The organism is Lacticaseibacillus brantae DSM 23927, from assembly GCF_001436115.1.
Taxonomy (GTDB): Bacteria; Bacillota; Bacilli; order Lactobacillales; family Lactobacillaceae; genus Lacticaseibacillus; species Lacticaseibacillus brantae.
Map to the genome: position 1 here is coordinate 172,062 of NZ_AYZQ01000001.1, position 57,671 is coordinate 229,732.

Annotated in this window: 58 protein-coding genes, 1 tRNA gene, 1 riboswitch and 1 other annotated feature (2 of these 61 cut by a window edge); of the genes, 49 read left to right on the forward strand and 10 right to left on the reverse strand. The window is 47.3% G+C overall.

The window, feature by feature from the left end; all coding sequences use genetic code 11:
- The 3 genes from FC34_RS00855 to FC34_RS00865 all read left to right on the forward strand — a co-directional run.
- Positions 1 to 572: the 3' portion of an ABC transporter ATP-binding protein gene (locus FC34_RS00855; RefSeq protein ID WP_057893490.1), read on the forward strand. The gene continues 202 nt to the left of window position 1, outside the view; only the last 572 of its 774 coding nucleotides appear in the window; the start codon falls outside the window, past its left edge; it ends in the stop codon at positions 570 to 572.
- Positions 550 to 2,616 (forward strand): FtsX-like permease family protein, encoded by a 2,067-nt coding sequence (locus FC34_RS00860; protein ID WP_057893491.1) that lies wholly within the window; start codon positions 550 to 552, stop codon positions 2,614 to 2,616. The genes FC34_RS00855 and FC34_RS00860 overlap by 23 nt, the downstream gene beginning before the upstream one ends.
- Before the next feature lie 129 nt (positions 2,617 to 2,745).
- Positions 2,746 to 4,347: an ABC transporter ATP-binding protein gene (locus FC34_RS00865; RefSeq protein ID WP_057893492.1), complete on the forward strand. Its 1,602-nt coding sequence runs from the start codon at positions 2,746 to 2,748 to the stop codon at positions 4,345 to 4,347.
- Positions 4,348 to 4,389: 42 nt separating this feature from the next.
- On the opposite strand, the gene FC34_RS00870 is transcribed toward FC34_RS00865, so the two are convergent.
- Positions 4,390 to 4,881 (reverse strand): hypothetical protein, encoded by a 492-nt coding sequence (locus tag FC34_RS00870; RefSeq protein WP_057893493.1) that lies wholly within the window; start codon positions 4,879 to 4,881, stop codon positions 4,390 to 4,392.
- Positions 4,882 to 4,945: 64 nt separating this feature from the next.
- Between FC34_RS00870 and FC34_RS00875 the strand changes: the two genes are divergently transcribed.
- The 3 genes from FC34_RS00875 (at position 4,946) to FC34_RS00885 (ending at position 7,280) form a co-directional block, all read left to right on the forward strand.
- The gene (locus FC34_RS00875) at positions 4,946 to 5,683 is read left to right on the forward strand and encodes an MBL fold metallo-hydrolase (RefSeq protein WP_057893494.1); all 738 of its coding nucleotides are present in this window, start codon (positions 4,946 to 4,948) and stop codon (positions 5,681 to 5,683) included.
- A gap of 313 nt (positions 5,684 to 5,996) precedes the next feature.
- The gene (gene spxA / locus FC34_RS00880) at positions 5,997 to 6,395 is read left to right on the forward strand and encodes a transcriptional regulator SpxA (protein ID WP_057893495.1); all 399 of its coding nucleotides are present in this window, start codon (positions 5,997 to 5,999) and stop codon (positions 6,393 to 6,395) included.
- Between the two features lie 186 nt (positions 6,396 to 6,581).
- Positions 6,582 to 7,280 (forward strand): adaptor protein MecA, encoded by a 699-nt coding sequence (locus FC34_RS00885; protein ID WP_057893496.1) that lies wholly within the window; start codon positions 6,582 to 6,584, stop codon positions 7,278 to 7,280.
- Between the two features lie 46 nt (positions 7,281 to 7,326).
- Here the strand turns inward: FC34_RS00885 and FC34_RS00890 are convergent, their stop codons facing one another.
- From FC34_RS00890 to FC34_RS00910, 4 genes are all read right to left on the reverse strand, one after another.
- Positions 7,327 to 9,135 (reverse strand): glycerophosphoryl diester phosphodiesterase membrane domain-containing protein, encoded by a 1,809-nt coding sequence (locus FC34_RS00890; RefSeq protein ID WP_057893497.1) that lies wholly within the window; start codon positions 9,133 to 9,135, stop codon positions 7,327 to 7,329.
- Positions 9,136 to 9,144: 9 nt separating this feature from the next.
- Positions 9,145 to 10,086: a dihydroorotate oxidase gene (locus FC34_RS00895; protein WP_057893498.1), complete on the reverse strand. Its 942-nt coding sequence runs from the start codon at positions 10,084 to 10,086 to the stop codon at positions 9,145 to 9,147.
- A gap of 114 nt (positions 10,087 to 10,200) precedes the next feature.
- The gene (locus FC34_RS00900; protein ID WP_057893499.1) at positions 10,201 to 10,383 is read right to left on the reverse strand and encodes a hypothetical protein; all 183 of its coding nucleotides are present in this window, start codon (positions 10,381 to 10,383) and stop codon (positions 10,201 to 10,203) included.
- Positions 10,384 to 10,599: 216 nt separating this feature from the next.
- A complete protein-coding gene (locus FC34_RS00910; protein ID WP_057893501.1) occupies positions 10,600 to 10,989 on the reverse strand; it encodes a hypothetical protein in 390 nt (129 codons plus the stop codon).
- A 168-nt stretch (positions 10,990 to 11,157) separates the two neighbouring features.
- Between FC34_RS00910 and FC34_RS00915 the strand changes: the two genes are divergently transcribed.
- The 3 genes from FC34_RS00915 (at position 11,158) to FC34_RS00925 (ending at position 13,675) form a co-directional block, all read left to right on the forward strand.
- Positions 11,158 to 11,228, forward strand: a tRNA-Gly gene (locus FC34_RS00915).
- A gap of 262 nt (positions 11,229 to 11,490) precedes the next feature.
- Positions 11,491 to 13,173 carry an arginine--tRNA ligase gene (gene argS, locus FC34_RS00920; RefSeq protein WP_057893502.1) on the forward strand — a complete coding sequence of 561 codons (1,683 nt, stop codon included), beginning with the start codon at positions 11,491 to 11,493 and terminating at the stop codon, positions 13,171 to 13,173.
- A gap of 46 nt (positions 13,174 to 13,219) precedes the next feature.
- On the forward strand, positions 13,220 to 13,675 hold the full coding sequence (locus FC34_RS00925) for an arginine repressor (protein ID WP_057893503.1): 456 nt from the start codon (positions 13,220 to 13,222) through the stop codon (positions 13,673 to 13,675).
- A 55-nt stretch (positions 13,676 to 13,730) separates the two neighbouring features.
- On the opposite strand, the gene FC34_RS00930 is transcribed toward FC34_RS00925, so the two are convergent.
- On the reverse strand, positions 13,731 to 14,561 hold the full coding sequence (locus tag FC34_RS00930; protein WP_057893504.1) for an RluA family pseudouridine synthase: 831 nt from the start codon (positions 14,559 to 14,561) through the stop codon (positions 13,731 to 13,733).
- 102 nt (positions 14,562 to 14,663) lie between these two features.
- Here FC34_RS00930 and FC34_RS00935 point away from each other — a divergent pair, with 102 nt between their 5' ends.
- The 6 genes from FC34_RS00935 to FC34_RS00960 all read left to right on the forward strand — a co-directional run bounded on the left by FC34_RS00935 (position 14,664) and on the right by FC34_RS00960 (position 20,741).
- A complete protein-coding gene (locus FC34_RS00935; protein WP_083479191.1) occupies positions 14,664 to 16,739 on the forward strand; it encodes a PBP1A family penicillin-binding protein in 2,076 nt (691 codons plus the stop codon).
- A gap of 23 nt (positions 16,740 to 16,762) precedes the next feature.
- Entirely contained in the window at positions 16,763 to 17,116 is a 354-nt protein-coding gene (locus FC34_RS00940; protein ID WP_057893505.1) for a YlbF family regulator, read from the forward strand.
- Positions 17,117 to 17,365: 249 nt separating this feature from the next.
- Positions 17,366 to 18,346: a 3'-5' exoribonuclease YhaM family protein gene (locus FC34_RS00945; protein WP_057893506.1), complete on the forward strand. Its 981-nt coding sequence runs from the start codon at positions 17,366 to 17,368 to the stop codon at positions 18,344 to 18,346.
- 123 nt (positions 18,347 to 18,469) lie between these two features.
- A complete protein-coding gene (locus FC34_RS00950; protein ID WP_057893507.1) occupies positions 18,470 to 18,835 on the forward strand; it encodes a GntR family transcriptional regulator in 366 nt (121 codons plus the stop codon).
- Positions 18,832 to 19,704 carry an ATP-binding cassette domain-containing protein gene (locus FC34_RS00955; protein WP_057893508.1) on the forward strand — a complete coding sequence of 291 codons (873 nt, stop codon included), beginning with the start codon at positions 18,832 to 18,834 and terminating at the stop codon, positions 19,702 to 19,704. Before FC34_RS00950 ends, FC34_RS00955 begins: the two co-directional genes overlap by 4 nt.
- Positions 19,701 to 20,741, forward strand: coding sequence for a hypothetical protein (locus FC34_RS00960; RefSeq protein WP_057893509.1), 1,041 nt, complete (start codon positions 19,701 to 19,703; stop codon positions 20,739 to 20,741). The genes FC34_RS00955 and FC34_RS00960 overlap by 4 nt, the downstream gene beginning before the upstream one ends.
- A 75-nt stretch (positions 20,742 to 20,816) precedes the next feature.
- Here the strand turns inward: FC34_RS00960 and FC34_RS00965 are convergent, their stop codons facing one another.
- Positions 20,817 to 21,218 (reverse strand): MerR family transcriptional regulator, encoded by a 402-nt coding sequence (locus FC34_RS00965; RefSeq protein ID WP_083479235.1) that lies wholly within the window; start codon positions 21,216 to 21,218, stop codon positions 20,817 to 20,819.
- Positions 21,219 to 21,352: 134 nt separating this feature from the next.
- Here FC34_RS00965 and FC34_RS00970 point away from each other — a divergent pair, with 134 nt between their 5' ends.
- From FC34_RS00970 to thiT, 17 genes are all read left to right on the forward strand, one after another.
- Positions 21,353 to 22,819 carry an MDR family MFS transporter gene (locus FC34_RS00970; RefSeq protein ID WP_057893511.1) on the forward strand — a complete coding sequence of 489 codons (1,467 nt, stop codon included), beginning with the start codon at positions 21,353 to 21,355 and terminating at the stop codon, positions 22,817 to 22,819.
- A 2-nt stretch (positions 22,820 to 22,821) separates the two neighbouring features.
- Positions 22,822 to 23,547, forward strand: a complete 726-nt coding sequence (locus FC34_RS00975) for a DUF4811 domain-containing protein (protein ID WP_057893512.1) — start codon at positions 22,822 to 22,824, stop codon at positions 23,545 to 23,547.
- Positions 23,548 to 23,775: 228 nt separating this feature from the next.
- The gene (locus FC34_RS00980; RefSeq protein ID WP_057893513.1) at positions 23,776 to 24,405 is read left to right on the forward strand and encodes a redox-sensing transcriptional repressor Rex; all 630 of its coding nucleotides are present in this window, start codon (positions 23,776 to 23,778) and stop codon (positions 24,403 to 24,405) included.
- 28 nt (positions 24,406 to 24,433) lie between these two features.
- Positions 24,434 to 24,633: a binding site (T-box leader), on the forward strand.
- A gap of 51 nt (positions 24,634 to 24,684) precedes the next feature.
- Positions 24,685 to 27,318, forward strand: coding sequence for a valine--tRNA ligase (locus FC34_RS00985; RefSeq protein ID WP_057893514.1), 2,634 nt, complete (start codon positions 24,685 to 24,687; stop codon positions 27,316 to 27,318).
- A 139-nt stretch (positions 27,319 to 27,457) separates the two neighbouring features.
- A complete protein-coding gene (locus FC34_RS00990) occupies positions 27,458 to 28,750 on the forward strand; it encodes a bifunctional folylpolyglutamate synthase/dihydrofolate synthase (protein WP_057893515.1) in 1,293 nt (430 codons plus the stop codon).
- On the forward strand, positions 28,743 to 29,375 hold the full coding sequence (locus tag FC34_RS00995; protein ID WP_057893516.1) for an HAD family hydrolase: 633 nt from the start codon (positions 28,743 to 28,745) through the stop codon (positions 29,373 to 29,375). Before FC34_RS00990 ends, FC34_RS00995 begins: the two co-directional genes overlap by 8 nt.
- Positions 29,376 to 29,425: 50 nt before the next feature.
- A complete protein-coding gene (gene radC / locus FC34_RS01000; protein ID WP_057893517.1) occupies positions 29,426 to 30,079 on the forward strand; it encodes a RadC family protein in 654 nt (217 codons plus the stop codon).
- A gap of 129 nt (positions 30,080 to 30,208) precedes the next feature.
- Positions 30,209 to 31,210, forward strand: a complete 1,002-nt coding sequence (locus FC34_RS01005) for a rod shape-determining protein (RefSeq protein ID WP_057893518.1) — start codon at positions 30,209 to 30,211, stop codon at positions 31,208 to 31,210.
- Between the two features lie 90 nt (positions 31,211 to 31,300).
- Positions 31,301 to 32,161, forward strand: a complete 861-nt coding sequence (gene mreC, locus FC34_RS01010) for a rod shape-determining protein MreC (protein WP_057893519.1) — start codon at positions 31,301 to 31,303, stop codon at positions 32,159 to 32,161.
- 1 nt (position 32,162) lies between these two features.
- Positions 32,163 to 32,693 (forward strand): rod shape-determining protein MreD, encoded by a 531-nt coding sequence (mreD, locus tag FC34_RS01015; protein WP_057893520.1) that lies wholly within the window; start codon positions 32,163 to 32,165, stop codon positions 32,691 to 32,693.
- A gap of 17 nt (positions 32,694 to 32,710) precedes the next feature.
- Complete coding sequence (locus FC34_RS01020) at positions 32,711 to 33,367, forward strand: septum site-determining protein MinC (RefSeq protein ID WP_057893521.1); 657 nt, start codon at positions 32,711 to 32,713, stop codon at positions 33,365 to 33,367.
- On the forward strand, positions 33,367 to 34,161 hold the full coding sequence (gene minD / locus FC34_RS01025; protein WP_057893522.1) for a septum site-determining protein MinD: 795 nt from the start codon (positions 33,367 to 33,369) through the stop codon (positions 34,159 to 34,161). The genes FC34_RS01020 and minD overlap by 1 nt, the downstream gene beginning before the upstream one ends.
- Positions 34,162 to 34,582: 421 nt before the next feature.
- Positions 34,583 to 35,236 (forward strand): amino acid ABC transporter permease, encoded by a 654-nt coding sequence (locus FC34_RS01030; protein WP_057893523.1) that lies wholly within the window; start codon positions 34,583 to 34,585, stop codon positions 35,234 to 35,236.
- An 11-nt stretch (positions 35,237 to 35,247) separates the two neighbouring features.
- Entirely contained in the window at positions 35,248 to 35,886 is a 639-nt protein-coding gene (locus tag FC34_RS01035; RefSeq protein ID WP_057893524.1) for an amino acid ABC transporter ATP-binding protein, read from the forward strand.
- The gene (locus FC34_RS01040; protein WP_057893525.1) at positions 35,887 to 36,684 is read left to right on the forward strand and encodes an amino acid ABC transporter substrate-binding protein; all 798 of its coding nucleotides are present in this window, start codon (positions 35,887 to 35,889) and stop codon (positions 36,682 to 36,684) included.
- A 12-nt stretch (positions 36,685 to 36,696) separates the two neighbouring features.
- Positions 36,697 to 38,130, forward strand: a complete 1,434-nt coding sequence (gene cls, locus FC34_RS01045; RefSeq protein WP_057893526.1) for a cardiolipin synthase — start codon at positions 36,697 to 36,699, stop codon at positions 38,128 to 38,130.
- Positions 38,131 to 38,183: 53 nt separating this feature from the next.
- Positions 38,184 to 38,280, forward strand: a riboswitch (TPP riboswitch).
- Between the two features lie 47 nt (positions 38,281 to 38,327).
- Positions 38,328 to 38,921, forward strand: a complete 594-nt coding sequence (thiT, locus tag FC34_RS01050) for an energy-coupled thiamine transporter ThiT (RefSeq protein ID WP_057893527.1) — start codon at positions 38,328 to 38,330, stop codon at positions 38,919 to 38,921.
- Between the two features lie 79 nt (positions 38,922 to 39,000).
- Here the strand turns inward: thiT and FC34_RS09515 are convergent, their stop codons facing one another.
- Complete coding sequence (locus FC34_RS09515) at positions 39,001 to 39,117, reverse strand: DUF4044 domain-containing protein (protein ID WP_083479192.1); 117 nt, start codon at positions 39,115 to 39,117, stop codon at positions 39,001 to 39,003.
- Between the two features lie 160 nt (positions 39,118 to 39,277).
- Between FC34_RS09515 and FC34_RS01055 the strand changes: the two genes are divergently transcribed.
- The 17 genes from FC34_RS01055 to FC34_RS01135 all read left to right on the forward strand — a co-directional run bounded on the left by FC34_RS01055 (position 39,278) and on the right by FC34_RS01135 (position 56,189).
- Positions 39,278 to 39,604, forward strand: a complete 327-nt coding sequence (locus FC34_RS01055; protein WP_057893528.1) for a hypothetical protein — start codon at positions 39,278 to 39,280, stop codon at positions 39,602 to 39,604.
- A 228-nt stretch (positions 39,605 to 39,832) separates the two neighbouring features.
- Positions 39,833 to 40,264 (forward strand): division/cell wall cluster transcriptional repressor MraZ, encoded by a 432-nt coding sequence (gene mraZ / locus FC34_RS01060; protein WP_057893529.1) that lies wholly within the window; start codon positions 39,833 to 39,835, stop codon positions 40,262 to 40,264.
- A 2-nt stretch (positions 40,265 to 40,266) separates the two neighbouring features.
- Entirely contained in the window at positions 40,267 to 41,202 is a 936-nt protein-coding gene (gene rsmH / locus FC34_RS01065) for a 16S rRNA (cytosine(1402)-N(4))-methyltransferase RsmH (RefSeq protein WP_057893530.1), read from the forward strand.
- Positions 41,203 to 41,217: 15 nt separating this feature from the next.
- A complete protein-coding gene (gene ftsL2, locus FC34_RS09720; protein ID WP_162259760.1) occupies positions 41,218 to 41,598 on the forward strand; it encodes a cell division protein FtsL in 381 nt (126 codons plus the stop codon).
- Positions 41,598 to 43,730 (forward strand): penicillin-binding transpeptidase domain-containing protein, encoded by a 2,133-nt coding sequence (locus FC34_RS01075; protein ID WP_057893531.1) that lies wholly within the window; start codon positions 41,598 to 41,600, stop codon positions 43,728 to 43,730. Before ftsL2 ends, FC34_RS01075 begins: the two co-directional genes overlap by 1 nt.
- Positions 43,731 to 43,747: 17 nt before the next feature.
- A complete protein-coding gene (gene mraY, locus FC34_RS01080) occupies positions 43,748 to 44,713 on the forward strand; it encodes a phospho-N-acetylmuramoyl-pentapeptide-transferase (RefSeq protein ID WP_057893532.1) in 966 nt (321 codons plus the stop codon).
- A 24-nt stretch (positions 44,714 to 44,737) separates the two neighbouring features.
- Entirely contained in the window at positions 44,738 to 46,111 is a 1,374-nt protein-coding gene (murD, locus tag FC34_RS01085; protein WP_057893533.1) for a UDP-N-acetylmuramoyl-L-alanine--D-glutamate ligase, read from the forward strand.
- On the forward strand, positions 46,111 to 47,208 hold the full coding sequence (murG, locus tag FC34_RS01090) for an undecaprenyldiphospho-muramoylpentapeptide beta-N-acetylglucosaminyltransferase (protein WP_057893534.1): 1,098 nt from the start codon (positions 46,111 to 46,113) through the stop codon (positions 47,206 to 47,208). Before murD ends, murG begins: the two co-directional genes overlap by 1 nt.
- Positions 47,201 to 47,998: a cell division protein FtsQ/DivIB gene (locus FC34_RS01095; RefSeq protein WP_162259761.1), complete on the forward strand. Its 798-nt coding sequence runs from the start codon at positions 47,201 to 47,203 to the stop codon at positions 47,996 to 47,998. The genes murG and FC34_RS01095 overlap by 8 nt, the downstream gene beginning before the upstream one ends.
- A 105-nt stretch (positions 47,999 to 48,103) precedes the next feature.
- Positions 48,104 to 49,447 (forward strand): cell division protein FtsA, encoded by a 1,344-nt coding sequence (gene ftsA, locus FC34_RS01100; protein WP_057893536.1) that lies wholly within the window; start codon positions 48,104 to 48,106, stop codon positions 49,445 to 49,447.
- A gap of 27 nt (positions 49,448 to 49,474) precedes the next feature.
- A complete protein-coding gene (gene ftsZ, locus FC34_RS01105; RefSeq protein WP_057893537.1) occupies positions 49,475 to 50,671 on the forward strand; it encodes a cell division protein FtsZ in 1,197 nt (398 codons plus the stop codon).
- Between the two features lie 17 nt (positions 50,672 to 50,688).
- A complete protein-coding gene (locus FC34_RS01110; RefSeq protein ID WP_057893538.1) occupies positions 50,689 to 51,141 on the forward strand; it encodes a cell division protein SepF in 453 nt (150 codons plus the stop codon).
- Between the two features lie 11 nt (positions 51,142 to 51,152).
- Positions 51,153 to 51,443 (forward strand): YggT family protein, encoded by a 291-nt coding sequence (locus FC34_RS01115; RefSeq protein WP_157052198.1) that lies wholly within the window; start codon positions 51,153 to 51,155, stop codon positions 51,441 to 51,443.
- A gap of 6 nt (positions 51,444 to 51,449) precedes the next feature.
- Positions 51,450 to 52,229, forward strand: a complete 780-nt coding sequence (locus FC34_RS01120; RefSeq protein ID WP_057893539.1) for a YlmH family RNA-binding protein — start codon at positions 51,450 to 51,452, stop codon at positions 52,227 to 52,229.
- A 13-nt stretch (positions 52,230 to 52,242) separates the two neighbouring features.
- Entirely contained in the window at positions 52,243 to 52,929 is a 687-nt protein-coding gene (locus FC34_RS01125) for a DivIVA domain-containing protein (RefSeq protein ID WP_057893540.1), read from the forward strand.
- Positions 52,930 to 53,186: 257 nt separating this feature from the next.
- Complete coding sequence (ileS, locus tag FC34_RS01130) at positions 53,187 to 55,967, forward strand: isoleucine--tRNA ligase (RefSeq protein ID WP_057893541.1); 2,781 nt, start codon at positions 53,187 to 53,189, stop codon at positions 55,965 to 55,967.
- Between the two features lie 6 nt (positions 55,968 to 55,973).
- Complete coding sequence (locus FC34_RS01135) at positions 55,974 to 56,189, forward strand: cold-shock protein (RefSeq protein WP_057893542.1); 216 nt, start codon at positions 55,974 to 55,976, stop codon at positions 56,187 to 56,189.
- A 39-nt stretch (positions 56,190 to 56,228) separates the two neighbouring features.
- Here FC34_RS01135 and FC34_RS01140 read toward each other — a convergent pair whose 3' ends face one another.
- Positions 56,229 to 57,134, reverse strand: coding sequence for a phosphate ABC transporter substrate-binding protein (locus tag FC34_RS01140; protein WP_057893543.1), 906 nt, complete (start codon positions 57,132 to 57,134; stop codon positions 56,229 to 56,231).
- Positions 57,135 to 57,335: 201 nt separating this feature from the next.
- A protein-coding gene (locus FC34_RS01145; RefSeq protein WP_057893544.1) for a toxic anion resistance protein crosses the window boundary here: on the reverse strand, positions 57,336 to 57,671 show its end. Its footprint extends 822 nt past the window's final position; the window shows 336 of its 1,158 coding nt (coding positions 823-1,158); the start codon falls outside the window, past its right edge — the gene reads right to left on this strand; it ends in the stop codon at positions 57,336 to 57,338.

The window sequence follows — 57,671 nt, forward strand, 5'->3', positions numbered from 1 at the left end:
ATCAGAATCTGGGTCAGATGACCGATGCAGAGTTGGCGAATTTTCGGCGAGAGAAGTTGGGTTTCATTTTTCAAGATTTCAATCTGCTACCTGACATGACTGTTCAAGAAAACATTGCTTTGCCGCTAACGCTCGGCAAAACGGTTGCACCCGATTTACTCGACCGAGTTAAGATAGCAGCAGAAATTTTGGGACTCAGCAATGTCTTGACTCGATATCCAGAAGCATTGAGTGTGGGCCAACGCCAGCGGGTCGCCAGTGCGCGAGCTATCATTACCCGACCTGAATTAATCTTTGCTGATGAACCGACAGGCAGCTTGGATTCACTTGCTGCAACTGATTTATTACGGTATCTCACGAAACTTAACTTGGAAGAAGACGTTACGATTATGATGGTGACGCATGATGCTTTCACTGCCAGCTACTGTAACCGGATCATCTTCATCAAAGATGGCACGTATTTTGCTGAAGTGACCCGCCGCGGATCACGTCAAGAATTCTTTGATCGGATTATTGATATGGAAGCAACCATCAGTGGGGGGCATCAGCATGTACCTGCGGATCGCGCGTAGTCAGATCAGGCGCCACCGCCGGGTTCTGTTAATCACCGAGTTCGTCACAGCCTTGATGATTATGACAGCGTATGCCATTTTGGCGTTGGCAAATTATCCGGCCTTGTTGAAACCCGCTGCTAAGGCATTGGGCGATGCTCGAATTGTGCCACTATTATTGAATGTGACGCTCGTCGTTTTGCTCTTATTTACTTTTACTTTTCTCGTTTACTTGAACAACTTGGTCACCCAACGGTTGATTCGAGAAGTGGGGGTCTATCGCCTGTACGGACTAAGTCGTAATCGATTGACCGTCACGATGGTTGTGCAGCGCGGGGTATTGGCCCTAGTTACCATTCCAATCGGCTTAGTTATGGGCGTTATTGTTTCTAAATTTTTTGCGATGATTTTAGCCCGGATGCTACACTTGCGAGTCGCCATGAACTTGGTCATTGTGCCTGAAAGTCTTGTCGAAATTGGTGGCTTGTTCTTGGTGATGTATTTGGCCATCGGATTACTTAATGGTTTGTATCTCAACCGGACAAAACTGCTGAATCTATTGACCGCCCGCGTTAATCTCAACCGGGTGACCACGCCAAAAGTTCGCGATTACCTCTTAGGGATAGTGGGGCTGGTGCTGATTGCCGGTGCCTATTACTATACGGAGAATGCGATAGCGATGGTCCGCGTCCTCAATCCAATTTTAGGCCCTTACGGCATGATTATCGGTTTCGGGGTCGTGACCTTAGGTGTGTTGCTCGGTACTTATTGGGTGATTCGGTTTGGCGTTCCAGCGGCAATTGATCAGTTACGTCGGCGCAGCCGGTTTTATTGGAAGAAGAACCGGCCAGCACTTTTTACGAGTATTGTTCAGCGGGTTTATTTTAACGCCCATTCATTGTGGCTGACGACTGTTCTGAGCGCAGTGACCATTACGATGCTCGGAAGTGCAGCGGTCCTTTATCAAGCCGCGCAAACGACGGTTACCGAAAGTACGGCCATGAGTGTGACTGCATCGGCGCAAGGCGTTGGGTTGGTTGAGGAGACTATGCGCGATGCCGGTATTGTGCCAAAGCAACGGTTGTTCATTCAGACGAAGTCGATTGCGGCCCGGGTCCGGTTGATTGATCGCGGCAATGGCGCGGTGACCGAGATGGAACCGTACAGTGCCATGTCGCTGTCGACTTATAATCGCGCCCGAGCGGTCCAGAAGAATTTGCCCAAGCTTCAGCTAACGGGGAAAGAAGCAATCATTATTTTGCCTGAAAAGGCCGTGTATCGAGGTGTCAATCGTGGTGTTCGGACTAACTTTAACCGTCCCATCGAGATTCTCCCCCATCAGTCAACCTTGTATTTAAAGGCGTTCTCCAATCTGTTTCCACTCGGCTACAACAATTATTATTCTCGCATTTTGTTGGTCACAGATGCGACCTATGCCAATCTCAAGGGTGCAAAAGATCGTCTAGCAGGTTTTACCTTGACTGAACAGCAGGCCGCAAAAATCACGGCCAAACTGGGTCGTGATAAAGTGGTGGATCAATATACCCAATACATGACGATTAACGAAAAAACAGGCAGCTATGAGCCTCAAGACTTGGAGACCGACAATCCGGCACTGTTTGGACGCTATAACTATGCTCTCCAAGACCAACAGCAGCAAGAAGTGAATACGTTATTTGGGTTCCTACTTTTCTTGATGATTGTCACCGGCGGGGTGTTCATGTTAGCCACGGGTAGTATTTTGGTCTTGAAGCAGCTGGCCGTGATGCGCGTCGAAGGCCAAAAAATTCAAAGTCTCAAGCGGCTCGGCTGGCCGAGTGAGGTGACGCGCCGGGTGATTTATCAGCAGCTAGCCGTTATTTTCTTCCTACCATTAGCCATTGGCGGGATTCATTCCTTCTTTGCAATCCGGTTCTTCGCCCAGTGGCTGGATAACCCGCCTGGCGTTTTAGGCTTCATTATCGTTGGTATTTATGCCTTGGTGTATAGTGGCTTCTACTTTATGACGGCTAACATCGCGAATCAAATGGAGAATCAGGCAATCAGGCGAGATTCGATTTTTTAATTTGTCAGCCCTGCTACTGGTATTAATCCAACCCTTCGCGTAATATCAAAGCAACTATCTCACAGAAAGTCTTCTGTGAGTGCATACCTTTGATTGTTACTTGGACTTTTTTTGGGTGGGGGGATTGCAATGACGTTGCTTGATTATATTAAACGTCTGTGGCGCCAGAATTTATTTCTCGCGTTTTGGTTAATCTTTAGGGGCCTGGTTCAAACCTTAGCTGGCATGGCCACTGCAAGTGCATTAACCATGCTGGCGGCTCGGAATTTAACGCAATTCCTGGTTTGGACTGGGATCAGTTTAGTGGGCTATTTGCTGTTCTGTTACGGGATTTATCAAGAAATTTACTATTCTCAACGAGTCATTCAGAAATTAGATACAGCTATTCGCAGTGACATTGGAGCGCGTCTGGCGAACCAGAGCTATCTTGATTTTCACAACCAATCGAGTCAAAGTTATGTTTCTTGGTTGACCAATGACATTACAGTCATCAATACAGAAGGTTATCGGAATTTGGTTGATATTGTCTCACAAACTGCAAGCGTCATCTTCAGTTTGATTGCTCTAATTCACTACCACTATTCTTTGGGCTTATTAGCCCTAATCCTAACAATTGTTATGTTTGTTGTGCCAAGATTATTTAATCGGCCGATGCAGGACCAGTCATTGAAGCGAACCGAGGCGAATGAACGGGCCTTAGAGCGCTTTACCGATGTGCTCAATGGATTCGACGAATTGCTGATGTTTAATCTCAAGCGATTGGTGACGCAAAGAATAACGCACGCATCAACCGAATTAGCAATACCAGTTAATCGGTACGCACGGACAACGGGTGCAATGACGGCAACAGTTAACGGTGTGAGCATACTTTGTCAAACGGTGATTACTGCCGCCACTGGTATTCTGTTCTTTAGTCATCTTGTGCCAATTGTGGCCCTCGCTGCCACGCAAAATTTTGCCGGGACGATTTTTGCCGGTTTAACTGGCATTACTGCCAGCGTTATGGCGATGGGGGCGACCAAGCCGATTTTCGAGAAGTTTGCTTCCACGCCAAGCTCAGAAACGCTGACAACTTACACAACAGTCCAATTTCAACATGAGTTGAGATTGGAGGCTGTGGCTTATACTTATGCAGGCAGTCTGGAACCAACGTTGAACGAAGTCAGTATGACTTTCAAGAAGGGTAAGAAGTATGCCATCGTGGGTCCTTCGGGTGTCGGCAAATCCACGCTTGCAAACATTATTGCGGCTAAGCTGACGGACTACCGTGGTCAGATTTTGATTGATAACCAGTCATACCTTGACCTTAATCCTTTAGCAATCCGACAGAATGTGCTCTATGTGAACCAGGCCCCTTATCTATTTATGACGACACTGCGCGAAAATATCACGTTAGGCCAAGCGTTTACTGATGAACAATTGACTGCCGCAATCACTGCGAGTGGCTTGGATGACTTTGTGCAGCAACTACCAGATGGCCTTGAGACAGTTGTGGTGCAAGACGGTCGTAATTTCTCTGGAGGGCAGCGTCAGCGAATCGTCCTTGCCCGAGGACTAATCCGCCACCGTGAAGTGGTTATTCTGGATGAAGCCACTTCGGCATTGGATAAGAAAACAGCTTTGGCAATCGAGACAACCTTGATTAAGAACCCAACTCTCACCGTCATTATGATTACGCACCACTTACTTTCGGAGGTGACAGCGGATTTAGATGCGGTTTATAAGCTATAAGACAAAAAATCTCGCTCAACTGTCATCGTTGAGCGAGATTTTTTATTCTGGGAATACACGCGTATAGCCGGCTTCATGGTAGCCGTTTGAGGCGGCCGCCCGTTGACTGAGTTCTAAGAGTGGTTGAAAGGCCGGAGTATTCTTCAGTGCGAAGAATTGGTGGCCATCATCCCACCCGCTGAGTAAGAGATATTGAATCGCCTTGCTATGCGCTTTGGCGAGTACTAGGGTTTGAATACCTGGAAAGATATCCTGGTGCTCAAAGAGAGTACGGACTTTAGATAAGAAGACCGCTTCATCCTCACTGTTCAGATTAAAATACATTAATTGCAGGAAGCTCTTATCCAGGATTTCGCCACTGCTTAACTCCGCTGTATACTGTAAGGGGTTGGTAAACTGAACTCGGCCAGTGAGATCCAGAATTGCATAATCTTGATCGTGCCCACTTGGTTTCAACAGGGTTAGGGTCGGATGCTGCTTAACGAACTGGGTTAAGAATCGTTCGCTGCCAAAGATTGTTTGAATGAGTTGCATACAATCACCTCCGACTTCAGTATAAGCCTTTCCAACCAAAATACAGCCAAAGGTGGTTTTTGAAATGCAGATTGATATTCTCGGGTATTATGGCGGTTATCCAGCCAACGGCGTCGGTACCAGCGCCTATCTCGTCCGAAGTGGGGATTACGCGCTGTTAATGGATGCAGGGAGTCAAGCGCTATTGGCCTTAGAAAAGCTAATGTCACCAGCGGATTTGGATGCCGTCTTATTGACGCACTATCACCACGATCATACGGCTGATGTCGGTGTTTTGCAGTATAATCGGCAGCTGTCGCCAGATAAGTCAAAAGTTAGTCCGCTGCCTATTTATGGCCATACCATGGACCCATTAAATTTTGCCAGTCTCACTTTTGGACCCTTCACTAAAGCGATGGGATACACGGCAGACAGTCGATTGACCTTAGGACCCTTTGATTTGAGTTTTTTAGCGACAGAACATCCTGTCCCAGCCTTTGCTGTCCGGATCACGGAACGTTCTAGCGGTAAAACACTGGTTAACACGAGTGATACCAGGATGTTTGCTGGGTTACGGCCATTTGCAACAGGTGCGGACTTATTATTGGCGGATGCAAACTTTCTGGCTGATAAGCCCGAACCAAAGTGGCATCTGACTGCACCAGAGGCCGGACAATTGGCGGCTGCAGCTAATGTGAAACAGCTGGTCTTGACCCATCTGCCACAGACGGTGGACCTACAGCTAATGAAAACCCAGGCGCAAGTCGCCGCCGGCGAAGTGCCTGTGACACTAGCGAGCGAAAAGCAGCATTTCGAACTCTAAAATTGGTCTAGTGGGAAATTATTATCTGTCGTGTTTACTAACGCCTTTGATTGGTTAGCGTCATGAATAACTTTACAGTTTTTCTAGGCTCAATGCCCGATTGCGGTTGGCAGTTTTTCAGGCCATGAAAAACATAATAATCGACGTTTAGCGCCGTTTACGCGATTTTAATAGACATATTGATATTTGATGTCCATTACGGCTACCAACAAATATAAAATTTTTTTTTTTAAACTGATTGGTTTGGCCATGCTCAATCCGTTATACTGAAATAGTAAAGAAAAGCTTAACAGCTGACAAAGGAGCGAGCAAAATGGTCACATTATACACATCCCCGAGTTGCACTTCATGCCGTAAGGCACGCGCCTGGTTAAAGGAAAATGATATTCCCTTTACTGAACGCAATATTTTCTCAGATCCTCTAAGTGTCGACGAAATCAAGCACCTTTTGCAGATGACGGAGTCAGGCACTGAAGAAATTATCTCAACCCGTTCAAAGATTTTCCAAGAATTGGGTATTGATTTAGATGATCTGTCCATGAGCGCTTTGATTGAATTGGTGGCTAAAGAACCTGGTTTACTTCGCCGACCAATCATGATGGATGAGAAGCGGTTGCAAGTGGGTTACAATGAAGATGAAATTCGTCGTTTCCTCCCACGTTCTGTCCGGACGTTGGAATTGCAACAAGCACAACTATTAGCTGGATTCTAATTGAAGATTACGATGGAGGAGTCGCAGACAAAACGTTGGTTTTGTTGTGGCTCCTTTTGTGTTACAATCTCTTGGTTTGCCGGGATTGACTTGAACCAAAGCGGTTTAAGCGTTACAATGCGCAAACGGGTAAGTTCTGGTATAATAACCAGTATAGAACCGTGATTAAAGTGAGGTGTAACAATCATGGAAATGGAACGGATTAACGATGATACAATTCGCGTGTTATTAGGCAACGATGACCTGACTGCACGGGGCATAACCGTTTTAGACTTGCTGGGGAATCACAAGCAGATTGAGAGCTTTTTCTACAGCATCCTCGATGAAGTTGACAAAGATCACACTTTTGCGACAAACGACGCCGTCACTTTCCAAGTGATGCCTAGCCAGTCTGGGCTCGAGTTACTCATTAGTAAGAATAATTTCAAAGATGAAAACCAAGACCAATCTGACAATGAAGATATTGAACCAACTTTTCTGGCCGCAGGGGATGATGTTCCCAACTTTATCAAGGAGCAGTTGCAAGGCCTTGATCAAGATGAAGATGACGACCAAGCGTACGATGCTGGTGATTACGTTGAACCCGGCAACTCAGGTCAACGGAATGTGGTCATCAAGATGGCCAGTTTCGAAGATCTTATCAGCCTGGCCAAAGTCCTTCGCTTAGAAGGCGGTACCAGTGACTTGTATCAGTACAAGGGAGACTATTACTTGAGCCTAACTTTCTTTGACAATGCGATTTCAATGCAAGAAGCTAACGACGAAATTGCCATTGCCATGGAGTATGGTGATAAAGCAACAATTTCCGATGATGTTTTGTCCGAGTATGGGCAACGCATTATGGCAACAAGCGCCCTCGAGACTGTTCGTTACTATTTTAAATAAGCATGCAAAAAGCGCAATCGTCAAAAGACGATTGCGCTTTTTTTGTTTAGTTCTCAGGTGATTCGAAGTTTGTTTGGAAATTAACGGTGAAGTTGATGATTTGATCAGCATAAGTTGGATGTTCGTTCATTGATTTAATCGTACTCTTCAATTCTCCTAAGTCATCCGTGATGATGCCGTTCACATCCAGAAACATCATTTGTTGCATTTGGGTGGGATCATCGACGGTCCAAGCATAGACCGCTTGTTTGCGATCTTGTGCATGGCTGATGAAGTCACCATTTAACGTACTTGCTTCCATAGTGTAAGCGTTGGCTGGAGTTTCTGGGAAGACCAAGTTGTACGGTAAGATGTAGCTGACAAAAAGTTTAGGGGCCTTCGTCTTTAAACCATTCACCACACGATAATCGAGGGAATGAATTCGATCATGATTTTTGATGATTCGAGTTTGGTATTTCTTAATGAAATTGTTCAGCATATTCTTGCTGTCCATCGGGGTGGTTTTGATTTCAATCAGTAATTTCTGATGCAATCTTTCAGCGCTGGTTAAGTAATCATCAAAACTAGCAATCTTTGCTGAATGGCCATTCTCTCGGACAGTCAATTTGGTTAATTGGGCTAGGGTGAGGTCGTGGGGCCGTTTGTTGACGCCAGCGAGTGCCTCTAAATTCTCGTCATGCATGACGACGAATTGATGATCCTTGGTTTCGTGGATATCCATTTCCACATAATCAGGGTTTTCTTTGCTCGTCTTCTCCAAAGCCGGGATTGTGTTTTGCACGCCGTTACCATCATCAACCCCGCGGTGAGAAATTGTTAGGGGATTGGACTTTAACAGCCCATCAAGATAGGCGAAGTTGTAGAAACTCATGCTGATCCCAACAATGAGAAGGAACAACACGGCCACACTACGCATAATCCATTTGTGACGGCGTGGTTGCACAGGGACCAGTGGGGGCTCGTGAGCAATCAGGCCACCATCTTCGGCCAATCGTAAGGCGACGCGTAAGACGATAACTGTGTTAAAACTGCTAATGATTTGTTGAATGATTTCTAAGAGACTAAGGTTGCCGACAGCCCAGCCCAAGGCGCTAGATGCAGCATGGGTATCTAGGTAGCTTTGGAATAAGTAAATCAGGCCTGAAGCGCCATATGTGAGAACGGTACTAATCAATGTAATCAGAAAAATCCGCCAGGTCAGTCGCCAGAATTGGTGCCGAGACGCCCGAAAGCTTTCACCAATCATTGCGTTGCTTGACTCGGTGCCCAAGATGACAGCTGGGATCAAGGTCAAAAACCGGACTGCCACCCAGTAAATCGCAATCAGAAGCACAGCGGCTAATGCCGTTAACCAAGGATTGGCCAAGATGTATTCGCCGATAAATTCGGGCACCTTCGCCTTAGAGAGCAGTTGACTGTTGAAGACGAATTTACCAAACGGCAGAATGACGATGAAATAGCCCAAAAAGAATAGGGCTGTTTTGACCGTTAACCGTGAAAGGCTGTGAAAGGCCTGTTTAAAAATACTCAGAATCCGAAACGGTCGGTTAGCACGAATTGTTTGAATCCCAATCATGAGACTGGAGAATTGCAAATAAACCGTCAGGAGAATCACAAGGAGTAGCAGAACCAGGCTCAACGCCACCAAGGGGGCGTGTGTGATGATATAGCCGAGGTTGGTATACGACACGTAGCCGATGTGGCCAAGCTGTAAACTTTTTTCGGCCACCCAGTTGAAGATTGGGATGAGGATGAGACTAACGATGAGGTTAATCCCAATAATTAGGGTTAGATAGCTACCCCAACGTTTAAAGAAATCACGGATTTCTGGTAGAATAAATGCTTTTTTGTTCATGACTTGCCTCTAATCTAAAGTTTTTAACTGGCCAATAACACTATCTAACTCGGTCAGGCCCTTTTTGGTTAATTCTTGATCGAGTTCAGCGTTAAGGCGAGTGAAGATTTCTGGCCCTTCTTCGTAGAGGGCGGTTCCGACTTGCACTAAACTGGCGCCACACAATAATAGGTCGTAGACATCACGACCCGATTTGACGCCGCCAGTGCCGATGATTTGAATTTCAGGTTTCAAGCGTTGCGCAAAAGCTCGGACATTCGCGAGGGCAATTGGTTTGGCATAATCGCCGCCGATGCCGCCAAACCCGCCCTTAGGTTTGATCGCCACCGTATCACTGTCAGGGTTGACCCAGAGGCCGTTGCCAAGGCTATTAATTGAGTTGACGTAAATAAGTGGGTACCGATTCAAGATGGCGGCCATTTCATCAAACTGCGCTAAATCGAAGTAAGGGGGTAACTTCACGCCCATCGGTTTAGAAAAAAAGCTAAAGATGTCATCAAGTAATGTGGCGGTAGCCTCCAAATCATAGGCCACTTGAGGTTTGCCAGGGACATTAGGACAACTCAAATTGAGCTCCGTCAGGCCGTTAAACTCGTTGTCATTAATCATGTGCGCCATAGCGATATTATCGGCGTGGGATAATCCCGCAATCGACATAAAAATTGGCTTGGTGGGATGGGTGTTTTGGAAGTCCAAAGCGTAATCCAGGTAATAGGGGAGGCCTAAGTTGGGCAGGCCCATTGAATTGATACTACCCAGCGCCAAGTGCGCGTACCGCGGTTCGGGATTACCTAATCGGGATGCCATCGTGGCACTTTTGGTTGTCAATGTGCCGGCATCAGAAGCTGCCATCGCATCCAGTTGGAGTTGGTCGTAGCAGTAGACACCACTTGCATTCATGAGTGGGTTGGCGAACTGAAAGTCGCCCAGATGAGTTGCTAAATTTGGCATAAGCCCTTCCTTTCGTGGTGCGCTTTTCATTTTATTTAAGCACATAAACCATTGTTTTCCTAGTTTGACGCCGGCACAAAAAAACGTCTTTTGCTCAAGAAGCTAAAGACGTGTTTATATAAATGCGTTGGTCATCAAAGCTGCCAGGGCGATGCCAAAGGCTGCCAATGTGACTTGCCGAGGCCGTTTCGGATTTTTATCCCGGGCCATGGTAATTAACCAAATGACCAAACCAACGACAAAAACCAGGCTACTGATGAGAAAAATCCATAGGGTGATGATAGCTAGCCAGTTCATCGCTTACCTCGTTTGCTTGATACCGCACCAGTTTGCGCAAATAATTTACGCTTGCGATCATTCCAGAAATCTTCTGAAAGGTTGCGATAGAAGATCGCAGTATTGCACCCAGGACATATCTTGGTGCCAAAGGGCATTTTTGTTTGACACACGGGACATTGATAATCTTGAACAGGATCCATTGTTATCACCTCTTCACTAGTCTAGCACAAGCCTTTAGCCAGCTGTTAATTGGGTGTGCGGATCGATTAAATTCGCAATCTTATTGGCATTGGTGCGGATTTCTTCAGGCGGGCGCTGTGCTAAGGTGAAATAGTTCTCCATCTTATGAGGATCAAAGTCTTCGGTGACACTGACAAGGGAATAGAAGACATTATCCGGCACTTCAGTGGGTAAGGTGGTTAAGGCGTAAGCTGCAGTGGCGGCCTCCTGTTTGGGAGCGTGAGTTAAATAATCGCTCAAGACGCGATAGGCGTAATACACCGTTTCGTCATAGTTTTCACCCAGCGCAAACAAATGGGGGAGATTGACGAAAGTAATGGTGTATCCATGAGCGGTGCGTTCATTCTTGGCGACAAAAAAATACCGTCGATTGGTTGTTGGCATCAAAACCGCCTCGCTTTCTAAAATCCGGATTTGGGAAACATCCTGTGATTATTATATATTAATGAGAATTAAAAAGAAAGTCTAAGCCTTCTCTCATTAAATTTAAATCTAAACGCGCTTGCAAATCTTTACCTATCCGTTATAATTATTTGTGTTGTGGTAACACATGCGGTTGTAGTTTAGTGGTAAAACTCCAGCTTCCCAAGCTGGTGTCGCGAGTTCGATTCTCGTCAACCGCTTAACGGATTTCGCCATGGGTCTTCGGATTCATGGCGAAATGTCGTTTATCTTCCTTTGAAGACGATGAGGAATTAGGACTTTGATTGATCAGTGACGGCCTGGTAGTGGGAATGGCCGCAATCATCCCTAAGGCGCGCTTCCGAGAAGGCAATTAAACATTAAAGTGGACAATGTCAATTAGAGTGGTACCGCGGGCGCGTCTCGTCTCTTTCAGGTTAACTGGAAGGGATGGGCGCGTCTTTTCATATAAGGAGGAACATCATGGACTTTAAACAATCAGTTGTCACCGCACTGGCGGCCGTACTCAAGGATCAGATGGATGAAGCTGCAATTACTAATTTAGTCGAAACCCCAAAGAGCTCTGATTTAGGGGATTATGCGTTTCCAACTTTTGCCTTAGCGAAAGTTTATCGGAAGGCGCCAGTGACAATCGCCCAAGATTTGGTTAGCCAAATCGACGCTACGCCGTTTGAAGCGGTCAAAGCTGTTGGCGGTTATGTTAACTTTTTCTTGAACAAAGTCAGCTTTGCTCACCAAGTGCTGACGGATATTGCGGAACAAGGGGAACATTTCGGGGACCAGCAACTGGGGAGTGGGAATGTCCCAATCGATATGTCCAGCCCTAACATTGCTAAACCGATGTCAATGGGTCACTTGCGCTCAACTGTCATTGGGAATGCCTTAGCCAATATTTTGACCAAGGTCGGCTATTCACCAATTCGGATTAATCATCTCGGCGACTGGGGCACCCAGTTTGGGAAGTTAATCGTGGCTTACAAGCTTTGGGGTAGTGAAGAAGCGGTTAAAACCGATCCCATCAGCAACTTGTTGGAATATTACGTCCGTTTCCACGAAGAAGCTGAGACCCAGCCTGAGTTGAATGATGAAGCCCGGGCCTGGTTTAAGAAATTGGAAGATGGGGACGAAGAAGCCACTCGGCTGTGGTCGTGGTTCCGTGAAGAATCTTTGAAAGAATTCAATCGGATTTATGCGATGCTTGATATTGATTTTGATTCATACAACGGCGAAGCTTTCTACAACGACAAGATGGATGGCGTGATTGCGACTTTAGAGCATGAGCATCTGCTGAAAGAAAGTCAGGGTGCAGAAATTGTTGATCTGTCCCAATATGATTTAAACCCTGCCTTGATTAAAAAGTCTGATGGCGCGACCCTGTACATGACTCGGGACCTGGCCGCCGCAATTTACCGGCATGATACTTATAACTTTGTTCAAAGCTTGTATGTTGTTGGGAATGAACAGCGTGAACATTTTGAACAGTTAAAGGCTGTTTTGAAAGAAATGGGCTATGACTGGGCCGACGATATTCACCATATTCCATTTGGCCTGATTACTTCTGGGGGGAAGAAGCTTTCAACGCGTAAAGGCAATGTGATTCTCCTTGAACGCGTCTTAAACGATGCCATCCAATTAGCCAAGGACCAAATTGCAACTAAGCATCCAGACTTAGCGAACGCCGATCAGGTGGCTCACGAGGTTGGGGTGGGCGCGGTTATTTTCCACGATTTAAAGAATGAACGCCTTGATAGCTTCGACTTTAACCTTGAAGAAGTTGTTCGGTTTGAAGGTGAAACCGGCCCTTACGTGCAATACACCAATGCTCGGGCCCACAGCATCCTGAGCAAAACCTCGGTTCAACCTGCACCAGAAGTTGGGTTAACAGATGAATCCGCTTGGGAAATTCTCAAGCAGTTGGCCGATTACCCTAATGTGATCGCACGGGCCGCTCGGATTTATGAACCTTCAGTGATTGCCAAGTATGCCCTCCGCCTGGCTAAAGCCTTCAATCAATACTATGCCAATACTAAAATCTTGATTGATGATGCGGAATTGCCAGCTCGCTTAGCGTTAGTTCAAAGTACCACGCAGATTTTGACCAATGCGTTGGGACTTTTAGGCGTCGCGGCACCAGAAGAGATGTAGTTTTAGGTTAAACTTGGTATACTAAAGCTATAAAGAGGTGGAAGTCATGAACAAAACTGAACGCCAAAGTGCCTTGGCCAAGATTATTAACCAAAAACCGATTGCGACCCAAGAGGAGTTACTCAGCGAGCTGAAAGCTGCTGGGATTGACGCGACTCAGGCCACGATTTCTCGCGATATTCGTGAGATGCGGGTGGTTAAAGCGCAAGATGCCAGTGGCCGCTTGCGGTATGCGATTTTTAGAGCTGACTCACAATCGCAGCTTGAGCGCTTGGCGGCTTCAATCCGGGAAGTTGGGTTAGGGATTACCCAAGTTCAGTTCTTGAACGTGATTGCCACCTTACCCAGCAATGGGAATTTACTGGCGGCGATGATTGATGATTTGCATTTTCCGCAAGTGGTCGGCACGGTTGCCGGTCATGATACTGTCGTGGTCATTTCGCCTGACGTTAAGGCAGCGACCTGGTTTAAAGATCAATTCGATAAAACATTTGCGATGTAATGTTAAGTAAATAGGCTGAGTGCTCATCATGTGCACTCAGCCTATTTATTTGCGGTTAAAAGGCCCGCGGAATATTCACGACGAGTAATTCTTTGGTGAAAGGACGCAGGAGCTTCATCTCGGCTGCTTGTAACTGCATGTTCCCAGTCGGTTGGAGATGATATAGCGGGTCGCCGACAATGGGATGGCCGATGGCGGCTAAGTGGACCCGAATCTGATGGGTCCGCCCCGTTTCTAGTTGCAGATAAACTGTGGTGGTGGTGTCATCTTGGGCCACCACTTGGTAGTGGGTTGTGGCCGGCAAACCATCTGGGGTAATCATGCGCTTGCGTTTGTCAGTGGGATCAAGTCCAATGGCTTCAGAAATTGTCCCGTCAGTTGCCAGCTTGCCACTAACTTGAGCAAAGTATTGGCGGTGCATGATTTTGGTGGCTAATTCGCGATTGATAATTGCTTGTGAAAGTGGGTCTTTAGCCACAAGCAACAAGCCGCTGGTGGCCATATCCAAGCGATGCGTAATGTAAGCTGGCATCGGCGCGAGGTAGGCCGCAATCCGATTGAGGGCAGTGCCATTTTCCCCGGGCTGGTTAGGATGCGTTTTGATGCCAGCGGGTTTGTTAACAATCAATAATTGCGCATCTTCGTAAACAATGGGGATCTGTGTTGGGTCCAAGGCATAGACCGGTGGTTCACTATCTTGATAGTCCAAGGTAACGCGATCGCCTTGGGCCACTGGCGCATTGAAATAACGGTACGTTGAATTGAGCATAATCCCGTGTGTCGTGCGCAACTCATGCTGCGTTCTCTTAGGGACTAACAATTCAGTCAGCATCTCCCGGACGCTTGCATAGGCGTGTGTGGTGATAACCTGTTGATGGAAGTGCATTCTGTCGCCTCCTGAATTAAAAAACTGCTAAGTTTTAGTATCGGCCCCGGCACGGTGAATTGCAATATGCTAGAATGGTGCAGACGCAGATAGGAGGTTAACATGGGAATGTTTCATGATCTGTGGCAAAAGGCCAAACCGGTATTAAGCCGAACCTGGCAACAAATCAGATGGATTTTCCATCGCTTCCAGCTTATTCGCTGGGCCATCTTAGCAGTACTCTTGTTGGTTTTGGCCATGAGTACTTTCTTCACGTATAAGGCCAAAACGGCCGATGTCCAGGACATTAAAAGTTCACTCCAAACAAAAACTGTGATTTTGGACGCCAACAATCAGAAGGCGGGCCAACTGTATGGTCAAAAGGGCACCTATGTGAACCTGGATGCCATTTCTAAATCAGTACAAGACGCGGTCATTTCGACTGAAGACCGCACTTTCTATACCAACCCCGGATTCTCCATCAAAGGAATTCTGCGGTCGGCAGTTAATCTGGTCCTTCACCACGGAGAAATCACTGGTGGGGGGAGTACCATTACGCAGCAGTTGGCTAAGAACACCCTGTTGACGCAGAAACAAACTTTGATGCGTAAAGGCCAGGAAATTTTCTTGGCTGTCCAATTAAACAAGGTCTATTCAAAAGCTGATATCTTGACGATGTATTTGAACAATGCTTACTTCGGTAATGGGGTGTGGGGGGTTCAGGATGCCGCTAAACGCTATTTTGGCGTCGATGCCAGTCAGTTAGATGCCAGCCAAGGGGCAATTATTGCTGCCATGTTGAGAAGTCCCAGCTTCTATAATCCAGCTGATCACTTGGATAATGCCCGATCACGCCGCAATCTTGTGTTGGACTTAATGGTGGCTAACAACAAGTTAACCGCTCAGCAGGCCGCTGCCGCCAAAGCTGAACCAATTCAAGTCGTAGATCGCTATTCCACTGACTCGGCCGAGAAGTATCCATATTACTTTGACGCCGTGATTGAAGAAGCCACTAAGGCTGGATTCAAACTCGATGATATTTTGAATAAGGGTTACAAAATCTATACGAACCTTGATCAAACCTATCAAACTAAACTTGAACAAACCTACGCGCAAGATTGGATTTTCCCTCAGGCAGCTGCCGATGGTACCAAACCACAGAGTGCTTCAATTGCCCTTGATCCCAAAACTGGTGCAGTGAGAGGCGTTGTTGGCGGGCGGGGCGACCATCAATTCTTGGGCTTCAACTATGCGACCCAATTACAACGGAGTCCTGGCTCAACGATTAAGCCGTTAATGGTGTACACGCCAGCGCTCGAGAATGGGTATCACTATGATTCTGTGTTGGTTGATAAGAAACAGAGTTATGGGAAAAACAATTACACGCCAACTAACGCCACCGGCACCTACCTGGGCTCAGTGCCAATGTACACAGCTTTAGCTGATTCACTCAATGCGCCGGCTGTGTGGCTCCTGAACAAAATCGGTGTTCAGACCGGGGTCGATAGTTTGGATAAATTCGGCTTGCAGCTTAAATCAGGGGACCAGAATTTAGCCGCGGCGTTAGGTGGGGTGACCACCGGGTTTTCACCACTGCAGATGGCCCGAGCGTATTCTGCGTTTGCCAATGGCGGTTCGATTGTTGAACCCCATTTTATCCGCAAGATTGTGGATGCGACGGGCCAAACGGTCTTAGATAATGGGACGCCAACCACCAAACGGATTATGTCCGCATCGGTCGCTAAAGAAATGACCAGTATGATGATTGGCACCTTTAAGGATGGGACCGGGATGACGGCAGCCCCCAGCGGGTATACTGTTGCTGGTAAGACCGGGAGTACCGAAGTGCCAAGTCAGTGGGGCTATGGGACCAAAGATCAATGGGTCATTGGTTACACTCCCGATATTGTTGTGTCTACCTGGGTCGGCTTTAACAATACGGATACGAATCATTTCCTAGCCGGTACCAGTGAGAACGGAGTTGCCCCGATTTTTAAGTTGGAAATGGAGAACTTACTTCCAAACACGCCACAGACAGCCTTTAACACCAAGGACGCCAAGTCGATGGCCCAGCTGCAAACCCCAGATGGCTCCGGCGATATCTTGGGCAATGTTGAAGGCGCGATTAAAAATGGATTAGATAAAGCCAAAGATACACTCGGAGAATGGTACAATGGTTTGCGTGGTATGTTCGATTAAAAAATTTAAAAGTGAGGTCTATAATGGCTAACGTTTATGATAGCGCCAATCAAATGGCGAAAGATTTACAGACAACCCAACAATTTCAGGATTTAAAGCAAGCCTTTGACATGTTGAAATTAGACACAGTTGCTTATGCTTTGTTCCAACAATTCCAACAAAAGCAAATGGAATTACAACAAAAGCAAATGCAAGGTGAAGAATTCTCAGACGATGATATTAAGTCGCTTCAAGACTTAGGCCAGAAGATGCAAGACATCGCCCCAATCCAAACTTTGATGGCAAAGGAACAACAATTGTCACAAATGATGGATGAAATTAACCAAATCATTAGCGAACCAATTGTAGGCATTTATCGCGGCACTGACGCCCAATAAGCTGTGACAACAGATGGGGAGAGAATGCGGATTAAGAGGGGTTGATGCTAAAGCCTGATTGTAGGCTTTGAATCAATCCCAATTAACTGGAATTTTCTGCCTTTTGGAACGCGATTAAGCAGTGACGCAACCAAAACGACAAACGCTCGCGTTTGTCGTTTTTTTGTGCAAACCCCCAGCTGGCTTTGCTATTTATCGTTATTATCGGTATGATAATGCCAGCACAGCATTCTAGAGAAGGTGGCAACTATGGCCAAAAGATTATTTGATTATCAAAACGAAGAAGACGTGAATTTACCCGTCCTCATTAAATCCGCAGAAGTTCGCATTGCCAAGAATGGCAAGAAATTTATCGCGTTCAATTTCCAAGACCAGTCAGGACATATCTCCGCGAAGTATTGGAATGCTTCTGAAGCAGATATTGCTCAGTTCCAACCAGGAGAAGTCGTGTTACTTGGTGGCAAGCGCGAATTGTATCAGGGCAATCCCCAGATCAAAATTAATAGCCTGCGCTTAGCCACTCAAGAAGAAGGTAATAATCCTGCTGACTTCATGGAAAAGGCTCCTGAAGCGACTGACGAAATGAGCGAGGCACTCAACGAATTCATTTTTGAAATTACGAATGCCAATTGGAATCGGATTGTTCGTAAAGTCTTGGCTGATCATCAGCAAGCCTTTTTGACTTATCCGGCTGCCAAATCGAATCATCATGCGTTTGCTGGTGGTTTAGCGTTCCACACGCTCAGCATTCTCCGGTTGGCGCGGAGCGTGGCTGAACAATACTCAGCCGTTAATAAGTCACTCCTGTATGCTGGGGCAATTTTGCATGATTTGGGCAAGACAATTGAACTCAGTGGGCCAATGTCGACTGAATACACAGTGGCCGGAAACCTGATCGGCCACATTGTGCTTGTGGATGAATTGGTCGTTGAAGCGGCCCAGACGCTCAAAATTGACGAGAACGCCGAAGACATGCTGCTGTTACGGCATGTGATTTTGGCGCACCATGGCTTACTTGAGTATGGATCACCAGTACGCCCCCAACTACTTGAAGCACAAATCCTCCATGATCTTGATGAATTGGATGCTTCCATCAACATGCTGACGACTGCCTATCAACATGCTGAACCCGGCACATTCACTGAGCGACTTTTTGGGATGGACAATCGTCGGTTCTACCGGCCAAGTAAGGGCCAGACCTATCCAGATCCTGGGTTACAATCAAAATAACCATTTTCACTAAAAAGACCAGCGGCGTGCTTGCCGTTGGTCTTTTTTTGCGGGCTGAGAAAAAGCTTGCTTATTTTAGTGTACTACGTATAATGATACACATAATACAAAGGAGGCGGCGCAATGAAAAATCCAGCGCAGGGCTTGGCTTACTACGAGGCTTTAGTGCTTAAGATTAAAGAGCAAATTTTGACTGGCGTATACGTGGCTGACGATAAGTTACCCTCCGTCCGCGAGTTAGCCGTGGCAGAGAATCTGAATCCCAATACGGTTGCTAAAGCCTATAAGCAGCTCGAAGCCGACGGGGTCTTGTATGTGCTACCGGGGAAAGGCTCATTTGTGAGTCCACCCCAAGCTGAAAACGACCAGCAGGTCCAAAAGTTCGCCGGTCGATTTAAACAGTTGCTGATTGAGGCCCATATCGGCGGCATTTCGCAGTCACAAATACTAGCGTGGGTTGCAGAAGAATATGAGGAGGCGGGCAAATGAGTTTGGTAATCAAGGGTTTAGGCACAAGAATAGGACAACAGCAGATTCTGACGGATATTAATGTCGATTTGCATCCAGGAGAAATTGTCGGCCTAATCGGTCGCAATGGCGTCGGTAAGACCACATTCTTTAAAACAATCCTGCATCAATATTTGCCCAATAGTGGCGAAATTCAGATTGATGGCACGAATGTGACTCAAGATCCTAGTGTTTTTCCGCGAGTCTTCTATCTTGACGATCAGAATTTGTACTTCGCGCATGAAAGTATTCGCTTTGCAGCGCAGTTTGCGGCCATGGTTTATCCCGATTTTGATGGAGACACCTTCTGGCGGCTCATGGCGGCCAACAAACTCCTCGCCAGACAACCATATCGCTTCCTCTCGCGGGGACTGAAGGCTTATGTGCGTGTGAGCTTAGCTGTTGCCAGTGGCAGTCCGTATGTGTTGCTTGATGAGCCATTTGAGGGTTTGGACATCATTGTGCGCGAGCAGATTCTGCAACTCATTGTTCAAGAGGTCGCGGATCATCAGCGCAGCTTCTTGCTGGCTTCCCACGATTTGGACGAGTTAGATGGGTTAAGTGATCGCGTTTATATGCTTAAAGACGGGCAGATTGCTGGCACTTATGATTTGGAAAGTCTCAGACAGCATGCCCAGAAGTTACAGCTGGCATTTAAGGCTGACCAGTTACCCGAAATTGCTCACCAAGGGCAAGTTATCAGTCATCGCGGCCGTGTATACGAAATCCTTTTTAGCAACTATAGTGATGCCATTGATGCTGCTTTACGAGCGGGGCATCCAATCTTGATGGAGCCGATGAGCCTTACCCTGACTGACCTTTTCAAAATGAATCAGGAGGATAACCAATGAAAACAAATGCAGGTCGCTTAATTTGGCGGCGCTATCGTTACTTACTGCTCGCGTTATTGGGTTTAGCGCTATTGTTTGCCTGGATGAATACGGGGTTGTTGAACAAAAATGCGCAACTTGACCGGCGGTATAATCCTACAGCAGAAGAAATTCGCACTGATAAAGATCAACAGGACCTGCGCGAGCACTTAGCGCAATCTCATGAAACACCGGAAACATTTGTTGCCAATCGCGATTCAGTCTTTGAACCAGGTGCGCAAGGCAAGTTCGAAGTCGCCATTGGGCAGGAAGGGCGCAGTCTTGGGCAAGATATCGGTTTAGTGATCGCCGTTTCAGTGATGAGTGGATTGGCTTTGGTCGTTTTTGGCAAATACACGCATTTTCTGGAATGGCTGCGCGGCAGTGGCTTATCCAATCGGCAAACAGCATGGTCTTCTTTAGGTTGGTGGTTAGGCACGTTCAACTTAGCGGTTTTGATCAATCAAACGATTATGTATTTTGTGTTGAAACAGGCGTTGCCAGCGGATGTGATTCACTTGAGTTGGCAAAATATTTTAGCGTTTTTCCTGCTCAACCAAGTGCTTGAAAGTTTATGGTTTGTGATTGGGATGCTTCTTGGAACCTGGTTAGCTCGACCAATTTGGGCGCTATTCTACGGACTGGTGTTTGTGGTAGAACTCAATACAGTGAGATTCGATGGCCGCACGGATATGGCCCAGGGGCTTTCGGTGCAAACCTTGTACTCACCAGGGCAATCAACGGGTCTCGTTCTGTTAGGCGGTGTGATAGTGTTAGTGCTGGGGATGTGGCTGTATGTGTATTTGAGCGGGCAGGTCACGTATGCAGAAGGTTCATTGACCGTTTTTCCTCAGACCGACTATCTCTTCATTGTTCTCTTAGGAGCCATTGTAATCTCAAGTTTGACCAGTAACTTATCTTACTTCTCATGGTTTGGGGTTGGGGTGTCGACCATTGTCATAGGCTTGATGCTTTTTCAAGCGTATGGCAATCGGATTCAAAATCGATTGGCTCGGTAGAAATCCACGCAAAAAAGGACCGGAAAAATTCGGTCCTTTTTTGCGTGGATTTTTAAAACTGAGCAATGAACTCGTTTAGCGTTTAACTTTATAAATTTTAGCGTCGCCATCTGCAACACGAATGACGGCATCGAAATCGGGATCATTTTCAATTGGGCCAAAGTTGAGTTCCGTCAAGCCGGCCTCGCTGACCATATCGCCGAGGCGCGTTTGCAGAATGGTATGAAAGATATCCATATTGTGCGCGCGCTGTTGAATCACTTCACTGGCTTTGGCGAGGGTATAGCCCTCATCCATCATCATTTTGACCATGCTAATGATGGCAATGTTTTTAAGTGTAAACCGTTTATTGCCACCATCTTCATGGCGAATTGAGGCGACCAGGCCCTTTTTCTCCCAGTAACGAATTTGTGTTGTGGTGGCGCCTGTCACACGGCTCGTTTCCCCAATTCCTAATGAAATATCGAGTTGCTTCATTCTTTGGACAACATTATCCAAATTTTTGCGCCTCCTTCTTGACTTTCCAAATTATAGTTGTAAGATAATCTATTGTCAATGTTACGAAATGTGATAAAGATGGGTATATAAATTTTACGAAGTAGGTGAGTTGCATGCAAGTTAAAGACGTGAAAGGTAATTCAGTCAATGTGCCAATGATGGTCATCACCTTGATTACAGGGGTTTTCATTACTGTTCTCAATCAAACCATTCTCGCGACTGCGTTCCCAACGTTAATGAAGGCCTTCGATATTTCGACTGCCACTGTTCAATGGCTGACGACCGGATTCTTGATGGTCAATGGGATTATGATTCCCGTGTCAGCTTACCTTAGCACCAAGTTCCCAACGAAATGGTTATATATCACGGCCATGAGCACCTTCCTGTTAGGCACCGTTATTGCCTTTGTGGCGAATAGTTTTGAAGTCTTGCTGATCGGGCGTTTGGTTCAAGCCCTCGGTGTTGGTGTTACCATGCCATTGCTGCAAAACATCATGTTGACAATTTTCCCACCAGACCAACGCGGTCGGGCCATGGGCTTGTCTGGGATTGCCATCGGGGTAGCCCCCGCGATTGGCCCCACTTTATCCGGTTGGGTCATTGATAACTCCGGTTGGCGGACATTATTTGGGATGATTATCCCTGTCGCTATCTTAGTGATTATCTTATCCTTCTTCTTTATGAAGAGTGTGTTACCAAATACGAACCCTAAAATTGACGTGCTATCCTTAATTGAATCCACCCTTGGTTTTGGGGCCTTGCTTTATGGCCTGTCTGAAGTCGGAAATAAGGGTTGGGGCGATGCCCTCGTTATCAGCGCCATCTTGATTGGTTTAATTGTGATTGCACTGTTTGTTTACCGGCAATTGCACTTGGAGAAACCATTCCTGGAAGTTCGTGTCTTCAAGAACGGAACGTTCACGCTCTCGACAATCCTTGGATCAATTGCGAACATGGCTATGGTTGGGGCCGAAATGGTTATCCCAATGTACCTCCAAATTATCCATGGTAAGTCAGCCTTTGAATCAGGCTTGACCCTCTTACCAGGGGCAGTGATGATGGCCTTGATGAGTCCGATTACCGGGACTGTCTTTGACCGCATTGGTGCCAAACGCTTGGCTCAACTCGGCTTATTCCTCTTAGGTGTCGCAACCATTCCTTATGCCTTCGTGACGGCCTCCACGCCATCCATTTACATCACCGTCTTGTATGCGGTCCGGATGTTTGGGGTCTCCATGGTCATGATGCCTGTGACGACCAACGGGATGAATGCCTTGAGCACTGATATGATTCGGCATGGGACGGCGGTTAACAACACGGTTCGTCAGGTTGCCACTTCGATGACCACCGCGATTCTGGTTTCTGTGTTGACCAATGTGACCAACCAAACCAAACCAGCTTCAAGCTTATTAAAGAGTGATCCATTGAGCTATAAGAATTCATTCTTTAATGCGACCTTGAACGGTTACCACGCTGCCTTCTGGTTTGCGATCGGCTTCAGTCTGCTTGGCTGGGTTCTCGCATTTTTCCTCAAGACAAAGAAAAACCAAAATAAAATTGATGTTGAAGGGGGTAAATAAGCATGATCTTAGTTATTTTAGGTGTTGCGGTCATCGCTTTGTATCTCAGTTTCATTATGATGAAATCCTCCGTCGCTCGTTCCATTCTGGTTGCGATTTTTGGCGCGATTATGCTTGGTAGTCTCGTCTTGATCAGTATGAATGATACCCAACATTTCGGTATGAAAAAAGAAACGGTAGAAACAACTCAAAATATTTACACGGCCTCGCCAAACGCTCAATTGCCGATGCTTTTGAAGCAAGATATTGGGACTAGTGGCAAACACCAAGTCTATATCTATAAACTTTCTGCCAAGGGCAAAACGCAGCATACCAAAGCCGATTATGATGTGCAGAATCAAGTCAAAACGGGCGCGAATAAAGCCACTTTGGTTGAGAAGAAGACCCGCTGGACCTATAAGAGCGACTTCTACAAGAACTTGTTCTTTAACCAAAACCAGCACGAATTAGTGAAGCAACATAACACGTTGAACGTTCCAACCAATTGGACTGTCTTGACGACTACGCAGGCGAAGGCGCTGGGCAAGAAACTCGCCAGCCTGCAAAAGCCGGATGCAGCAACAAAAGCAAAGATGGCAGCCGCCATTCAAGCTGATGTGACTGCCCAAATCAAGGCAAATCCTGCGTTGGCTTCGCAAGCAACTGCGCTAGCTAAGGCTGCGCAAGCGAAGATGCAAGCACAAGTGATTCAAGATACGATCAAACAAGTTAAAGCTACTGTGAAGTAGTTCATGAAAGACCATTTGGCGCTTTGGACGCTAGATGGTCTTTTTTTGCGAGTTGGAACAGGTCATGGGGTGTTTCGAAACCTAAATCATGACCTGAGCATCAACCATTGATAATCCTTATTGTTGTGTGCCGTCACCGCGACAAAAAATTTACCGTGTTAAAGATGGTGACAGAACATCATGCGTGCTATAATCTGTTGTGAAATAATAAACAAGAAAGGAACGCCCATGAATGATTTTCGCCAGCTTTCACCAGCAACCATGAGACGATTACCCTTGTATTATCGTGTTTTTAAGGATTTGGCGCTCAAGCAGGTCGACCGAATCAAGTCTCAGGAATTAAGTGATAAGATGCACATACCGGCGGCCACGATTCGGCATGACTTTGCTGCCTTAGGCGAACTGGGCCGGAGTGGTTATGGCTACTCAGTCTCAGCCCTCAGCGAATACTTCGGTGAATTATTGGCGACCAGTCAAGCTGAGGCGCTAATTTTGGTGGGTGCGGGTCCACTGGGGCAGGCCATGCTGGCCAATAATTTTCGACGTAATCCTGACCTCGAGATTGTGGGCGCGTACGACATTGATCCCGGCGTCATCGGCCAAACCATTCATGGGATCGTGATTGAAGATTTTGCGACAATTCAGGCAGACCCGCGGATTCGCACCGCGATTTTGACCGTGCCAAGCGATGCCCAACAAGCAGTAGTCAGTCGTTTAGAGACCATTGGTATCACCGCAATTTTGACCTTCGCGCCAAAGCCTGCCGAATGCAAGCCTGAGACGACCATTGCGTATGTCGACCTGACTCGAGAATTGCAGACGTTATTATTTGTTGAGAATCATCGTCGAGCGAATTGACGCTACCAAAGCAATTGGTTATACTACCAATAACGCGTTGAACAAGAGGGACGTAGTGGATTTTTCAGCGACAGGGCGGTTGGTGCGAGCCCTGAATGAATCTATGTCTGTAGCTTGCGAGTCCTACCTTGAATCTAGTAGAGGTAGTCGGATAGCTTCCGTTATCGGCTATTAAAGCGGGGGAATGTCCCCAATTTAGGTGGTACCGCGAGTCAACTCGTCCTAATTTTTTAGGGCGAGTTTTTTTGTTCACAAAAATATTCTTGATGAGGTGAAATAATGGAACTTGAGCCAAAGTATAATCCGACCGAAGTTGAAGCCGGTCGGTATGAGAAGTGGTTAGCGCAAGGTGTGTTCAAACCAAATGCTAATCCTGATGCCAAACCTTATTCAATTGTCATTCCACCACCAAATGTCACTGGGAAATTGCACTTAGGCCATGCCTGGGATACAACCTTACAAGACATGTTAATTCGCCAAAAGCGGATGCAAGGTTTTGACACCTTGTATTTACCAGGGATGGACCACGCCGGGATTGCAACCCAAGCCAAAGTGGAAGCTAAACTCCGCGAACAGGGCATTTCACGGTATGATTTGGGCCGGGAAAAGTTCGTTCAACAAGTTTGGGATTGGAAAGATGAATATGCGGCCATCATTCATGCACAGTGGGCAAAGATGGGGCTGTCATTAGATTATGACCGTGAACGCTTCACGCTGGACGAAGGGGTTAGTCAAGCCGTCCGCAAGGTCTTTGTTCAACTTTATAATGAAGGCCTGATTTATCGTGGTGAATATATCGTTAACTGGGATCCGCAAGCACGGACGGCTTTATCCGACATTGAAGTGCTCCATGAAGACGACGAAGGTGCTTTTTACCATGTGAAGTATCCATTCACAGACGGTTCCGGGTACATTGAAATTGCGACAACCCGTCCGGAAACGATGCTGGGAGATACGGCGATTGCGGTGCATCCAGATGATGATCGTTATAAAGATATGGTCGGCAAAACGGTGAAGTTACCGTTGACCGATCGTGAAATTCCAATTATTTCTGATTTCTATGTTGATCGTGAATTCGGGACGGGTGCAGTTAAAATCACCCCGGCCCATGACCCCAACGATTTTGAAGTGGGGAATCGTCACGACTTACCACGAATTAACGTGATGAACGATGACGGGACAATGAATGAATTAGCCGGTAAATACAATGGGATGGATCGCTTTGAAGCACGAAAGGCCATTGTATCAGACCTTGACGCAGCCGGTGTGCTGATTAAAGTCGAACCAATGGTCCACAGTGTGGGTCATTCAGAACGTACTGGCGTGCAAGTTGAACCACGTCTGTCTACACAATGGTTTGTTAAGATGAAGCCCCTTGCTGAAGCTGCCATTAAGAATCAAGCGACGGATGATAAAGTGAATTTCGTCCCTGAACGATTTGAACACACCTTCTTGCAGTGGATGGAGAATATCCACGATTGGGTAATTTCTCGGCAATTATGGTGGGGTCATCAGATTCCTGCTTGGTACAACAAACAATCAGGGGAAATCTATGTCGGTGAAGAAGCACCAGCCGACATTGAAAACTGGGAACAAGATTCTGATGTTCTTGATACCTGGTTCTCAAGCGCTTTATGGCCATTTTCGACCATGGGTTGGCCGGATACCGATGCGCCTGATTATAAACGCTACTATCCAAATAACACCTTAGTCACAGGTTACGATATCATTCCTTTCTGGGTATCACGGATGATCTTCCAAGCGCTGAAATTCACGGGCAAGCGCCCATTCGAACACACCTTAATTCATGGCCTGATTCGGGATGAACAGGGCCGTAAGATGAGCAAGTCCTTAGGCAATGGGATTGACCCAATGGATGTGATCGATAAGTATGGGGCGGATGCACTGCGCTGGTTCCTGGCCAATGGGTCGACTCCTGGTCAAGATACTCGCTTCAGTTACACCCAGATGGATGCCGCTTGGAATTTCATTAACAAGATTTGGAATATGAGTCGATTCGTCTTGATGAATTTAGGTGACTTACAACCAGGCTCAAAGCCCGATGTTGCCAGCTTTGACTTATCTGACCAATGGATTTTCGCCCGGATGAATACGACAGTTGCGACTGTCACTGATTTATTTGACAAGTTTGAATTTGGTGAAGCTGGTCGGGCCCTGTATAACTTCATTTGGAATGAATTTGCCGATTGGTACATTGAAATGAGTAAGGAAGTCTTGTACGGCGACGATGAAACGGCCAAAGCGGCTAAACGGGTTAACTTGGCCTATGTCTTAGACCAAATTCTGCGCCTGTTACATCCGATTATGCCTTTTGTCACCGAGAAACTGTGGTTATCGATGCCACACATTGGCGATTCGCTAGTGACTGCTGACTATCCAGTGACGCACGCAGATTACGAAAACACCACTGCGGTTGAGCAAATGGAATCCATTATTAGCTTGATTCGCGCGGTCCGCAACATTCGCGCCGATGTCAATGCACCGCTATCCAGCCCTGTCGACATTGTCGTGAAGTTACAAGATGCGAGCTTAGAGCCAGTCTTTAAGCAAAATGCTGACTTCATCGATCGCTTTGTACATGCTAAGGAACTTGCCATCGGGACGACAGTTCAAGAACCAGAGATGGCGGCAAGTGCCGTTATTTCTGGGGCGGTGGTTTATGTGCCATTAGCTGAATTGATTGACTTGGATGCCGAAATCGAGAAATTGACCAAAGAAGAAGCAAAGCTCAATCAAGAAATTGACCGCATTGACAAGAAGTTGAATAACCAAGGCTTCGTCGCTAAAGCACCTGCTGCTGTGGTAGAAGAGCAGAAGACTAAGCGCGCTGATTACAGTGAGCAATTAGACGCTATGACGGCCCGCATTGCGCAACTTAAAGCGGCTAAGTAATCGGTAGTATCACGTCTAGAGGTTTGAATAGTTAATAATCGTGCTATGACTAAATCGTCATAGCGCGATTTTTTTTGCGCTTGCCAGGCCGGCGTAAATCCCTTAGTCTGAGTTTAAAGAAGAAAAAGGAGGGGTCCTGTTGCAAACATATGATGAAACACTGGCCTATATTCATGACTTTCCCAGGCTGGCAAAAACTGGGGATTTGCATCGGATTGAACGGCTCCTAGAGGCCTTGGACCATCCCGAAAGTCAAACTTCATTCGTGCATGTGACTGGCACGAATGGTAAGGGCTCAACCGCGAATATGATTAGTCATATTCTTGAAGCCAGTGGTCTAACGGTCGGGCTTTTTACCTCGCCATTTATTATGTGTTTTAACGAGCGGCTAATGATTGACCATCAACCAATTAGCGATGATGATTTGGTGAGACTTACTGACCAAGTGAAAACGGCACTAACACACATTCAGGATGCGGAACCTGATTTCATTGTGACTGAATTTGAATTTGTGACTGCGTTAGGCCTGTTGTATTTCGCCCAACAGGCTGTCGATGTGGCGGTGATTGAGGTTGGCATTGGTGGCTTGGAAGATTCCACCAACGTGATTCTGCCCAAGGTGGCTGTCATCACTGAAGTGGCGCTTGATCATCAGAACATGTTGGGAGATACGTTAAGTGAAATTGCACGGCACAAAGCCGGTATCATTAAAGCCGGCGTGCCCGTTGTGACCGGTGACTTGGTTCCAGAAGCAATGCGCGTGGTTGAACAGACGGTCAAAACTAAGCATAGTCAGTGGTTAGCCCTCAATCGGGATTTCTCAACGGAAGCTCATCGGCTGCACAGTAGTGGTCAAGAGTTCAAGCTACGAGATGCCGAGGGTACTTTGCCAGATATTGCGCTGCCATTAATTGGGCAATATCAAATTGACAATGCTGCTATTGCCATTGAGGCTGCCAAAGTATTCGCCCAAGGCCAGCAATGGCCACTAAATGCGCGCGAAATCCGTCGAGGACTGTCAGTCAGTCAATGGCCGGGTCGCTTTGAAGTGATTAACGATGACCCGATCATCATTTTGGATGGCGCCCATAATCCGGATGGTATCGACCATTTGACCACGGCGGTCAAAACTTGGCTGCCGCAACAACCAGTCGTCGTAATCGCTGGGATGTTGGCCGACAAAGCCTTTCCAGCAATGGCCCAGCGTTTGGCGACGCTTGGCCCACTGTACTTAGTCCCTGTACCAGATAATCCAAGAGCCGCGACAGGCAGTGATTATGATAGTCTGGAAGCCGGCACGACCATGCCAAATTGGCAAAGTGCGTTGGCTGAAGCCATGACTATTCCGGATGGCGTAATTTTAGTCACAGGCTCTCTTTATTTAGTCGCGGCTGTGCGCCAAACACTTCTTGGGGAAAGCGGCGATGATTAAAGCCGTTATCTACGACCTAGACGGCACGCTAGTGGATTCCGAACGCGTCTATCTCAAGGCGAATGCGCAAGCTGCTCAGCAACTGGGTTACGCGTATCAGCCAAATGATTTTTTGCCGCTGGTCGGCGTGGATGAACGCGCCTATCACGCGGCTTTGAGTCACCTGATGGCCGAAGCCGTGATTCCAGAATTCACTCGAGTTTCACAAGCCATTGTCGAAACCATAATGCATAAACCACCGCTCATGCCGGACACGCGGATGACTTTACGGGTTTTGGCTCAGCGCAAATTATCGCAAGCCATTGTCTCCAGTAACCATCGCCACTATGTTCACCAGGTGCTGGCAGCGGCTAATATCAGTCACTTTTTTACGCACATTATCGCCTTTGAAGATGTGCCCCTCGCCAAACCAGACCCGGCGGGTTATCTGAAGATGCAACAAATTCTCGCATTGCGCCAGGATGAAATTATGGTGGTTGAAGATAGTCGAGTCGGGGTCATGGCCGCCCAGAATGCCCATATCCCTGTCGTGCAAATACCAGATCTCGATGCGCCTAACACGACGGGCGCCCCGATTTTGCGCCGCTTAGCAGACTTGCCGACATTCCTGAATCGGTTTCAATGAGTAAACATTTTGCGTAATTTTTTGTGAAAACAAAAAATGGGGGCGGAGAAATGTTACCTCGTGAACGCATTGTAACCTTTGGTGTCCACGCCTTATCGGATGAAGAGTTATTAGCCACAATTATGGGGACAGGGACCAAGACTATTCCAAAAAGTGTCACTATTAAGGCGTTGCTCCTGCAATATCCGCAACTGGCGGGATTGGATCGCGCCACAACGGCTCATTTAATGACAATACCAGGGATTGGTTTGAGCAAGGCGACCTTATTTGAAGCGGCCATTGAGTTAGGCAAACGGGTGGTCCGCCAGCGGGCTTTACGGCAAGGCACTATTGTTAGCAGTCAAAGTATCGGTGAGTTAATGCAAGAGCGGTTGGCCGGACTCAATCAGGAACGGTTACTGGTTTTATTTCTAGATATCAAAAATGCCATTATTAAAGAAGAAATGGTGTCGCTTGGGACCATGACTGCTTCGTTGGTTGACCCCAAAGTCATTTTTCATCATGCACTGCTGCTGAACGCTGGGAAATTCTTGATTGTGCATAATCATCCAAGTGGGAACGAACAACCTAGTGCGGCTGATTACGAAGTGACTAAGCGCCTGCATCATGCCGGTGAATTGATGGGCATCGAGCTCATTGATCATCTGATTGTCGGGGCGAACAACTACTTCTCTTTTCATGAAGAAACAGACCTATTAGGCTGAGGATTTTAAATTTCTTTGAAGATGCCCAATTCTCGCCGACAATTTGGGGAAGACGTTTGGTCTGAAAGCTAAGTATGCTATAATGCTAGAGACCGTAAGTACGGATACGCAGATGAAGGAGAGAACATCTTGTTTGGATTAGGATCAAAAAATATCGGCATCGACTTAGGAACCGCCAATACACTTGTTTACGTTGACGGCAAGGGGATTGTCTTACATGAACCCTCTGTTGTTGCTAAAAACCGTCAAACCGGCGAAGTTATCGCCGTCGGAGAAGAAGCCCGCGATATGATTGGTCGGACACCGGCCAACATTGTTGCGATTCGTCCAATGAAAGATGGCGTCATTGCGGATTACGACACCACAGCCGCAATGCTCAAATATTTCATGGAAAAAGCTTTAGGGACAGGCAATCGTCCACAAGTGATGATTTGCGTGCCTAGCGGCGTTACTGAAGTAGAGAAGCGGGCTGTCATCGATGCTGCTCGAGTAGCCGGCGCACGGGATGCTTTCGTCATCGAAGAACCTTACGCGGCTGCCATTGGGGCAGGCTTGCCTGTCATGGATCCTACTGGGTCAATGGTGGTTGATATCGGTGGTGGGACGACAGACGTTGCAACCATCTCATTGGGCGGGATTGTTTCAAGTCGCTCAATTCGGATGGCTGGTGACAAGATTGATGAAGCTATCATCAGCTATGTCCGCCAGAACTATAACCTATTAATTGGTGAACGGACCGCAGAAGATATCAAGATTGAAATTGGCTCTGCTTCAACAACATTGGCTAAAGACATCGACAGTATGACTATTCGCGGTCGGGATTTGTTAACCGGCTTACCTCACACGATCGATATCTCTGCTGCTGATGTGGCCGTGGCAATCAATGAAGTTGTCGTTGCGATTATTGAAGCAGTCAAGGAAACCTTGGAAGAAACATCTCCTGAAATCGCCGCTGATGTGATTGATCATGGGATTGTCTTGACTGGCGGTGGCGCTTTGTTAAAGCACTTGTCAGAAGTGATTTCTGATGAAACCAGAGTGCCCGTCTTTATCGCCCAGGATCCATTGGATTGTGTTGCCATCGGTACAGGGGAATCCTTAAAGAATATTGAGGTTCTCAAGCGGCGTTAATTTTTGACAACCATGGTTTAACAAGGGGGCGGTCTTCATTTAAAAGACCGTCCTTATTTGTTGATATTTCGCAGGCATCGGAGGCCGCCCATGCAAAAGTATTTCTCAAACAAAAAATTGATTGTATTGATGATTGCGTTTCTAACCAGTTGTGCACTGATTGCTGGCTCAATTGCAGTCCGCAATAATCGCAATACACCACCGTTAGTTCAACAAATTGGTAATGACTTTGTTGGGATTGGTGCGCGTGTTGTGACTGGACCAACTAATTTCATTAAAGCGCGTTTGGCCGATTTCAGTGACCTCAGCAACGCCTACAGTGAAAATCAGCGCCTGAAGGCTCAGATTGATAATCTAGCTGAGACCAAGGTTCAGGTTCAAACACTTGAAACCGAGAACAAGGCCCTAAAGAAACAATTGAAATTGAATGGCACTCTCACGGATTATGCTCAAATTTCGGCCGCTGTCTTGCTCAGATCGCCCAGCGATTGGCGCAATATTCTGGTCATTAATCGTGGGAGTACTGCTGGTATTAAGAAGGACATGCCAGTGATGTCTGGCGCCGGGTTGATTGGTCGGATCGTCGAAGTGAACAAGACTAATTCAAAGGTTGAGTTGCTGTCGACCTCAAACAACGCCGCCAACCGGTTTGCAGCCAACGTGATTACCAAAGATAATAGCACGGCAAATGGTGTGATTACTGGCTATGACGCCAAGTCCGGTCAATTGATTTTAGGTCAACTTAATACTGAAAAAACCATTAAAAAAGGCGATAAAGTTGCGACATCTGGTCTCGGTGGGGCAACACCCAAAGGCCTATTGATTGGCACGGTTACCGCTGTTAAAAAGGATGACTTTGGTCTAGCAAACAACGTGTATATCAAGCCGGCCGGTGATCTCGATGATGTCAGCGTCGTGACGGTAATCTCTCGTAGCTTGGATGGTGAGTAACATGCAACTGGAACGCACCTTCAAAAAGCACTGGGTGGCGCCATTAATTTTATTTATTGCCTTAGTCTTAGATGGGGCTTTGACTCAACTTCTGGAACAGTGGACCATGACGCCAACCTTCACTGCCCCTTCGCAGCTGACCTTGTTGGCTTTGATGATGATCGTGATTTTCTTGCCTAACGAGAACTGGATTATGGGATATGCTGTGTTGACGGGGCTGGTCTATGACAGCTTTTATACCGGCATCCTGGGTGTCAGCACGCTGCTGATGCCATTGGTGGTTTATCTAATTGAGCAAATTCGGCCGTATATCCTACGCTCGCCGGTTTTTGTTGGCATTGTCGCGGTGATTACGTTAACCGTCTTTGAGTTCGCTAATTACATCATGAACCAGGTGCTCGGGTTCGCCAATGTCGGCCTCGCTGCGATGATTGCCAATCATCTGGGACCAGGTCTCATTTTGAATTTGGTCTTATTGTTCATTGGCTATTGGCCTATGTCACGTTTATTGCTAAAATTAAATAAAGTGTAACTATTTGGGGTGAGTGTGTGGAAACTGTAATCTTAAAGGGCCGCAAGGATGGGTTCGAATTAATGCTGGCTGACTGGGCCGATTTTGACCAAGTCACGGCCGACCTAGAAGCCTTATTAGTTCAATTGAATCAAGATACCTCAACCGAAAGAGTTGAATTCTCACTTGAGAGTGGGAATCGGCTTTTTGATGAGGCGCAAGCGGCAACCATTACGCAAATTTTTGATCGGTTTCCTCGCTTCACCGTTCGCCAATTACATAGCAATGTTGGCCCGACTGCGGAATTAAAACAGCGTTTCTTGAATCAAGCCATTCATTTAGGTGGCGGTATTATTCGCTCAGGTCAACGGCAGGCCTTCAATGGCGATGTTTTGTTCTCAGGCACGTTACATAAAGACGCCGTCTTAGAAGCGACCGGTTCCGTCTTTGTCTTAGGGGAGATTCATGGTTTAGTCATTGCTGGGTCTGACGGTGACGCCAGTGCAGTTATCGTCGGCGATGTCAGTCAAGCAACCCAGATTCGGATTGCTGATTCTGTCGATATCATCGCGGATCGCAATGTGGCCGGCACTAGTTTAAGTTACGTGAACGATTTACATATTCTTGAGCATGGCGATGCCGCCCAGTTGAAAGACTTGCGGCCACGGCTGTTTCGGAAAATGGAGGAAATGTAATGGGAACATCTCTCGTTGTCACATCAGGTAAGGGGGGCGTCGGCAAAACGACGACCTCAGCAAATATTGGGACAGCTTTGGCCCTGCAAGGTAAGCGGGTCGTGATGCTGGACTTAGATATTGGCTTGCGTAATTTGGATGTTGTTTTGGGCTTGTCAAACCGGATTATTTACGACATTGTTGATGTCGCCACTGGTCGGGCCAAATTGCACCAAGCCTTGATTAAAGACAAACGGTTTGATGATCTCTTATACGTTTTGCCGGCTGCTCAAAATGCTGATAAAGATTCTGTGATGCCTGAAGATGTGGTCGAGATTGTTAATCAATTGCGCGATGACTTTGACTTTATTATTCTGGATAGCCCAGCAGGGATTGAACAAGGCTTTAGAAATGCCAGCGCCGGGGCCGATGGGGCGATTGTCGTCACCACGCCGGAAGTGTCCTCGGTGAGCGATGCGGATCGGATTGTTGGTTTGTTAGAACAACAAGAAATGCCAATCGCACCTCGCCTGGTGATTAACCGCATTCGACCACACATGATGACCGATGGCCGGTCAATGGATGTGGATGAAATTACCAAACATTTGGGCATCGGATTGCTCGGCATTGTGGTGGATGACGATGAAGTGATTGCCAGCACCAACAAAGGCGAAACCGTCGTCATGGAACCAGATAATCCCGCCAGTCAGGGTTATCGGAATATTGCCCGGCGTTTGTTAGGCGAAAGTGTGCCCCTGATGGCAATCGAAGAGAAGAAGCCTGGCTTTTGGGCTCGGCTGTTCCGGCGTAACTAGTCGCGTGTTGCTTGACAAATCGTTTGTGAGCGCGTATTTTTAACACAACATTTAAAACATTGATTGGGAATGCGATTTTGGTAGGTTGTCAGAGAACTCACGGTTGGTGAAAGTGAGTCAACCTCAGATTTCGTTCACATCCAAGAGTGAGTCATTGAAATGAGTAGGTGACTCCGGTTGGGCTCGTTATCGCCGTGGTTGAAGAAACGACATGAGGCTTTCAAAGTGATTTGGAAGCGAGCTTGAGGTGGAACCGCGGTACGCCGCCCTCTTACAGCATTAGCTGTAGGGGGGCGGCTTTTTTTCTTCAACCCGTGAGGTTCAGTGTGCAAACATTGGATAAATTGAGGTGGAACCACGTGCAAACGTCCTCTTGCGAAAGCGAGAGGACGTTTTTTGTTTGACCAAAGGAGGAGAAGACATGCAGTATTTGATTGAAATATTACCATCATTGATGAGTGGGGCACAGATGACCCTCAGTATATTCGCGTTAACAATTATCGGCGCCATCCCCCTGGGCATGATATTGGCTGTTGGGTTAATGCGGGCGAAGACCTGGCTAATGAAAGGTGTTCATGCGCTGCTGACGGCATACATTTGGTTGTTCCGGGGAACGCCGCTATTGCTACAATTGATTTTTGTCTTTTATGGCTTGCCAATTCTGGGGATTGTGTTTGATCGGTATTCAGCCGCGCTATTTGCTTTCATTTTGAATTATGCGGCGTATTTTGCGGAAATCTTCCGCGGCGGTTTCGCAGCTGTCGACAGAGGTCAAACAGAAGCAAGCATGATGCTCAATTTGACCCGCTGGCAAACACTACGGTATGTCGTGATTCCTCAAGTGGTCAAAATCGTCTTACCATCCATTGGTAATGAAGTGATCAATTTAGTGAAGGACTCTTCTCTGGTTTATGTCATTGGCTTGGGTGATCTCTTGCGGGCCGGTAATGTCGCTTCTGCACGCGACGTTACCCTGCTGCCCTTAGTGATGGTCGGGGTGATTTATCTGGTTTTGACCTTGGTCTTGACCCTAGGCTTGAAGTTATTGGAAAAGCACTTTAGTTATTACCGCTAGGAGGCGATGGCATGTTAGAACTCAAAAATATTTCTAAGCAATTTGGCGGTCGCAAGATTCTCGATGATATCAATGTCACGATTACTGATCACCAGACATTGGCTATCGTTGGGCCAAGTGGGGCGGGCAAAACAACGCTGCTGCGAATTATTAGTGGTCTTGAACAACCAGATAGTGGCACGTTCATCTGGAATGGGATACAGACGACGCCTCAACAGTTACGGTTGGATGGCATCATTGGGGTTGTTTTTCAGAATTTTGAGCTTTTCCCTAATCTATCAGTTCAAGACAATATTACGTTATCGCCGATCTTGCACGGTCAAGATCCCAAGGCAGCCAAGGCCAATGCTTTGCAACTCCTCGCCCAATTAGATTTGGCCGATCAGGCCAGTGCTTATCCGTTCTCCTTGTCTGGAGGGCAAAAACAGCGAGTGGCTATTGCCCGAGCGCTGGCACTCAATCCCAAAATTTTACTCTATGATGAACCTACGAGCGCTTTGGATCCGGCGTTGCGGGAATCCGTTGCCGATCTAGTCAAGCAATTTAAGGCTAACGGCATGACCCAGGTCATTGTGACCCATGATTTAGCCTTTGCCGATTTGGTGGCGGATGCGACGTTGACAGTCAAGAAGCAAGAGGCGGTGGACTAGATGCGGCGAAAATGGTTGTGGTTATTGAGCTTACTGGCGATGCTGGCGCTAACCGGCTGTGCCCGGCAAAGCGAAGCGAATAGTTGGCCCCGGATTGAGCGGTCCCACACCGTTGTGGTCGGACTTGATGACAGCTTCGTTCCCATGGGCTTTCGACAGAAGAACGGGCAGTTAGCGGGTTATGACATTGATTTAGCCAAGGCTGTCTTTAAACGCTACGACGTCAAAGTCGATTTTCAAACAATTGAGTGGTCCATGAAAGAAACTGAGTTAAAAAACCAGACTATCGATTTGATTTGGAATGGGTACACGGAAACGGCCGCTCGCAAACAAAAAGTCGCCTTCTCTGATCCTTATCTGACCAACCATCAGGTGTTGGTCACTAAAACCAAAGCGGGCATCACTTCAGCGCAGCAGATGCAAGGGAAAACCTTAGGCGTTCAAACCGGCTCCAGTGGTGCTGATGACTTGGATCAGTCACCAAAGGTCTTAAAGCAATACATTGCGCATCAAACGCCGATTTTGTATGATACGTTTAACAACGCCTTGATCGATTTGGACGCCAATCGAATTCAGGGCCTGTTGATGGATGAAGTATACGCACGGTATTACGTTGCGCATGAGCCTGATCCCAAGGCCTATCGGCTGGTGACAGTTGATTTCCCAGCAGAAACTTTTGCAGTTGGTCTGCGCAAATCAGATACCGTTCTCCGTCAAAAAATTAATCAAGCCTTAGCCGCTCTGCAAAAAAATGGTACGACGGCACGTTTACAAAAGAAGTGGTTTGGTCAAAATTAAGAAGGTAGTGAAATGTGGATTCCGATTGTTTTGATTGTTATTTTCACCTTAAACACGACTGCAGCAATTGTGACCGTCTTTAAGCAACCACGAGATATTGCCGCGACTTGGGCTTGGTTATTGGTATTGCTCTTACTACCGGTGATTGGGTTTTTGATTTACTCAATTTTCGGCCGCAAATTAGCAACTAATAAGATGCATCAGATTCAGACCCAACAACGTTTGGGCATTGATCAACTAGTCGTCGCTCAGCAGGCGAGCATGGCCGCTGGCGAATTGCTGCCGGCAAGTGTCACCACCCCAGGGTTACCTGAATTGGTGACGACGCTCTTGAAAGCCGATGGGGCCTTATTATCTGAACACAATCAGATTACCGTTTTAAGTCAGTATCAGGATTTCGTTGATCGGTTATTGGCCGATGTGGCGAATGCGGCCCATCATATTCATGTTCAAGCGTATATTTTTGAACCTGACGAAACGGGATTACGCCTGCGCGAGCAACTCATCATTAAGGCGCAGGCGGGTGTGCGGGTGCGCGTGATGTATGACGCGCTTGGCTCGCATCGAATTACCCAGAAATTCTGGGCACCGTTGCGAGAAGCTGGGGGTGAGGTTGAAGCTTTCGTCGCCAGTAAGTTAAGTCGGGCCAATTTGCGAATGAACTTCCGGAATCACCGCAAGATTATTGTCATTGATGGTCAGATTGGCTACGTCGGTGGTTTTGATTTGGGCCAGCGCCGGCACAAGCTCGTTATTCAACGGGATACGCAATTACGGCTGGTTGGTTCTGCGGTGATGAGTTTACAGGCCCAGTTCTTCATGGATTGGAATGCGACGGCTAAGGTCCAGAAAGTCCATTTTCAACCAGCATATTTTGCCGCAAGTGAAGCACCTGGGAACGCCTTGATGCAAATTGTTAGTGGTGGGCCTGATCAGTCCATTGAAGCCATTAAGCTGGGTTACTTGCGGATGATTGCCTTGGCTAAAGAGAGCATTTGGATGCAAACCCCGTATTTTGTGCCCGATGATAGCCTTCTTGATGCCATTAGTATTGCGGCCCAGTCTGGTATTGACGTTCGCCTGATGGTGCCGACTACGTCTAATCAACCCACGATGTCTCGGGCCACCCGGTATTATTTAAATCAACTGGTTGAGCATGGTGGCCATGTCTTTATGTACGATGAGGGTTTTTTACACGCTAAATCGATGGTGGTGGATGGTCGCTTTGTGGCGACCGGTACAGCCAACCTTGATATCCGGTCATTTAAACTTAATTTTGAAGTGGCAGCCTTTATCTATGATCGCCATGCCGCTGCTGAATTCAGGCAACTCTTCATCACCGACATGCAAGGGGCACACCCCTATACACCAAAAGATGTGGCCAAACAGACCAATTGGTCCAGGTTCTGGCAAGGGATTTCACGCTTGCTGGCGCCAATCTTGTAAGTTGACAAGACAGGTAATTACCGGTATGCTTACGCTGTTAAATTAAATGAGGAACCTTCACAAAGGGGAGCCATGTGCTGAGAGTGGGGAAACCCAGACCCTTCGAACCTGTTCGTTAACACGAGCGTAGGAATTGTGGATGTCGACAAGTCGACCTTCTTTGTGTTTGGGGAATCAAACCTTAGGAGGTTTTTTGTATGGCGCATCAACGATTAGTGACACTGGTTGAAACGGCGATTATCGCGGCTTTTGCCATGGCTTTGCAGTACGTTCCGCATACCACAGGGGTATCGGCAATTGAGTTCAACTATGGCTTAATTCCGCTGGCTGTCTTAGCTTTGCGGCGGGGGACTGTCCCTGCATTATCCGCCGGTTTTGTCTGGGGGATGCTCGATTTAATGTTACGGGGTTCAATCCTGAATCCTGTGCAAGCAATTATCGAATACCCAGTTGCTTTCACGGTGGCTGGGCTGATGGCTGTCACTTTGCCACAATTTCAGGCCGCTCTGAAGAACAAGCAAATTTCAAAAGCCATTGGCATGGCTGCAATCGGGATTCTGGTTGGGACGTTTGCGAAGTACTTTTTCCACTTTGTTGCTGGCTGGATCTATTGGGGCAGTTACGCACCAAAGGGCTGGCCAGCCTGGCAATGGTCACTCTTTGTTAATGGTGGCTCCGCTGTCTTCTCAGGGATTCTGGCGATCGTCGTGATAGGGGTCTTGGTGACTGTGGCACCGCGGTTGTTTGTTGCTCCAAAAGAAGCAATCTTACAAAAGCACGTTGATGCCTAAACTGATTACAATTTCATAGATTGCGGCACAAAAAGAGACCCGACAAAACAGTTGTTTTGTCGGGTCTTTTTTTGTGTCTCTAGATGACATGCAACGCAGATAACGTGCCAACAAGACTTCCAAGCAGGGTCACGATGAGCATGAACCAAATGAAAAACTTGGTAATTTTTGTAAATGTACTGTCTTTTTTCTTCATTCATCTCAGCCTACCTTTATGATATTCGCTTTTCAGTGTACCTTTTTAGACCATGAAGGGCAATCGTTTCCCAAGTCAATCATCAATTTCTCGGGGGAGCTTTCAAAAATTTGAGAAAGCTTGTATATTTATTTTAATGAAGAGAAAGTAGGTGGGCCGAATGCTCATGGCTTTGATTATTGGTGGACCCATCCTTTTGTGGGTTGTGGCGCTGCTTCCAATCGCAGGACCTCGAAAATGGCGCCGCCGCTTACTAAATATTATCGTGGTTGCCAATCTCCTGGCCACCTGGGCTTTGGGACTGGGAAATTACTTCTGGGTCTTAGCGTTTGTCGCTATGCTCATGGGGATTCTGATTGTGATTGATCAGGTAAATCGCCACTTTGATTTGGTTGTTCCTCGTTTTGTCCGGGAATGGCTACGCTGGCTGTTACTCGCTACCACTATTTGGTGGGTAGCTGGAATTATTTTCAAAATTGTGGGTTAAGCCCCCACCTGTATAATGACCGATTAAGACGAAGGTCGCGACCATGAAACGTTGGTTGCGACCTTTTTCGTATGCTGAAAAACCCGATAAATCAAGGCATAGAATGTATTTGTGAAAAAGTAACGTATATCCCGAAAAAATTTTATAAATATTGAGGTCATAAAATCCCTAATTTGTGGTAGGAAGTGGGGGAATGTGGTAGACTAGCCTTATTAAGGAGGTAGCGCCATGCTGATGGGTGAGTTTCATCACAATCTCGATGCCAAAGGCCGACTAATTGTTCCTGCGAAATTTCGCGAGCAGTTAGGCGACACTTTTGTGTTGACCCGCGGTATGGATGGCTGCCTTTTTGGGTACGCTCTACCCGAATGGACTAATTTGCAAGCCAAAATTGGGCAGTTACCTCTGACTAAGAAGGATGCCCGGACATTCACGCGGTTTCTCTATGCGGCTGCGATTGAATGTACCGTGGATAAGCAAGGCCGGATTAATATTCCGGCCAATCTCATCGCCCATGCAGCCCTCGACAAAGCTTGCGTGCTTGTTGGGGTCTCTGATCGGATTGAAGTTTGGAGCGATGCGCGTTGGCAAGCGTTCACGGATAAAGCAGAAACCGACTTTGATGAAATCTCTGAAAATCTAATGGATCTAGGGTTATAGCCATGACTGAATTCAAACATGAAACGGTGTTGCTCACTGAAGCCACCGATGCACTACATATTAAACCGGCTGGCATCTATGTCGATGCCACGCTCGGGCGTGCTGGCCACACTCGCGTGATTTTATCTCAGTTGACCAGTGGCCAACTGTACGCGTTTGATCAAGATCAAGCGGCGATTGATGCGGTGACGGCTAGTTTACAGCCGTTGCCGCCAAACCTACATTTGATGCATGCTAATTTTCGGCAAATCACCACCACTTTGGCCGATGAAAACATTACTGGAGTCGATGGTATTTTATACGACCTGGGGGTCTCATCACCACAGTTTGATGATTCAGCCCGCGGGTTTAGCTATCGCTTTGATGCGCCCCTGGACATGCGCATGGATCAAAGCCAAACGTTAACGGCGAAAACCATTGTCAATACCTGGTCTTATCAAGATCTGCTGCGAATTTTTTCGCGCTACGGCGAAGAGAAATTCGCAAAGCCGATTGCCCGCCAGATTGAAAATGCCCGCAGTGAGAAGCCAATTGAAACGACATTTGAGTTGGTTGACCTCATCAAAGCTGGGATTCCAGCCGCTGCGCGCCGTACGGGTGGTCATCCGGCAAAGAAGACTTTTCAGGCCCTGCGCATCGCAGTTAACGATGAACTAGGGGCTCTTGAGGATTCCTTGGAGCAGGCATTGAAATTACTGAATTCCGGTGGCCGGATCAGCGTAATCACGTTTCAGTCCCTAGAAGATCGCTTTGTTAAGTCCTTATTTAGAGAAATGACTGAGGTCCAAAATGTTCCGCGAGATTTACCAGTGATTCCCGAATCAGCTCAACCTAAATTCAAACTAATCACCCGCAAACCAATTTTACCGAGTGAAGAAGAACTAGCTGCCAACCATCGGGCCCACAGTGCAAAACTGCGAGTCATCGAAAAGCGCTGAGAGGAGTAAATGATTATGTTAGATAATACTGCGCGTCAACTCGATCCAGAACCGATGATTCAACCTGAACAACCGCAACCGGCGATTACCCCGCAAGCTATCCCGGCGGCTGCCCCTAAAGCCGTTCCATTTACTGTTTTTGAGCGCGGACTGGCCTTCATGGCAGGGGCCCTCATTGTGGTGATGAGTTTGTGGTGCCTCTTTACTCGGACTAATCTAGCAACGACGCAGCGGGCCTATGAAGACATGCAGTCACAAATTGCTGATCAAACGACGAAAGTCAATAATTACAAGCAAGCGATTGGCGAATTGTCGACTTCAGAACGGTTATCGGCCTTTGCCAAAGACCATGGGTTGTCGACGACCAATGGCACGATTAAGCGAGTGACAAAGTAATGGCTAAGCAAGGACACCAACCACCACGCATGAACCGTAAACGGTTAGGGATTTTCTTTTTGGGATTGACCAGTTTGGTCTTTCTCATTTTCTTTGTTCGGATGGGCTATGTTGCCCTAGGTGGCAAGGTCGATTCAGCAAATCTCAGTCGCAAGCGGAGTGATCAGTACCGGTCCGAAATGACGTTAACTGCTAAACGCGGGACCATTTATGATGCTTCAGGCAATGTTATTGCCGAGAGTTCCAATACATATTCGATTTACGCTATTTTAAATAAGGACCAAATGATTGGTAACAAACCGCGACATGTGGTGGATGCCAAGAAGACGGCCCAAGTGCTCAGTCGCTACTTGCCATTAAGTGAAGCAGCGATTTTGAAGTATCTGCAACCAAAGAAGGCAGTCTTTCAAGTTGAATTCGGGCCAGCTGGTAAAAATCTAAGTTTGGCCATCAAACAACAAATTGAAAAGCAGAAGTTGCCGGGGATTGAATTCATTGAGAAGCCCTCGCGCTTGTATCCCAATGGGACGTTTGCCTCTCACTTGATTGGCTTAGCGCAGGGAACGGATGCGGACAATAGTACGAAGTTAACGGGTATTTTAGGGCTGGAAAAGCAATTTAATACCGTGTTAACGGGGACGGATGGCCACCAAACGGCGGAGTTTGATCGATATGGTTATACGCTGCCGAATTCAGAAGCAGTCACCAAAAAGCCGGTCGATGGTGGGAATGTCTACACCACGATTGACAGCGGCTTGCAGTCTTATCTTGAAACCCTGATGAGTGATGTCGCGACCAAGTATCAACCCAATGGCCTGAACGCGGTGTTGATGGATGCCAAAACAGGGGCCATTTTAGCGGCGAGCCAACGGCCAACGTTTGATCCGATGACGGGTAATGGTCTCGGCAATCTTTGGCGCGATGCGTTAGTTGAAGATGCCTATGAACCAGGCTCAGTGCTGAAGATTATGACGTTAGCGGCGGCAATCGATTCTGGGAATTATCAACCGAATACCTACTACCAATCTGGGAGTGTGAATGTTGGTGGTTCCGTCATCCGTGACTGGCAAACCAGTGGTTGGGGAACGATTCCGCTCAGTCAAGCCTTTCCACGGTCCAGTAACGTCGGCATGGTTAAGATTGAACAGGCCATGGGCGCCAAGACTTGGAAATCGTATCTTGATAAGTTTGATTTTGGACAAAAGACCGGCATCCAATTGCCCGGTGAAGTGGCGGGGAGTATTAGTTTTGCAAAGCCCGTTGACCAGGCCATCACGTCATTTGGCCAAGGCATCAATGTTAATATGATGCAAATGTTACAAGCGGTCAGTGCCATCGCCAATGATGGTGAGATGATTCAGCCACGAATCGTCAGCAAGGTCGTCTCAAGGACTGGCAAAACCACCACCTATGATAAGAAAGTGGTCGGCAAGCCAATCAGTGCCAGCACTGCCAAAGAAGTCATGGAGGCCATGCGCCAAGTCGTGACTGCCCAATACGGGACTGGACAAGCCTATAAGATGCCCGGAGTTGACCTGGCAGTTAAAACTGGGACGGCGCAAATCGCCAGTTCCAAAGGTGGTTACTTAACTGGGGCCAACAATTATACGTTTAGTGTCGCTGGCATTGCCCCAGCCAAGAATCCGCGTTATATTTTGTATATCACAATGAAACAACCGCAGAAAATGACAGAAGCTGCTGAAAGTATTTTGGCATCAATCTTCAAGCCATTGATGACGCGGGCCTTAGCGTTAGGTGACTCAGATGAAAATCAAACTCAGTTAACGAAACCAACAACGATTCCAAGTGTTTTGAACCAATCACTGACCAATGCGCAAACAGCTTTAAAAGACTTCACCGTGACCACGATTGGGACAGGTAATACCGTGGTTCAACAGTTACCTGAGGCTCACAGCCAAGGACTGAAGAAATCACGTGTCTTACTGCTGACCAACGGCGCAATGACCATGCCAGATGTTTCTGGGTGGGCCAAGAGTGATGTCTTGAAGTTGGCGCAGTTAACCGGGGCGAAATTTAACCTCGAGGGTGATGGGTTTGCGACACATCAGAGTCAAGCAGCAGGGACCATGATCGGTGATGCTAAAATCACCGTGACGTTCCAACCAAAATAGAATTGAGGGTAATTTTCATGGAACTAGCACAAATGCTGATCCCAGCGGTCTCAGCTTTTGCCATTACAGTAATTTTATTGCCACTATTGATTGGCTACATGCGCATGCGTAAAGAGGGTCAAGTTACGCGCGAAGAAGGACCAAAGTGGCACGAAGTCAAGTCTGGCACCCCCACAATGGGCGGCCTGGTTTTTATTACTGGGATTGTCATTACCAGTATTTGGGTCGGGCTTTGGCAACACGCCTTCACTTTGAGCCTGATAGTGAGCTTAATTATTTTCGTTTTATATGGGGCGCTCGGATTCGTCGACGACTTTGTCAAGGTTGCTAACCACCGCAACTTGGGGTTACGGGCTTGGCAGAAGTTGCTGGGGCAAATTGCCGGCGCGGCCATCTTCTTATGGGCCTTCTTCTCTGAGGGGATGCAGGCCACTTTATGGTTGCCAGTGATCGGGGATATTAACAGTCAATGGTTGTACATCGTTTTTGCGGCTATCTGGCTGGTCGGCTTCAGTAACGCCGTCAACCTCACTGATGGCATCGACGGTCTGCTTGCTGGTCTGACATTTATCGCGATGGGGACTTATGCCATTATCGCGGCGCATGACGGGCGGGTTGACGTGCTCATCATCTGTTTAGCGACCGTTGGGGCCATGATTGGTTTCTTCCTATACAATCACAAGCCCGCAAAAATTTTCATGGGTGACGTTGGCAGTCTTGCCCTTGGTGGGCTCTTGGCCGTTATCTCATTGCTTTTGCACCGAGAATGGTCCTTACTGTTGATTGGGATTGTCTTTGTCGTTGAAACGGCAAGTGTAATCTTGCAAGTTGCGTCATTTAAATTAACTGGCAAGCGGCTCTTCAAAATGTCACCAATTCATCATCACTTTGAGATGTTGGGTTGGTCAGAATGGAAAGTCGATCTTGTCTTTTGGTTGGTTGGCCTAGTCGCCAGTGGGTTGTATTTAGGATTCTTTTTATAAAAAATGGAAGAGGAAGTTTTGGGCATGAAAGCAATTACTGATTATGAGAATAAAAAAGTACTGGTTTTAGGCTTGGCCAAAAGTGGGGTCAATGCCGCTTTATTGCTCAAACGTTTAGGTGCCTTGGTCACCGTCAATGATAAGCAAGACTTTGACGATAACCCTGATGCCAAGCAACTGTTGGAAGATGGCATTCGCGTCATCACCGGGAGCCATCCGTTAGAATTACTGGATGAGCACTTTGAGTTGATGGTCAAGAATCCTGGTATTCCCTATTCGAATCCTATGGTTGAACGAGCACAAGCCAAGAACATTCCCATTATCACTGAACCTGAATTAGCTTATGAAGTGTCCCAAGCACCTTGGATAGCCGTCACTGGGAGTAATGGTAAGACCACAACGACGACGTTAATTGGCTTAATGCTAAACGAAAATCGGGCTAAAGGCCGGGCTCTAGATGCCGGTAATATTGGTATTCCCGCCTCGCAAGTGGCGCAAACGGCAACGACTGACGATGAAATTATTGCGGAACTGTCCAGTTTTCAATTATTGGGGATTACCCAACTTCATCCTGAGATTGCGGTCCTGACGAATATCTATGAAGCGCACCTCGATTATCACGGGGATCGCGCCCATTATGTTGCCGCAAAAATGCGCATTACGATGAACCAAACGGCCGACGATTATTTCGTCATGAACTGGGACTTGCCAGAAATGCATGATCTTGCGAAGCAGAGTCAGGCTCAAATCGTGCCTTTCTCGCGCCAACACGTTGCTGGCGCCCGGGCTTATCAGTCGGGGGACTGGCTGTACTTTGATGATGAAGCCATCATTGACGTACATGACTTGCAAATCCCTGGAGATCACAACATTGAAAATGCGCTCGCGGCTTTGACCGTGGCCAAACTCAAAGGCGTCAAAACCGCTGACATCGTGGCCGTATTGCAACGCTTCAGCGGGGTCAAGCACCGGATTCAATATGTGACCACTTATGAAGGCCGCCGGTTTTATAATGATAGTAAAGCTACCAATGTTGAAGCCAGTTCCGTGGCGCTGACGGCTTTTTCCCAACCGATTGTATTACTGGCTGGTGGCTTGGATCGTGGCCTTTCGCTGGACGATTTAATTCCTTTGGTTCACGATCATGTCAAACAGCTGGTGGTCTTTGGTCAAACAGCTGATCGTCTTGTTGCGGTCGGCCAAGCGGCCGGAGTCCCAGTGACGCGAGTTGACACATTGCAAGCAGCAGTGCCAGTTGCGTTTAACGCCAGCGATGAAGGGGACGTGGTTTTGCTCTCGCCAGCTGCGGCTAGTTGGGATCAATTCAAAAATTTTGAAGTTCGCGGTGACGTCTTTATTGACGCTGTCAACGCGCTGAGAAAGGATGGCAGTCACTGATGCGAATCGTTGTCTCTGGCGGGGGTACTGGTGGTCACATCTATCCAGCCCTTGCACTGATTAACCAACTGAAGAAACGCCATCTTGCCGATGCAGTCTTGTACGTTGGGACTGAAGCAGGACTGGAAAGTCGGATTGTGCCTGCCAATGGCATTGATTTTGCGACGATCAAAGTTCAAGGCTTTAAACGTTCATTGACCTTAGAAAATTTCAAAACAATTACCGAGTTCATCAAGAGTGTGGGTGACGCTAAGCGCTTGTTGAAAGCATTCAAGCCGGACGTTGTGATTGGGACAGGTGGTTATGTTTCTGGTGCGACGGTGTATGCGGCCAGCCGGTTGCATATTCCGACGGTCATTCACGAACAAAATTCGGTGGCCGGGGTTACCAACAAATTCTTGAGCCACTTTGTGACCAAAATTGCCATTGCCTTTCCTGAAGTTGCGACTACTTTTCCTGCCAAAAAGGTGGTATTGACGGGTAATCCCCGCGCCCAAGAAGTAGCGGATTTGACTCGCAATCAACGACTGGCGGATTACGGATTGAACCCTGTGGCCCCAACGCTTTTGATTTTCGGTGGTTCCAGGGGCGCCCCGAAAATGAATCAGGCAGCACTTGATGCAATTCCGGAACTGGCTCAAGCAAACATCCAAACTTTATTTGTCACTGGTCGCCGGCACTTTGATGCACTGCACAGCGCGCATCCAACCATGCCCGCTGGTATTGTGATGGTGCCATACATTGACGACATGCCGTCAATTCTGCCAGATATTAGTCTCATTGTTGGCCGATCCGGCGCAACTTCCCTGGCCGAATTAACTGCTTTGGGAATTCCGTCAATACTGATTCCAAGTCCCAATGTCACTGGTAATCATCAAATGATCAACGCCCAGTCATTGGCTAATGCCGGGGCCGCCATCGTGATTCCTGAAACTGAATTGACTGCTGACTTTGGACGGCAGGTGGTGGCGCTCATGCAAGATGGTCCGCGGCTGGCGGCAATGGCGCAGAATGCGAAGCGCCTTGGCGTGAAGGATGCGGCTGACCAACTCATCGACGTCTTGCAGGCGGCGATTAAGGAGTCACCTCATGGCTAAGAAATCGACACCAGAACCACAAACACCTTGGGAGCAGTACCAAACCACACATCCCAAGCCCTTAGCGGCACAATTACCTCAATTGAGCGCTTGGCGGCATAAGCAGTTACGACGGAACTTGGTGTTGATTTTGACCCCACTCATTGTGTTGTTGGGGTTTTTTGGCTACATGATTTCGCCGCTTGCAAAAGTCGGTGAGGTCAACGTGACGGGTGTGAAGGTGTTGCCGGAACAAACAATTATTGACGCGAGCCAATTGAGTAATCGCAATTATATTTTGCAGTTGCTGTTTGACAAGCACCCGGTCGTCAATCGAGTTGAAAAAGTTGCCGGCGTCAAATCAGCCCACGTTAAGATCTCCGGCATGAACACAGTTACGTTACAAATCAGCGAGTATGCGCCGGTCGGATACGTGTATCAAAAGGGCCTTTATTATTTGGTCTTGTCGTCTAATCAAGTCGTTAAGCAGGGGATTAAGAATCCTAGTGATAATTATCCGGTCCTGACAGGTTTCACCGCTAAGGAATTGCCCCGGATTAGTACCGCACTGCGGGCGATTCCAAAAGCAGTTCGCCAAGATATCGCTGAAGTGAAAGCAACACGTGGCGGCGCCAATCCTTATCAGGTGAAACTGAACATGGGCGATGGCAACCAGGTGATTGCTGATTCACGCACATTAGCTAAAAAAATGCACTATTATCCGAGCGTGGTAGCTGATTTGAAACAGTCAGGCACGCTCGATTTGGAAGTCGGGGCGTTCTTCACGCCAAATAAGACTAAAAAGAACTAAAAGTCTTGACCCGACTACCGCAAGCTTTAACGACTGTGGTAAAATGAAACCAGTCTCAAGAATATTTTGTAATGATTAAGAATAATTAAAGGAGGTTCCGGATACGTGGCGAATCAAGGAATTTATGTCGGACTTGATATCGGAACCACCTCAATAAAAGTCATTGTTGCCGAGTTCGTTCAAGGTCAAATGAATGTTATTGGTGTGGGAAGTCAACGATCGGAAGGTCTGAGTCGTGGGGTTATTGTTGATATCGACAAAGCCGCCGATGCGATTAAATTAGCTGTTGCACAAGCTGAAGACAAAGCAAATGTCAAAATTGAACAAGTGGTGGCTGGCGTGCCAGCGAACTTGCTTCAAATTGAACGTGTTTCTGGCATGATTGCCGTGGGCGATCAGAGCAAAGAGATTGTCGACGGTGACGTCCAAAATGTGGCTCAAGCAGCGCTTGTCCGCAGTTTGCCTCCAGAACGGGAGATTTTATCAATCCAACCTACCGAGTTTATCGTTGATGGGTTTGATGGCATCAAAGACCCCCGCGGAATGATTGGCGTCCGGTTGGAAATGCGTGGGATTTTATTCACCGTTCCCAAAACTGTGCTTCATAACACTAAAAAAGCTATAGAAAAAGCTAATTTAAGATTGTCCACGATTGTTGTAAATCCATTAGCCGCAGGTCGCTATGCCCTGACTGATGGGGAACAGGACTTCGGCACCATGCTGATTGATCTTGGGGGTGGGCAAAGTACTGCCGCTGTCATTCATGATCACCAACTTAAATTTGCCGATGTTGACCAAGAGGGTGGCGAATACGTTACCAAAGATATTTCCGTTGTGCTGAATACCAGCTTTACAGAAGCTGAGAAGCTCAAGCGAGATTACGGTAACGCCGATTCTCTAGCTGCCAGTGAGGATGAAACGTTCCCCGTGACAGTGGTTGGTAAAACTGAAGCTGTCGAAGTCTCTGAGAAGTACTTGGCTGAAATTATCGAGGCCCGGTTGACTCAGATTTTTGAACGTCTAAACGAGGCACTCGATAAGGCCCACGCGCTTGATCTGCCTGGTGGCATTGTCATTACCGGTGGCGTTTCTGCGCTGCCTGGTGTGATTGAATTGGCCCAAGAGATTTTCCAGCGCCCGGTCAAGCGTTTTATTCCCAGTGAAATGGGATTACGGCACCCATCCTTCACACAGGCGCTAGCATTGGTTAACTTTGCAGCGAATATGTCGGATATTGACCGATTGGTGACGACCGTGTTACCAACGCCAACGACATTGGCTGCGCAGCCTGAGGTTAAGGCAAGCCAACCAGAGCCACAGCCCAAACCTAAGAAAGCGGCCAAGGTGTCAAAGCCTCAGCCTCAACCAACTCAACAATCAACAGAAAATGACGACCAAGAGAAAAAGCCTTCTATGTTGAAACGCTTCTTCGGCACATTTTTTGAATAATTTGGACTCACACTAGGAGGAACACAGATGGAATTTTCACTTGATGCACAGAATGATACCGGCGCAATTATTAAAGTTATCGGTGTCGGCGGTGCTGGCGGCAATGCCGTAAATCGGATGATTGCTGAAGACGTCAAAGGTGTTGAGTTTATCGTGGCTAACACTGACGTTCAGGCGCTTGCAGCGTCCAACGCTGAAACTAAGATTCAATTAGGACCGAAACTGACTCGCGGCTTAGGTGCCGGCGCAACCTCTGGTATTGGCCAGAAGGCAGCTGAAGAAAGCGAAGATGCCATTGCTCAAGCGCTTGAAGGTGCTGACATGATCTTTGTCACCGCCGGCATGGGTGGGGGTACCGGGACTGGTGCGGCCCCAATCGTCGCCAAAATCGCCAAAGATCAAGGCGCCTTAACGGTTGGGGTTGTGACCCGACCATTTACGTTTGAAGGCCCTAAGCGCGGCAAGAACGCTGCTGAGGGGATCGCCCAATTAAAAGAACATGTTGATACATTGGTCATTATTGCTAATAATCGCTTGCTTGAAATTGTGGATAAGAAGACCCCAATGCTTGAAGCCTTCCACTTCGCTGATAACGTGCTCCGTCAAGGGGTTCAAGGAATTTCTGATTTAATTACCAGCCCTGGCTATGTCAACTTGGACTTTGCTGACGTGAAGACAGTTATGGCCAACCAAGGATCTGCTTTGATGGGGATTGGTTCTGCCACGGGCGAGAACCGGACAATCGAAGCCACCAAGAAGGCCATTTCCTCACCACTCTTAGAAGTATCTATTGATGGGGCTAAGCAAGTCTTACTTAATATCACTGGTGGTCCAGATTTGTCCCTGTATGAAGCCCAAGATGCTTCAGAAATTGTTGCGCAAGCTGCTTCTAGTGACGTCAACATCATCTTTGGGACTTCAATCAATGAAGACCTCGGAGATGAAGTCGTGGTCACAGTGATTGCGACTGGGATTGAAGCTGCTGGTACGACACCTGGTCGTCGGGCCAGTGCTGCGGCTAACGACAAGCCAGCGGCTGAGAAGCAAGATGATCCGTTCAACGGTTGGGATTTACGGCGTGAACCCGAAACTCGGGAACAGCCTAAGGCTGACTTAGACTCGGCTCAAAAGACAGACTTTGATATTTTTGATCAAGCTCCAGAGACCAATGATTCTGACAACTCAGATGACCAACCGCCATTTTTCACTCGGCGGCGGAAATAATAAGGGGGTAGGCGCAGATGGCGTTTGAAAAACTAGGCTCAACCTTTAATCGGTTCTTTGGCATGGATGAAGAACCAGAAAGTTATGAAGAAGCTCTGGAAACAGAAACGCCGGTCAGTTCTGGCCAACCCGCCGACAACTTTCAGCGCAATGCTAAGGTGATTTCAATGACAAACCCAACCGGGAAGCCAGCAAAAATCGTTGTTTATGAACCACGACTCTATTCGGATGCCAATGAAATTGGCAAACATCTATTGAATAACCACGCGGTTGTGGTGAACTTCGATCGTATTGGGAATGATGATGCCAAGCGGATTGTTGATTTCTTGAATGGCACAGTCTTTGCAATTTCTGGGAACATGAAACGCATTGGAGCAGCGATTTTCTTAGTTACCCCAGCGAATTTTGAAATTGATGGCGATTTGGCCAATATTATCGGCACAGACGCTTTCGATGATATTGCAGACTAGGAGGAAACTTTTTGACGCAACTGGTCTATGCGCTTTATCAAGGCTTATCGTGGGCATTGTACTTGTATATGATTGCGATAGCCGTCTATATATTGATGACGTGGTTCCCCAATGCAATGAACTCTCGACTCGGGTACTATCTGGGGCGCATTGTTGAACCATATCTGAACCTGTTTCGACGCTTCATTCCAGCTATTATGGGGCTGGACTTTTCACCTGTGATTGCATTTTTCGTTCTGACATTGTTGCAACGCGGGCTGAATTGGATTTTCTTTAACATATTAACAGCAATGGTAAGGTAGCGAATCATGGATAGCATCTATCAACATTTTCGTAAAGAAGAAGCAGGTTTCATTGACCATATTGCTGAACTTGTTGAGCAAGCGGGCAATGAATATCGGCCCATTTTGACGGAATTTCTTGATCCACGACAGGTTTATATTGCCAATCAACTGGTGGGCACGCATGGCGAGGTCACCAGTTTTCATTTTGGCGGGTATCCTGGGGCAGAACGTGAACGGCTGATTCTCGCGCCAAGTTATTATGAGCCTAAACCCGAAGATTATGAAATTGCGCTGGTTCAGATTAAATATCCCGAGAAGTTTGCTGATTTGCATCATAGTACAATTATGGGCACGTTGCTTAATGCGGGCGTTCGCCGCGATGTGTTTGGCGACATTATTACAGATGGCACTGATTGGCAGTTCTTTGTGACGCAATCAATGTTGGACTTTACGCTGGAAAACTTTGAGCATATTGGCAAGATTGGTGTTCGCTTGGAAGAATTGCCATTAGCGGACCACCTGGAACCCACCAACGAGTGGGAATTTGCTGAGGTCACTGTGGCATCATTGCGGTTAGATACCATCATTGCCCATGTGTTCAATATTTCTCGGCAGCGGGCCAAAGAATTGATTCAAGGTGAACGGGTTCGGTTGAATTTTCAAGTTGAAGCGCATCCTGATGCCACATTAGCAGACAACGATATGGTTTCCGTTCGGGGGTTTGGGCGTATACGGTATCAAGCACTGCTTGGTATGTCTAAGAAAGATAAATATCGCATCCAAGTTGGTGTGCTACATAAGTAGGAGGAGTTCAGTTATGGCATTAAGTCCATTAGACATTCACAACAAAGAATTTGGGACCCGCATGCGGGGCTACGATCAAGATCAGGTTAATGACTTCCTTGATCAAATTATCAAAGACTATTCAGCAGTTCTGGCTGAAAACGAATCTATCTCTAAGGCATTGGCTGCGAATGAAGAGAAGCTCAAGTACTTTGATGATTTGAAGGATGCCTTGAATCAATCAATCATTGTGGCGCAAGAAGCGGCCGATCGGGTGAAGAATAATGCGCAAAAAGAAGCTGACATTATTCAACAAGAAGCCGAGAAGAATGCCCAAGATCTATTGACGGATGCCACTGAGAAGTCCAATCGGATTCTGAGTGACGCCTCTGAAAAGTCAAAGCAGATTACCATTCAAACCGAGGACCTGAAGCGCCAGACTCGAATCTTCCGCCAGCGGCTTCAAGTCATGTTGGAATCACAACTGGAAGTGGTGAAGAGTCCTGAATGGAAGTCATTATTAGCGTCAACTGACGATGAAGTTGAGGTTATCGATGCGAATAGTGAAGCTGGGGTTGACAATGCCCCTGTTGATTCATTAAACTCAGACTCAGAAGTGGCAACCAGCGCCAGCGACACTTCAGGCTTAACGCCAGCCCCTGATGCAGACATGTACACGGAAATTATTTTCCCTGAAGATGTGGATGCACATAAAGACTAATCAACATAACAACCTATGAACACGCGACTCATGTTTAAGATTATCAGCGACTCGAAAACCGGTGAAAGTTCGAGAATTAAGGGCATGAGCTCATCAGTTCGCAGTTATCTGGGTGATAATGTAATCCAGATCGAGTCATTCTCGTTAACGAATGCCTGAGGGGGGATTTGCCCCCGAAATTAGGTGGTACCACGAAGACTTCGTCCTATGTTTAGGGCGGAGTCTTTTTTGTTCACAAAACAGAAAGGAAGCGCACGATGAAAGTTAAAGACACTTTGAATCTTGGTAAGACACCATTCCCAATGCGCGCAGGCTTGCCCAACAAGGAAGCCGGCTGGCAAGCTGCCTGGGAAGAAAACCATTTATATGAACAACGGCAACAATTGAATGAAGGTAAGCCAACCTTTATTCTGCATGATGGCCCTCCCTTTGCAAATGGGAATATTCACATGGGTCACGCGTTGAATAAGATTAGTAAGGACATTATTGTCCGTTACAAGGCGATGTCAGGTTTTCGGGCACCTTTTGTTCCCGGTTGGGATACCCACGGCTTGCCAATCGAGCAACAATTGGCCAAGCAAGGTGTGAAACGCAAGGAAATGTCGATGGCCGAATACCGTGAACTTTGTCGCCAGTATGCGATGAAGGAAATCGAGAAGCAACGTACTGATTTCAAGCGACTCGGGGTTTCCGGTGACTGGGACCATCCTTATATTACGTTACAACCTGAATTTGAAGCCGCTGAAATCCGCGTCTTCGGTGACATGGCCAAGAAGGGTTATATCTATCACGGCTTGAAGCCAGTCTATTGGTCACCATCGTCTGAATCAACCCTGGCTGAAGCTGAAATTGAATACCAAGACATCAAGTCACCTTCAATTTTCGTAGCCTTTAAAGTTGTTGACGGGAAGGGCTTGCTCGACGCTGATACTAGCTTGATTATCTGGACGACAACACCTTGGACAATTCCTGCTAACTATGCGATTGCCGTTAATCCACGTTTTGATTATGTGCAAGTGGCTGTGGATGGCAAGAAGTACGTTGTTGCGCAAGAAATGCTCCCATCAGTCGCGGAAACGCTGGGCTGGGACAATCCTGAAATTCTGAAGACCTTCAAGGGCGCGGAAATGGAAAATATGACCGCTCAACACCCACTCTATGATCGGACTAGTCTTGTCATTTTGGGCGATCATGTCACCCTTGATGCCGGGACCGGGCTTGTGCACACGGCGCCTGGCCATGGTGAAGACGATTATAAGGCAGCCTTGCCATACAAATTGCCTGTCGTGTCTGTTGTTGATGAAAAAGGGGTCATGAATGAAGAAGCCCCTGGCTTTACTGGGGTGTTCTACGACAAGGCCAATCCAATGGTGACAGATGCCTTGAAAGCAAAAGGGGCCTTACTCAAATTAGACTTCTTTACCCATAGCTATCCACACGATTGGCGGACGAAGAAGCCTGTCATTTTCCGAGCAACCACACAGTGGTTCGCTTCAATTGACGCCTTCCGTGAACAGATTCTCGACCAGATTGATCAAGTTAACTTCTCGCCAAGTTGGGGGAAGACTCGTCTGTACAATATGATCCGCGACCGCGGTGACTGGGTTATTTCTCGCCAACGGGCTTGGGGCGTACCATTGCCAATTTTCTATGCCGAAAATGGCGATCCAATCTTAGAGCCTGAAACCATCGAACATGTCGCCCAATTATTCGGCGAATTTGGGAGTAACGTCTGGTTCGAACGAGATGCCAAAGACCTATTGCCAGAAGGCTATACGAACCCTGGTAGCCCTAACGGGGAATTCACGAAGGAAACTGACATCATGGATGTTTGGTTCGACTCTGGTTCCTCCCACCAAGCTGTCTTGGCGCAACGACCAGATTTGCGGTTCCCAGCTGATTTGTACCTTGAAGGGTCAGATCAATATCGTGGCTGGTTCAACAGTAGTTTAATTACCAGTGTGGCCGCAACCGGCGAAGCACCATACAAACAAATCTTGTCCCAAGGCTTTACGTTGGATGATAAGGGACGCAAGATGAGTAAGTCATTGGGCAACACGATTGTGCCAGACACCATTGAGAAACAATATGGGGCCGAAATTATTCGCCTCTGGGTCTCAACTGTTGACGCCTCATCTGACGTGCGGGTGTCATTGGATAACTTTGCGCAGACGTCTGAAGCTTACCGAAAGATTCGGAACACACTTCGGTTTATGTTGGCTAACACCAGTGACTTTGATCCAGCAACTGATGCCGTGGCTTATCGCGATCTGGGCTCTGTTGACCGCTATCTTGAAGTTCGCTTGAATCAGGTTATTGCTCAAAGTCGTGCCGCCTATGATACTTTTGACTTTGCGACGGTAGAAAAAACCATCAGTCATTTCTTGATTAACGATATGTCAGCCTTCTACTTGGACTTTGCCAAGGATGTGGTCTACATCGAAGGTCAAAATGACATCAAGCGCCGGCGGATGCAGACCGTGATGTTTGACACCTTGGTGGCTTTGACCAAGTTGTTGACCCCAATTCTGCCGCACACCACTGAAGAAATCTGGCCGTTGCTAGGACAACCTGAAACATACGCGTTTCTGTCCGAAATGCCTGAAGCTACCGAATTCGACGACGCTGATGCATTAGTTGATATGTGGAGTGCCTTCTTGGACTTCCGCCAAGAAGTTCAAAAGGCGTTAGAGGTCGCGCGTGATGAGAAGATTATCGGGAAATCACTGGAAGCAAGCGTCACTGTCTATCCAAACGAACCATTGCGGGACTTGTTAGCTGCTATTGACGCCAATGTGATGCAACTATTGATTGTGTCGAAATTGACGGTAGCTGAAGGCCCAGCCGCAGATGGTGCCCAAGTCTTTGATGATGCTCAGATTCTGGTTGAGCACGCTGAAGGTGAAGTGTGTGCCCGTTGTCGGATGACCCGGACAGATGTCGGCAGCGATCCTCACTTCAAAACGTTATGTGGTCGCTGTGCCGCAATTGTCTCAGCCAATTTCCCAGAACTCGTTGAAACTGGCTTTGAAGCCTAGGAGGTCATCATGACTGGACGCGTAAAATTTTTTAATAGCGAAAAGGGCTTCGGGTTTATCGAAGTCCCTGATCAACCTGATGTTTTCGTCCATTTCTCTGCCATTACCGGTAGTGGTTTTAAGACATTAGAAGAGGGTCAACAAGTATCCTTTGATATTGTCGAAGGCCCCCGTGGCCCACAAGCGGCTAACTTAGTCGTTGACGATCAATCAGAAGCATAAATAAAAACCCCGGTGCAACAGCACCGGGGTTTTTATTGTTTACTTATTAATTTCTTCAATCTTGCCATCAGCCGTCCGTGACACGGTCATATCGGTCACTGGAATGTAGCCGGTGGTTTTGACTAAGGACTGCTGAACAGATTTTGATTGGATGAAGTTGATGAATTGGGCGGTCCCTTTGTCAGGGGATCCTTTGGTGTACATGTGTTCGTAGGCCCAAATTTTCCAAGTATTGGTGGTCACATTTTTATCAGTTGGCGTCACGTTGTCGATGCTTAAGGCCGTGACATCAGACTTGATGTATGAAAAGGCCAAGTAACTGATGGCACCAGGCGTTGAGGCAACCATCTTTTGGACGGTCCCGCTGGAATCTTGCTCTTGGGCGGTCTTGACTTTGTCGGTCTTGAGACCCCACTTTTCGAAGGTTGCGCGGGTCCCAGAGCCTTGCGCGCGATTGATAAGCACGATGGGCTGATTCTTACCGCCGACTTCTTTCCAATTGGTAATCTTGCCGGTAAAGATATCAACCAGCTGTTTGCTGCTGACATTTTTCACGCCAGTGTCTTTATGCACCACTGGGGCAATCCCAACGACGGCTACTTGGTGATCAACCAAGGCGCTGGCATCGACGCCAGATTTTTCTTGCGCAAAGATATCAGAGTTCCCGATGGTGACAGATCCCGCTGCCACTTGTGATAAACCTGCGCCAGAACCTCCACCTTGAACGGTAATATCGACGCCAGTATTTTTCTCTTGATATTGTTTCGCGGCTTGCTCAACGAGGGGTTGCAGGGCAGTTGAGCCAACCGCAACAATCTTGCCCGAAGGGGCCTTATCAGAGGTAGCGGCGGAACTGGATTTGCTGGTGGCACTAGTTTGGGCGCCACATGCGGCCAACATCAAGGCAACACCGGCAATCAAAGAAAAAAGTACAGAACGTTTCATAAATTCGCCTCCTAAGCGATGAGAATAACTTCACTATAACGGTGAGATGTAAAGATTGACCGCCAGCGGCGTAAAGATTTGTCACTAGTTGTGTAAAGACACCTTTTCAGAAACGATTCTGTAAATTCGTGGCTAAAGCGTAACAAAAACACCCTTAATCTGTATCGATTAAGGGTGCTTTTGTGTAAAACTATAATTTTATTAATGTTGCGGGCTATTGGGTTTACCCTGGGTATAATCCAACAACTGCTGTTTAAGATCGGTTTCCATGTGTTCGAGTTCCTTTTCAGCCGCTTGCCGCTTAGTTTTACCTTCTTGTTGAATCTGCAAGGTTTGCTGGAGGGTCTCAATCAAATCGTTTTGCGTCTGGGTTAAGGTTTCAATGTCAACGACGCCACGTTCGTTTTCTCGGGCCGTTTCGATAGATGAAATCTTCAACATTTCAGAATTTTTCTTCAATAAATCATTGGTTGTTTCTGAAACTTGGCGTTGGGCGGTCACAGCATCCTTTTGACGTAACAAGGTCAAGGCAATGGC

Coding starts and splice junctions, on each gene's coding strand:
- FC34_RS00995 (WP_057893516.1), top strand. CDS start 28,743: ATGATTAAAGCCGTTATCTACGACCTAGACGGCACGCTAGTGGATTCC.
- FC34_RS09515 (WP_083479192.1), bottom strand. CDS start 39,117: ATGAAGAAAAAAGACAGTACATTTACAAAAATTACCAAGTTTTTCATT.
- spxA (WP_057893495.1), top strand. CDS start 5,997: ATGGTCACATTATACACATCCCCGAGTTGCACTTCATGCCGTAAGGCA.
- mraY (WP_057893532.1), top strand. CDS start 43,748: ATGGAACTAGCACAAATGCTGATCCCAGCGGTCTCAGCTTTTGCCATT.
- mreC (WP_057893519.1), top strand. CDS start 31,301: ATGCAAAAGTATTTCTCAAACAAAAAATTGATTGTATTGATGATTGCG.
- FC34_RS00960 (WP_057893509.1), top strand. CDS start 19,701: ATGAAAACAAATGCAGGTCGCTTAATTTGGCGGCGCTATCGTTACTTA.
- ftsZ (WP_057893537.1), top strand. CDS start 49,475: ATGGAATTTTCACTTGATGCACAGAATGATACCGGCGCAATTATTAAA.
- FC34_RS00895 (WP_057893498.1), bottom strand. CDS start 10,086: ATGCCAAATTTAGCAACTCATCTGGGCGACTTTCAGTTCGCCAACCCA.
- thiT (WP_057893527.1), top strand. CDS start 38,328: ATGGCGCATCAACGATTAGTGACACTGGTTGAAACGGCGATTATCGCG.
- mraZ (WP_057893529.1), top strand. CDS start 39,833: ATGCTGATGGGTGAGTTTCATCACAATCTCGATGCCAAAGGCCGACTA.
- FC34_RS00900 (WP_057893499.1), bottom strand. CDS start 10,383: ATGAACTGGCTAGCTATCATCACCCTATGGATTTTTCTCATCAGTAGC.
- FC34_RS00870 (WP_057893493.1), bottom strand. CDS start 4,881: ATGCAACTCATTCAAACAATCTTTGGCAGCGAACGATTCTTAACCCAG.
- ftsL2 (WP_162259760.1), top strand. CDS start 41,218: ATGTTAGATAATACTGCGCGTCAACTCGATCCAGAACCGATGATTCAA.
- ileS (WP_057893541.1), top strand. CDS start 53,187: ATGAAAGTTAAAGACACTTTGAATCTTGGTAAGACACCATTCCCAATG.
- minD (WP_057893522.1), top strand. CDS start 33,367: ATGGGAACATCTCTCGTTGTCACATCAGGTAAGGGGGGCGTCGGCAAA.
- FC34_RS00865 (WP_057893492.1), top strand. CDS start 2,746: ATGACGTTGCTTGATTATATTAAACGTCTGTGGCGCCAGAATTTATTT.
- FC34_RS00945 (WP_057893506.1), top strand. CDS start 17,366: ATGGCCAAAAGATTATTTGATTATCAAAACGAAGAAGACGTGAATTTA.
- FC34_RS00950 (WP_057893507.1), top strand. CDS start 18,470: ATGAAAAATCCAGCGCAGGGCTTGGCTTACTACGAGGCTTTAGTGCTT.
- FC34_RS01110 (WP_057893538.1), top strand. CDS start 50,689: ATGGCGTTTGAAAAACTAGGCTCAACCTTTAATCGGTTCTTTGGCATG.
- FC34_RS00955 (WP_057893508.1), top strand. CDS start 18,832: ATGAGTTTGGTAATCAAGGGTTTAGGCACAAGAATAGGACAACAGCAG.
- FC34_RS00925 (WP_057893503.1), top strand. CDS start 13,220: ATGAACAAAACTGAACGCCAAAGTGCCTTGGCCAAGATTATTAACCAA.
- FC34_RS00940 (WP_057893505.1), top strand. CDS start 16,763: ATGGCTAACGTTTATGATAGCGCCAATCAAATGGCGAAAGATTTACAG.
- cls (WP_057893526.1), top strand. CDS start 36,697: ATGTGGATTCCGATTGTTTTGATTGTTATTTTCACCTTAAACACGACT.
- FC34_RS01140 (WP_057893543.1), bottom strand. CDS start 57,134: ATGAAACGTTCTGTACTTTTTTCTTTGATTGCCGGTGTTGCCTTGATG.
- FC34_RS00980 (WP_057893513.1), top strand. CDS start 23,776: ATGAATGATTTTCGCCAGCTTTCACCAGCAACCATGAGACGATTACCC.
- FC34_RS00965 (WP_083479235.1), bottom strand. CDS start 21,218: ATGAAGCAACTCGATATTTCATTAGGAATTGGGGAAACGAGCCGTGTG.
- FC34_RS01095 (WP_162259761.1), top strand. CDS start 47,201: ATGGCTAAGAAATCGACACCAGAACCACAAACACCTTGGGAGCAGTAC.
- FC34_RS01075 (WP_057893531.1), top strand. CDS start 41,598: ATGGCTAAGCAAGGACACCAACCACCACGCATGAACCGTAAACGGTTA.
- FC34_RS00970 (WP_057893511.1), top strand. CDS start 21,353: ATGCAAGTTAAAGACGTGAAAGGTAATTCAGTCAATGTGCCAATGATG.
- FC34_RS01030 (WP_057893523.1), top strand. CDS start 34,583: ATGCAGTATTTGATTGAAATATTACCATCATTGATGAGTGGGGCACAG.
- FC34_RS00935 (WP_083479191.1), top strand. CDS start 14,664: ATGGGAATGTTTCATGATCTGTGGCAAAAGGCCAAACCGGTATTAAGC.
- radC (WP_057893517.1), top strand. CDS start 29,426: ATGTTACCTCGTGAACGCATTGTAACCTTTGGTGTCCACGCCTTATCG.
- murD (WP_057893533.1), top strand. CDS start 44,738: ATGAAAGCAATTACTGATTATGAGAATAAAAAAGTACTGGTTTTAGGC.
- rsmH (WP_057893530.1), top strand. CDS start 40,267: ATGACTGAATTCAAACATGAAACGGTGTTGCTCACTGAAGCCACCGAT.
- FC34_RS01055 (WP_057893528.1), top strand. CDS start 39,278: ATGCTCATGGCTTTGATTATTGGTGGACCCATCCTTTTGTGGGTTGTG.
- FC34_RS01035 (WP_057893524.1), top strand. CDS start 35,248: ATGTTAGAACTCAAAAATATTTCTAAGCAATTTGGCGGTCGCAAGATT.
- murG (WP_057893534.1), top strand. CDS start 46,111: ATGCGAATCGTTGTCTCTGGCGGGGGTACTGGTGGTCACATCTATCCA.
- FC34_RS00875 (WP_057893494.1), top strand. CDS start 4,946: ATGCAGATTGATATTCTCGGGTATTATGGCGGTTATCCAGCCAACGGC.
- FC34_RS00860 (WP_057893491.1), top strand. CDS start 550: ATGTACCTGCGGATCGCGCGTAGTCAGATCAGGCGCCACCGCCGGGTT.
- FC34_RS00975 (WP_057893512.1), top strand. CDS start 22,822: ATGATCTTAGTTATTTTAGGTGTTGCGGTCATCGCTTTGTATCTCAGT.
- FC34_RS01120 (WP_057893539.1), top strand. CDS start 51,450: ATGGATAGCATCTATCAACATTTTCGTAAAGAAGAAGCAGGTTTCATT.
- FC34_RS00930 (WP_057893504.1), bottom strand. CDS start 14,561: ATGCACTTCCATCAACAGGTTATCACCACACACGCCTATGCAAGCGTC.
- FC34_RS00890 (WP_057893497.1), bottom strand. CDS start 9,135: ATGAACAAAAAAGCATTTATTCTACCAGAAATCCGTGATTTCTTTAAA.
- FC34_RS00885 (WP_057893496.1), top strand. CDS start 6,582: ATGGAAATGGAACGGATTAACGATGATACAATTCGCGTGTTATTAGGC.
- FC34_RS01040 (WP_057893525.1), top strand. CDS start 35,887: ATGCGGCGAAAATGGTTGTGGTTATTGAGCTTACTGGCGATGCTGGCG.
- argS (WP_057893502.1), top strand. CDS start 11,491: ATGGACTTTAAACAATCAGTTGTCACCGCACTGGCGGCCGTACTCAAG.
- mreD (WP_057893520.1), top strand. CDS start 32,163: ATGCAACTGGAACGCACCTTCAAAAAGCACTGGGTGGCGCCATTAATT.
- FC34_RS00985 (WP_057893514.1), top strand. CDS start 24,685: ATGGAACTTGAGCCAAAGTATAATCCGACCGAAGTTGAAGCCGGTCGG.
- FC34_RS01125 (WP_057893540.1), top strand. CDS start 52,243: ATGGCATTAAGTCCATTAGACATTCACAACAAAGAATTTGGGACCCGC.
- FC34_RS00910 (WP_057893501.1), bottom strand. CDS start 10,989: ATGCCAACAACCAATCGACGGTATTTTTTTGTCGCCAAGAATGAACGC.